Source organism: Paenibacillus sp. MABNR03 (assembly GCF_050455445.1).
GTDB lineage: Bacteria > Bacillota > Bacilli > Paenibacillales > Paenibacillaceae > Paenibacillus > Paenibacillus xylanilyticus.
This window is the reverse complement of the sequence record NZ_JBCIYR010000001.1, coordinates 2,018,497-2,076,167: the sequence shown is the minus strand read 5'-3', so window position 1 is coordinate 2,076,167 and position 57,671 is coordinate 2,018,497. Positions and strand designations below refer to the sequence as shown.

Annotated in this window: 55 protein-coding genes, 1 pseudogene and 1 other annotated feature (2 of these 57 only partly in view); of the genes and pseudogenes, 39 read left to right on the top strand and 17 right to left on the bottom strand. The window is 44.9% G+C overall.

What is annotated here, in order from left to right; translation table 11 throughout:
- Positions 1 to 512, top strand: partial view of a serine hydrolase domain-containing protein gene (locus tag AAIH57_RS08760; protein ID WP_175399171.1) — the final stretch only. It extends 517 nt beyond the left edge of the window; only the last 512 of its 1,029 coding nucleotides appear in the window; the start codon falls outside the window, past its left edge; its stop codon occupies positions 510 to 512.
- Between the two features lie 96 nt (positions 513 to 608).
- On the opposite strand, the gene AAIH57_RS08755 is transcribed toward AAIH57_RS08760, so the two are convergent.
- Positions 609 to 1,631 carry a serine hydrolase domain-containing protein gene (locus tag AAIH57_RS08755; protein WP_430021286.1) on the bottom strand — a complete coding sequence of 341 codons (1,023 nt, stop codon included), beginning with the start codon at positions 1,629 to 1,631 and terminating at the stop codon, positions 609 to 611.
- Positions 1,632 to 2,223: 592 nt separating this feature from the next.
- Between AAIH57_RS08755 and AAIH57_RS08750 the strand changes: the two genes are divergently transcribed.
- Genes AAIH57_RS08750 through AAIH57_RS08740 form a run of 3 tightly spaced genes read left to right on the top strand, consistent with a single transcriptional unit; the run spans position 2,224 to position 4,688 of the window.
- Positions 2,224 to 3,528, top strand: a complete 1,305-nt coding sequence (locus AAIH57_RS08750; protein WP_430021284.1) for an SPFH domain-containing protein — start codon at positions 2,224 to 2,226, stop codon at positions 3,526 to 3,528.
- Positions 3,528 to 4,271 carry a hypothetical protein gene (locus AAIH57_RS08745; RefSeq protein WP_430021283.1) on the top strand — a complete coding sequence of 248 codons (744 nt, stop codon included), beginning with the start codon at positions 3,528 to 3,530 and terminating at the stop codon, positions 4,269 to 4,271. The genes AAIH57_RS08750 and AAIH57_RS08745 overlap by 1 nt, the downstream gene beginning before the upstream one ends.
- An 18-nt stretch (positions 4,272 to 4,289) precedes the next feature.
- The gene (locus tag AAIH57_RS08740; RefSeq protein ID WP_430021282.1) at positions 4,290 to 4,688 is read left to right on the top strand and encodes a hypothetical protein; all 399 of its coding nucleotides are present in this window, start codon (positions 4,290 to 4,292) and stop codon (positions 4,686 to 4,688) included.
- A gap of 238 nt (positions 4,689 to 4,926) precedes the next feature.
- On the opposite strand, the gene AAIH57_RS08735 is transcribed toward AAIH57_RS08740, so the two are convergent.
- On the bottom strand, positions 4,927 to 5,640 hold the full coding sequence (locus AAIH57_RS08735; protein ID WP_430021280.1) for a hypothetical protein: 714 nt from the start codon (positions 5,638 to 5,640) through the stop codon (positions 4,927 to 4,929).
- A gap of 174 nt (positions 5,641 to 5,814) precedes the next feature.
- Between AAIH57_RS08735 and AAIH57_RS08730 the strand changes: the two genes are divergently transcribed.
- Positions 5,815 to 6,393 carry a cupin domain-containing protein gene (locus AAIH57_RS08730; protein ID WP_175399112.1) on the top strand — a complete coding sequence of 193 codons (579 nt, stop codon included), beginning with the start codon at positions 5,815 to 5,817 and terminating at the stop codon, positions 6,391 to 6,393.
- Positions 6,394 to 6,597: 204 nt separating this feature from the next.
- Complete coding sequence (locus tag AAIH57_RS08725) at positions 6,598 to 7,296, top strand: hypothetical protein (RefSeq protein ID WP_430021279.1); 699 nt, start codon at positions 6,598 to 6,600, stop codon at positions 7,294 to 7,296.
- A 119-nt stretch (positions 7,297 to 7,415) separates the two neighbouring features.
- On the opposite strand, the gene AAIH57_RS08720 is transcribed toward AAIH57_RS08725, so the two are convergent.
- Positions 7,416 to 8,300 (bottom strand): LysR family transcriptional regulator, encoded by an 885-nt coding sequence (locus AAIH57_RS08720; protein WP_175399110.1) that lies wholly within the window; start codon positions 8,298 to 8,300, stop codon positions 7,416 to 7,418.
- A 112-nt stretch (positions 8,301 to 8,412) separates the two neighbouring features.
- Here AAIH57_RS08720 and zwf point away from each other — a divergent pair, with 112 nt between their 5' ends.
- The 9 genes from zwf to AAIH57_RS08675 all read left to right on the top strand — a co-directional run bounded on the left by zwf (position 8,413) and on the right by AAIH57_RS08675 (position 19,540).
- A complete protein-coding gene (gene zwf / locus AAIH57_RS08715) occupies positions 8,413 to 9,936 on the top strand; it encodes a glucose-6-phosphate dehydrogenase (protein WP_430021277.1) in 1,524 nt (507 codons plus the stop codon).
- Between the two features lie 34 nt (positions 9,937 to 9,970).
- Entirely contained in the window at positions 9,971 to 10,636 is a 666-nt protein-coding gene (fsa, locus tag AAIH57_RS08710) for a fructose-6-phosphate aldolase (RefSeq protein ID WP_175399108.1), read from the top strand.
- A 70-nt stretch (positions 10,637 to 10,706) separates the two neighbouring features.
- Positions 10,707 to 12,125: an NADP-dependent phosphogluconate dehydrogenase gene (gene gndA, locus AAIH57_RS08705; protein WP_430021276.1), complete on the top strand. Its 1,419-nt coding sequence runs from the start codon at positions 10,707 to 10,709 to the stop codon at positions 12,123 to 12,125.
- Positions 12,126 to 12,435: 310 nt separating this feature from the next.
- Positions 12,436 to 13,536 (top strand): metallophosphoesterase, encoded by a 1,101-nt coding sequence (locus tag AAIH57_RS08700; protein WP_430021275.1) that lies wholly within the window; start codon positions 12,436 to 12,438, stop codon positions 13,534 to 13,536.
- Positions 13,537 to 13,821: 285 nt separating this feature from the next.
- Positions 13,822 to 14,151, top strand: coding sequence for a hypothetical protein (locus tag AAIH57_RS08695; protein WP_430021274.1), 330 nt, complete (start codon positions 13,822 to 13,824; stop codon positions 14,149 to 14,151).
- A gap of 293 nt (positions 14,152 to 14,444) precedes the next feature.
- A complete protein-coding gene (gene licT / locus AAIH57_RS08690; protein ID WP_430021273.1) occupies positions 14,445 to 15,287 on the top strand; it encodes a BglG family transcription antiterminator LicT in 843 nt (280 codons plus the stop codon).
- 125 nt (positions 15,288 to 15,412) lie between these two features.
- Positions 15,413 to 17,335 carry a beta-glucoside-specific PTS transporter subunit IIABC gene (locus AAIH57_RS08685; RefSeq protein WP_175399104.1) on the top strand — a complete coding sequence of 641 codons (1,923 nt, stop codon included), beginning with the start codon at positions 15,413 to 15,415 and terminating at the stop codon, positions 17,333 to 17,335.
- Positions 17,336 to 17,367: 32 nt separating this feature from the next.
- Positions 17,368 to 18,831, top strand: coding sequence for a glycoside hydrolase family 1 protein (locus AAIH57_RS08680; protein ID WP_175399103.1), 1,464 nt, complete (start codon positions 17,368 to 17,370; stop codon positions 18,829 to 18,831).
- Between the two features lie 142 nt (positions 18,832 to 18,973).
- The gene (locus AAIH57_RS08675) at positions 18,974 to 19,540 is read left to right on the top strand and encodes a 5' nucleotidase, NT5C type (RefSeq protein ID WP_430021271.1); all 567 of its coding nucleotides are present in this window, start codon (positions 18,974 to 18,976) and stop codon (positions 19,538 to 19,540) included.
- A gap of 25 nt (positions 19,541 to 19,565) precedes the next feature.
- Here the strand turns inward: AAIH57_RS08675 and AAIH57_RS08670 are convergent, their stop codons facing one another.
- Together AAIH57_RS08670 and AAIH57_RS08665 are read right to left on the bottom strand one after the other, a co-directional pair.
- The gene (locus AAIH57_RS08670) at positions 19,566 to 20,435 is read right to left on the bottom strand and encodes a helix-turn-helix domain-containing protein (RefSeq protein WP_430021269.1); all 870 of its coding nucleotides are present in this window, start codon (positions 20,433 to 20,435) and stop codon (positions 19,566 to 19,568) included.
- 248 nt (positions 20,436 to 20,683) lie between these two features.
- Positions 20,684 to 21,522: pseudogene (locus tag AAIH57_RS08665) on the bottom strand (histidine phosphatase family protein).
- A gap of 450 nt (positions 21,523 to 21,972) precedes the next feature.
- Between AAIH57_RS08665 and AAIH57_RS08660 the strand changes: the two are divergent.
- The 9 genes from AAIH57_RS08660 to AAIH57_RS08620 all read left to right on the top strand — a co-directional run bounded on the left by AAIH57_RS08660 (position 21,973) and on the right by AAIH57_RS08620 (position 33,194).
- On the top strand, positions 21,973 to 24,669 hold the full coding sequence (locus tag AAIH57_RS08660; protein ID WP_430021268.1) for a family 78 glycoside hydrolase catalytic domain: 2,697 nt from the start codon (positions 21,973 to 21,975) through the stop codon (positions 24,667 to 24,669).
- 99 nt (positions 24,670 to 24,768) lie between these two features.
- Positions 24,769 to 25,302: a GNAT family N-acetyltransferase gene (locus AAIH57_RS08655; protein ID WP_175399098.1), complete on the top strand. Its 534-nt coding sequence runs from the start codon at positions 24,769 to 24,771 to the stop codon at positions 25,300 to 25,302.
- A 139-nt stretch (positions 25,303 to 25,441) separates the two neighbouring features.
- Positions 25,442 to 26,530, top strand: a complete 1,089-nt coding sequence (locus AAIH57_RS08650; RefSeq protein ID WP_430021267.1) for an acyltransferase — start codon at positions 25,442 to 25,444, stop codon at positions 26,528 to 26,530.
- A 157-nt stretch (positions 26,531 to 26,687) separates the two neighbouring features.
- On the top strand, positions 26,688 to 27,248 hold the full coding sequence (locus AAIH57_RS08645) for an AAA family ATPase (protein WP_175399096.1): 561 nt from the start codon (positions 26,688 to 26,690) through the stop codon (positions 27,246 to 27,248).
- 40 nt (positions 27,249 to 27,288) lie between these two features.
- On the top strand, positions 27,289 to 27,924 hold the full coding sequence (locus AAIH57_RS08640) for a pyridoxamine 5'-phosphate oxidase family protein (protein WP_175399095.1): 636 nt from the start codon (positions 27,289 to 27,291) through the stop codon (positions 27,922 to 27,924).
- A 31-nt stretch (positions 27,925 to 27,955) separates the two neighbouring features.
- Entirely contained in the window at positions 27,956 to 28,261 is a 306-nt protein-coding gene (locus tag AAIH57_RS08635) for a hypothetical protein (protein WP_175399094.1), read from the top strand.
- Between the two features lie 334 nt (positions 28,262 to 28,595).
- Entirely contained in the window at positions 28,596 to 29,435 is an 840-nt protein-coding gene (gene licT / locus AAIH57_RS08630) for a BglG family transcription antiterminator LicT (protein WP_175399170.1), read from the top strand.
- 357 nt (positions 29,436 to 29,792) lie between these two features.
- Positions 29,793 to 31,715, top strand: a complete 1,923-nt coding sequence (locus tag AAIH57_RS08625) for a beta-glucoside-specific PTS transporter subunit IIABC (RefSeq protein ID WP_430021265.1) — start codon at positions 29,793 to 29,795, stop codon at positions 31,713 to 31,715.
- A gap of 33 nt (positions 31,716 to 31,748) precedes the next feature.
- Complete coding sequence (locus AAIH57_RS08620) at positions 31,749 to 33,194, top strand: 6-phospho-beta-glucosidase (RefSeq protein ID WP_175399092.1); 1,446 nt, start codon at positions 31,749 to 31,751, stop codon at positions 33,192 to 33,194.
- A gap of 125 nt (positions 33,195 to 33,319) precedes the next feature.
- On the opposite strand, the gene AAIH57_RS08615 is transcribed toward AAIH57_RS08620, so the two are convergent.
- Positions 33,320 to 34,480, bottom strand: coding sequence for a S8 family peptidase (locus AAIH57_RS08615; protein WP_430021264.1), 1,161 nt, complete (start codon positions 34,478 to 34,480; stop codon positions 33,320 to 33,322).
- A gap of 224 nt (positions 34,481 to 34,704) precedes the next feature.
- On the opposite strand from AAIH57_RS08615, the gene AAIH57_RS08610 reads away from it, so the two are divergent.
- The 3 genes from AAIH57_RS08610 (at position 34,705) to AAIH57_RS08600 (ending at position 35,978) form a co-directional block, all read left to right on the top strand.
- Positions 34,705 to 35,256 (top strand): GNAT family N-acetyltransferase, encoded by a 552-nt coding sequence (locus tag AAIH57_RS08610; protein WP_430021262.1) that lies wholly within the window; start codon positions 34,705 to 34,707, stop codon positions 35,254 to 35,256.
- Between the two features lie 91 nt (positions 35,257 to 35,347).
- Positions 35,348 to 35,470, top strand: a complete 123-nt coding sequence (locus AAIH57_RS08605) for an HAD hydrolase family protein (protein ID WP_376768995.1) — start codon at positions 35,348 to 35,350, stop codon at positions 35,468 to 35,470.
- A gap of 325 nt (positions 35,471 to 35,795) precedes the next feature.
- Positions 35,796 to 35,978: a YjfB family protein gene (locus AAIH57_RS08600; RefSeq protein WP_175399089.1), complete on the top strand. Its 183-nt coding sequence runs from the start codon at positions 35,796 to 35,798 to the stop codon at positions 35,976 to 35,978.
- A gap of 176 nt (positions 35,979 to 36,154) precedes the next feature.
- On the opposite strand, the gene AAIH57_RS08595 is transcribed toward AAIH57_RS08600, so the two are convergent.
- Positions 36,155 to 36,787, bottom strand: coding sequence for a hypothetical protein (locus AAIH57_RS08595; protein WP_430021260.1), 633 nt, complete (start codon positions 36,785 to 36,787; stop codon positions 36,155 to 36,157).
- Positions 36,788 to 36,798: 11 nt separating this feature from the next.
- Complete coding sequence (locus AAIH57_RS08590; protein WP_430021259.1) at positions 36,799 to 37,677, bottom strand: hypothetical protein; 879 nt, start codon at positions 37,675 to 37,677, stop codon at positions 36,799 to 36,801.
- A gap of 117 nt (positions 37,678 to 37,794) precedes the next feature.
- On the opposite strand from AAIH57_RS08590, the gene AAIH57_RS08585 reads away from it, so the two are divergent.
- Positions 37,795 to 38,487, top strand: coding sequence for a pseudouridine synthase (locus tag AAIH57_RS08585; protein WP_430021257.1), 693 nt, complete (start codon positions 37,795 to 37,797; stop codon positions 38,485 to 38,487).
- Positions 38,488 to 38,594: 107 nt separating this feature from the next.
- Here AAIH57_RS08585 and AAIH57_RS08580 read toward each other — a convergent pair whose 3' ends face one another.
- The 3 genes from AAIH57_RS08580 to AAIH57_RS08570 all read right to left on the bottom strand — a co-directional run bounded on the left by AAIH57_RS08580 (position 38,595) and on the right by AAIH57_RS08570 (position 41,690).
- Positions 38,595 to 39,515, bottom strand: a complete 921-nt coding sequence (locus AAIH57_RS08580; protein WP_430021256.1) for a DMT family transporter — start codon at positions 39,513 to 39,515, stop codon at positions 38,595 to 38,597.
- Entirely contained in the window at positions 39,512 to 40,366 is an 855-nt protein-coding gene (locus AAIH57_RS08575) for an AraC family ligand binding domain-containing protein (RefSeq protein WP_175399084.1), read from the bottom strand. The genes AAIH57_RS08580 and AAIH57_RS08575 overlap by 4 nt, the downstream gene beginning before the upstream one ends.
- Positions 40,367 to 40,565: 199 nt before the next feature.
- Positions 40,566 to 41,690: an NADH:flavin oxidoreductase gene (locus tag AAIH57_RS08570; protein ID WP_430021254.1), complete on the bottom strand. Its 1,125-nt coding sequence runs from the start codon at positions 41,688 to 41,690 to the stop codon at positions 40,566 to 40,568.
- A gap of 213 nt (positions 41,691 to 41,903) precedes the next feature.
- On the opposite strand from AAIH57_RS08570, the gene AAIH57_RS08565 reads away from it, so the two are divergent.
- On the top strand, positions 41,904 to 42,485 hold the full coding sequence (locus AAIH57_RS08565; RefSeq protein ID WP_430021253.1) for a TetR/AcrR family transcriptional regulator: 582 nt from the start codon (positions 41,904 to 41,906) through the stop codon (positions 42,483 to 42,485).
- A gap of 65 nt (positions 42,486 to 42,550) precedes the next feature.
- Here AAIH57_RS08565 and AAIH57_RS08560 read toward each other — a convergent pair whose 3' ends face one another.
- The gene (locus AAIH57_RS08560; RefSeq protein WP_430021252.1) at positions 42,551 to 43,804 is read right to left on the bottom strand and encodes a cytochrome P450; all 1,254 of its coding nucleotides are present in this window, start codon (positions 43,802 to 43,804) and stop codon (positions 42,551 to 42,553) included.
- A 106-nt stretch (positions 43,805 to 43,910) separates the two neighbouring features.
- Between AAIH57_RS08560 and AAIH57_RS08555 the strand changes: the two genes are divergently transcribed.
- From AAIH57_RS08555 to AAIH57_RS08540, 4 genes are all read left to right on the top strand, one after another.
- Positions 43,911 to 45,059, top strand: a complete 1,149-nt coding sequence (locus tag AAIH57_RS08555; protein ID WP_217506610.1) for a YhgE/Pip domain-containing protein — start codon at positions 43,911 to 43,913, stop codon at positions 45,057 to 45,059.
- A 75-nt stretch (positions 45,060 to 45,134) separates the two neighbouring features.
- Positions 45,135 to 45,680, top strand: coding sequence for a PadR family transcriptional regulator (locus AAIH57_RS08550; RefSeq protein WP_175399079.1), 546 nt, complete (start codon positions 45,135 to 45,137; stop codon positions 45,678 to 45,680).
- A gap of 35 nt (positions 45,681 to 45,715) precedes the next feature.
- Positions 45,716 to 46,024 (top strand): Dabb family protein, encoded by a 309-nt coding sequence (locus AAIH57_RS08545; protein WP_175399078.1) that lies wholly within the window; start codon positions 45,716 to 45,718, stop codon positions 46,022 to 46,024.
- Between the two features lie 292 nt (positions 46,025 to 46,316).
- Complete coding sequence (locus AAIH57_RS08540; RefSeq protein ID WP_430021251.1) at positions 46,317 to 47,636, top strand: nucleobase:cation symporter-2 family protein; 1,320 nt, start codon at positions 46,317 to 46,319, stop codon at positions 47,634 to 47,636.
- Between the two features lie 139 nt (positions 47,637 to 47,775).
- Here the strand turns inward: AAIH57_RS08540 and AAIH57_RS08535 are convergent, their stop codons facing one another.
- Positions 47,776 to 48,225, bottom strand: a complete 450-nt coding sequence (locus AAIH57_RS08535; protein WP_430021250.1) for a hypothetical protein — start codon at positions 48,223 to 48,225, stop codon at positions 47,776 to 47,778.
- 221 nt (positions 48,226 to 48,446) lie between these two features.
- On the opposite strand from AAIH57_RS08535, the gene AAIH57_RS08530 reads away from it, so the two are divergent.
- The 4 genes from AAIH57_RS08530 to tyrS all read left to right on the top strand — a co-directional run bounded on the left by AAIH57_RS08530 (position 48,447) and on the right by tyrS (position 52,656).
- Positions 48,447 to 49,916 carry a protein adenylyltransferase SelO gene (locus AAIH57_RS08530; RefSeq protein WP_430021249.1) on the top strand — a complete coding sequence of 490 codons (1,470 nt, stop codon included), beginning with the start codon at positions 48,447 to 48,449 and terminating at the stop codon, positions 49,914 to 49,916.
- A 137-nt stretch (positions 49,917 to 50,053) separates the two neighbouring features.
- On the top strand, positions 50,054 to 50,512 hold the full coding sequence (locus AAIH57_RS08525; RefSeq protein ID WP_175399075.1) for an Imm63 family immunity protein: 459 nt from the start codon (positions 50,054 to 50,056) through the stop codon (positions 50,510 to 50,512).
- Positions 50,513 to 50,517: 5 nt separating this feature from the next.
- Positions 50,518 to 50,964, top strand: coding sequence for a DMP19 family protein (locus AAIH57_RS08520; protein WP_430021248.1), 447 nt, complete (start codon positions 50,518 to 50,520; stop codon positions 50,962 to 50,964).
- 92 nt (positions 50,965 to 51,056) lie between these two features.
- Positions 51,057 to 51,279 (top strand) — a binding site (T-box leader).
- A 117-nt stretch (positions 51,280 to 51,396) separates the two neighbouring features.
- Positions 51,397 to 52,656: a tyrosine--tRNA ligase gene (tyrS, locus tag AAIH57_RS08515; RefSeq protein WP_175399073.1), complete on the top strand. Its 1,260-nt coding sequence runs from the start codon at positions 51,397 to 51,399 to the stop codon at positions 52,654 to 52,656.
- Between the two features lie 141 nt (positions 52,657 to 52,797).
- On the opposite strand, the gene AAIH57_RS08510 is transcribed toward tyrS, so the two are convergent.
- From AAIH57_RS08510 to AAIH57_RS08495, 4 genes are all read right to left on the bottom strand, one after another.
- Positions 52,798 to 53,076: a YxcD family protein gene (locus AAIH57_RS08510; RefSeq protein ID WP_095286418.1), complete on the bottom strand. Its 279-nt coding sequence runs from the start codon at positions 53,074 to 53,076 to the stop codon at positions 52,798 to 52,800.
- Positions 53,077 to 53,081: 5 nt separating this feature from the next.
- Complete coding sequence (locus tag AAIH57_RS08505) at positions 53,082 to 53,585, bottom strand: hypothetical protein (RefSeq protein ID WP_430021247.1); 504 nt, start codon at positions 53,583 to 53,585, stop codon at positions 53,082 to 53,084.
- A gap of 100 nt (positions 53,586 to 53,685) precedes the next feature.
- On the bottom strand, positions 53,686 to 54,252 hold the full coding sequence (locus AAIH57_RS08500) for a PadR family transcriptional regulator (RefSeq protein WP_175399070.1): 567 nt from the start codon (positions 54,250 to 54,252) through the stop codon (positions 53,686 to 53,688).
- Between the two features lie 186 nt (positions 54,253 to 54,438).
- Entirely contained in the window at positions 54,439 to 55,002 is a 564-nt protein-coding gene (locus tag AAIH57_RS08495) for a beta-class carbonic anhydrase (protein ID WP_175399069.1), read from the bottom strand.
- Between the two features lie 220 nt (positions 55,003 to 55,222).
- Here AAIH57_RS08495 and AAIH57_RS08490 point away from each other — a divergent pair, with 220 nt between their 5' ends.
- Positions 55,223 to 56,737: a carboxypeptidase M32 gene (locus AAIH57_RS08490; protein WP_175399068.1), complete on the top strand. Its 1,515-nt coding sequence runs from the start codon at positions 55,223 to 55,225 to the stop codon at positions 56,735 to 56,737.
- A 149-nt stretch (positions 56,738 to 56,886) separates the two neighbouring features.
- Positions 56,887 to 57,671: the 5' portion of an ABC transporter substrate-binding protein gene (locus AAIH57_RS08485; protein WP_175399067.1), read on the top strand. It continues 220 nt past the right edge of the window; 785 of the gene's 1,005 nt are visible here — the first part of the coding sequence; the start codon lies at positions 56,887 to 56,889; its stop codon lies beyond the right edge, outside the window.

The window sequence follows — 57,671 nt, the reverse complement described above, 5'->3', positions numbered from 1 at the left end:
AAGAACAAACCGGACAGTCGTTCACTGACTATGTGCAGAAACATATTTTTACCCGATGTGGCATGAAGAATTCCGGATATTTCTTAACCGATCAGCTTCCGCGTAACACAGCGATCGGATATATCGATCATGACGACGGATCGTGGCACACCAACATTTTCTCGATTCCGGTCAAGGGTGGAGCAGATGGTGGGGCATACACAACAGCAGCGGATATGATTCGCTTCTGGGATGGTTTATTGAATTATCAATTATTGAGTGAATCGGCAACGCACAAGTTGATTACGCCCCATGTACAGGAAGAAGATGAAACCTACTATGGGCAGGGTGTTTGGATTGATCGGAAAGAAGGAGATATTTTCAAAGTGCATGTCATGGGGTTCGATCCAGGCGTGTCGTTCATGTCGTCCGTGTATCCGGATCATGCTACACAACTGGTGGTACTCTCCAATAAGGAGTCGGGTCCGTATCCCATAACGCTTGCCGTTCAAGAGGCGCTGGGATCAAATTGAAGAGTTGAGTCGGTATAAACGAATAGCCCCCGATCCGCCGGCAGCACCCGGTCATGATTTGGGGGTTATTGTTTTAGAAGGACCAAGTGAAACTGTCTATAAGCATTTCAATAATTGAGGGGCAATTAATCTTGGGAACACATCAAGTGGAGGTTTTTCCTTTTTTCGCTTGTCATTGGTCAAGACTGTAACAAGTTCAAGCTCAGGGACGATGTACACGAACTGCCCCCCAAACCCTCGTGCGTAGTAATAGTTCAATACAGGCTTGTTCTGCTCAGTGGTAACTATAGAGGTAGACTGTGACCCGGATATGGAACTACCATCTTTCCCTGATTCGGATGGTTCATCTGCCACGCAAGTATCGACCCACCAGTGCCATCCATAGCTTCCACGATTCGGCGGGGTGACAGTGATGGCTGGCTCTGTAGAACGGGCAACCAGGTCACGCGAAATCACGGTTTCCCCATCCCACATGCCTTGCTGTAAGAACAATTCACCGAATTTAAGCAAATCGGCAGGTAATAGTTTCATTCCGAATCCACCCGTATGTACACCCTGTGGATCGCGCTCCCACTGATACTCCTTAATCTCCAAAGGGCCAAACAAATAACGTTCCGCAAACTCGGCTATGCTCATTCCAGTTTGTTGCATAAGGATGGCCGCAAGTATTTGCGATACCCCCGAATTATATTCCATATGTGTTCCTGGTGTATGACTTAGGCGCTGCTCCAACGCAAAGTTCACCCAGTGATCGGTGCGTGTCATGCGTGGAAAAGAATTTTGTCCGCCAAACTCATCCCAGTTAAAGCCAGCTGTCATCGTGAGCAGCTGTTCCAGGGTAATTAGCGGTTTGCGCAAGTCAGGATCCGATGCCAGCTCCGGAAAAAAGGTAGAGATCGGTGTGGATGCCTCCGGCAGCCAACCGTGATCCATCGCGATACAGATGAGTGCAGACAGCACACTCTTTGTGCACGAATTAATTTTGGCCATATGGCTCGCTGCTTCTTGATTACGATAGTGTTCATAAATGACCTCACCACGTACGCTGACAAGGCAGCTACGCAGATCCAATGGCGGGATAATTTGACCTAACTTGGTTGGTATGGATGAAGGATTCATAGTGTCCCTTTCTGAACTTGTTGTTTAACTCAATGAAAAATAGGTGTCCATAATATTAGCACAGGAACTGTACTGAGCTCAAATTTTTGTGTCTGAGTTTGAGGAGACCTCTGATATACTCTGCAACGATGTCTATCTATTCTTCATGATAAGCTTGAGCATAATGCAGTATCTATTTTAGTCAAAAAAATAGATTACAGATGTGGAACATCAGGAACATCAGGAATATCAGAATGTAGGAACATTTGATGCATTGATGGCCGAACCTGCAACATTTATTGAAGGGATTCCATACTAAGACTCAATACTTTCCGATAAAGAATCTACGAAACTATAATTTGAACCTCTTTAACATTTGAGTAGTGGAAGAGGTTTTTTTGTATAGCGTTAATTAATATTTAGGAAAAATAACACAGGAAAAATGAACTATTTTGATGCGAAAGGAGGTTAGAAATGGTAAAATAGCAATGCTTAAACATGAATTCAATAGAATAATAGATGTGGATCTTAAGACTTTTTGGCATGTAAAACTATAGTAGGCACAATATCATTGAGCTTTGTAGTAATCATATACTGAAGTGAGGAATTAAACATGGCGATTATTGATGTAATTAAGTATGATGGCTCACCTGATGTGTTTGCCTGGAAGCATCCCGAGAACGAACTGGGGACATGGACGCAGCTGATTGTGAATCAATCCCAGCAAGCTATACTCTTCAAGGATGGAAGGGCTCTTGATTTATTTGGGCCGGGTCGTCATACGTTGAGTACCGCAAATATCCCGATTCTAAACCGGATTGTTAACCTTCCGTTCGGTGGCAAGTCCCCTTTTGCAGCAGAAGTATGGTATGTAAATCAGGTAAGCGCACTGGACGTCAAATGGGGAACAGCCAATCCGATTCAGATACAGGATCCCAAATACAATATTATAGTCCCGGTAAGGGCTTTTGGACAGATGGGAATCAAAATCGCGGATTCGCGTAAATTTTTGGTCAAGCTGGTGGGAACATTGTCTGAATTTAACCAAGTCAATATGATCAATTACTTCCGCGGGCTGATTATCATGAATATTAACTCCATGTTGTCATCCTATTTAATACATAGAAAAGTCAGTGTTTTGGAGATCAATGCATATATCGCAGAAATATCCCGACATTTTGCAGATACAATAGCTTCCACCTTTGAAGAGTTTGGTATCGAACTTATTAATTTATATATCCACAATGTGAACCTGCCTGAAGAAGATCCTTCTGTCATCCGATTGAGGGAAGCGTTAGCACGCAAAGCTGAAATGGATATTATTGGGTATACCTATCAACAGGAACGTTCTTTCGATACGCTCGAAGGTGCAGCCAAAAATGAAGGAAGTATGCAGTCTGACATTATGGGTGCAGGGCTTGGCATGGGTATGGGAGTCGGTCTTGGCGGCTCTTTCAGCAGCGAGATGTCCCAGATGTCACGGGTGATGTCCACTACTGAAACGCCTATAATGCATATTTGCGAACATTGTCACCATCCGAATCAGGAATACGCTTCTTTTTGCAGTAAATGTGGCAAGTCCCTAAAGATGGAATCAGCATCAACAAACTGTAATAATTGTGGGCATGCATTGCAAAAGGGGACCAAATTTTGCCCGAATTGCGGTGACAAATATCATGCATGCCCTTCGTGTGGAGCAGATAATTCAGAGAATGCCTTAGAGTGTATTCAGTGCCATCAGCCCATGCCTAGTCCCTGTCCAAAATGTAACCATATGAATTCCGGTAATACCAAATTTTGCGGTAATTGCGGTACCAGTTTGGCATTAAAATGCAGTCAATGTCACCATGAAGTGAAACCGGGTCAGAAGTTCTGTCTGGATTGCGGACACAATCTGCAAGAGGGAGGACAGGTCTAGTGACTACTAAACAGAGTGATTTCCTTATTTTAAATGCAATCTATCTGATCTGTATGGTGGTAACCTCAATCGTTTCATTTACGATATTTAATCATGCGGTTGTATCTGTTGCATTTTGGATTAATCTGATCGCTTCCTACGTCGCGATTACGGCGATCTGGATGTATATACGTTATATCATGAGGAATTTGGAACAGGTTAAACGATTTGTACCTGGCTATACAGCGTTAGGTGTAATTGCAGTCATTTACCTCCTTTGTGTAGTAGTTTACTCTCTATTCACAAGCACAGCTCATTTTGCGCTTCGCTGGTTCACGTTAGTACATATCGTAACATTGGCGTTGGCATTAATTCTGTGTGGGATAATTATGATTTATATTCGAAATATGCATCGTCAGGAAGCAGACGGGCAAACGAAAATCGTAACCCTTCAGCTAATCGACAAAGCTCTCCAACAATTTCTCCATACATTGGAAGATGCCCCCGCTTCAACTGTAGACGAGGAGAGAAGATACGTGAGTTCTTTAATTGAGCTTGTAAGGTACAGTGATCCCATTACTCCAGATTCACTTACATATAATGATCACCAAATTTTACTGGATATTGAATTAATGAATAATGAACTCGTCAACCAATATGCATCCGGTGAAGGGGTAAACAGTGAGCGCCTGTCTGCGCAATTATCACAATTAAAACACCGGTTAACCGAGCGAAATCAACACTTATTTGCAAGCAAATCATAAGTTTCAGGAGGAAAAGCTGTGAAAAAATTTTTTGGGATCATATTAATTTTGATTTCATCTCTAACTATTCTTTTCTCGTTGTTTCTAGTATCAGAAGGAACTGATGTTGCCGTCATTAGTACCATTATTTTTTTTATTCCTGGTGTTATCGTGCTCGTTACGGGCATTAAAATGTGTAGTAAACCCAAATTTCACCCTAATGTTTATGGGGCTGACTATTATCACCATCAGCACCCCAACCATGACGAGTATTATGAAGAAGAATACGATGAAGAGTACGCTGAGCATGAAGAGGAATTTGAGGAACCACAAGAGGCTGTTTCAGTGAATTGCCCAGGCTGTGGGGCGAAGGCAAAAGTGTATCAGAATATGTCGACTGAATGTGAATATTGCGGCACAACAGTCCGAGCATCATAAGTTTGACTTGACTCGGCATGACTGTTGGAAAAGTTTAAGCCTGATTCCTAAAAGGAACCAGGCTTTTAGTCATTTAATTATCCAAATGGATATTCTCTTATCTCATCAAAAACCTATATAACTCTATGCTTGTACCCTATAGTCCGTTGGAACGGGGTTTCTGACTTGGTTTTAACAGGTTTGGGGTGTTGTTATTGATAATATTCGAGCTTAATGAGTCGTTAGAACATCAGATGGTTCAGGGTGTCCATTGATCATGGACAATTCCGACAAGGGAGTGGTCCTGACCGATCTTTTCAAATACCAGACGCAGTGTATGCCAGTCTCTTCCGTCTGGCTCTGTGCCATTAACATGGAATTCAACAAAATCATGATTGGCTTCAGGGTATACCTCGTGTAAATTGCCGAGATGAGCATCTTCTCCAATCATGGCGTTTACGGCGTTTTCCCCATCATGAATGAAGTCTTTGTTGTACACATATTTTTGATGATAATCCGCATAAGTCATTTCAATGCTCTCTTCGTTACCAGGCGTGCTTCGCCATACATATTTGGTGGTGTCTTTTAGAAGTCCGCTAATTTCATCCGGTTTAAACACCAGATCATTTTCGGGATCAATGTTGGCAAAAGGGGAGAAGCGAACCCCTTCCTGTGAGGCCCAAGAGGCTATGGTTTCCATATCTTCTGCTTGAAGAGCTTTAATAATGGTTGTCGATGCTTCGGTAACGGTCGGTGGCTGGCCCTCAACCGGTTCACTGGTTTCCTTGCTTGATTCGGTATCTTCTGTTTTTGTATCTGTATTGCTTTCCGTTGGTTTATCCTGTTGTTCCTGAATCGTCTCCGTCTCCGCAGTTTGAGGCTCGGCACTCTCTTCAGGGGCTGCACTGCAGGCCGAGAGAGCTGAAGTGACAATGATGCCAAGTGCGAGAAACTTAATTGGTTTCCACTTCAAAATATATCCCTTCCTTCATAAATGTTTCTTACCTTATAGACGTGATTGATCACAAGAAGTTACAGACCAAGGAAAAAAGATGAACAGCAGGTTCATTTTAGACAGCATGATCTAAATTCCTGGCGCATAAAGTACAACAATGAGATGTACGTCCATAAGGAGGAAAATAATAGCATGATAAATCCTATTTTGCAATCCCCGAATGTACAGCTCGCGGGTGACTCCAATGCGGTTTTGAACTATCAGCGAGATGCGCGTAATTATGTTACACAATTATTCGGGGAACAACTGCCTGCGATTCAAAATGGATTCTTCAATGTACACATGAGCAAAGGTATTATTGTTCAGCCTCACTGGCATACCAACGTGACTGAAATGATTGTTTTGATTAGTGGTGAGATTACAACTTCTGTATTTGATCCCTTTACCCGCAGGCGAATGAATTACCATCTGAAGCCCGGCCAGGTCTCCATTTTCCCAAAAGGATGGTTTCACTGGTTTGTGGCCGATACGGATGATGTGCACTTGTTAACGATATTTGATCAGCCAACACCTGATATTGTACTGGGTGCAGACTTCCTAGCTGCAACGCCTCCTGAAGTTGCCCATAGAGCTTACTGCATAGATGAAGAAGCTTACGCCAAAGCAATTGCATCCATAAAAAATGACGCCATCCTAGGACCGCCGATTGGCTGTGTCGACTCTGTTTCGGATCAAGCTACTCAGGCATCCAAAACTAAAGGTGAACTATAGTATCTGCTTCAACGAAACTGTTCAAGTCTGTGACCGGAAAATGAATCGGGTTACAGGCTTTTGTTTTGCAGAAATGTACACATTCAAATTTGTTGGTTAATATAGGTGTATCTTATGATGATCACGATTAAAGGATTGGCGGAGGAACATGGCAAATAAACGTGAAGATATTCAATACAGCAAGGTAACGGAGGGAAACCATTCATGACGATCACGAAAACGGGAATATTGGAAAAAGCGATGAGTTATGCACCGATATTGATGTTTGATCAGAATGAACCATTTTATCCGGATTTAGTCGGCATTTCCATATTGGAGAAGCCAGGACCTTCTCCGTCATTTAATCGCGAAATTCTTTTTCCGCTTGAGGCCGTACAATTTGTCATTGAATATGCGATATGGTGGGATTACGAGATTGGTCATCTGTATGAACTGGAGCATGTTTGGGTATATGTTGGCCATGATGGTGAAGTAGTGGATTGTGAAGTCAGTTTCCATGGCAAGGTGCTGCGGGGATTACTGAAAGATCGGGTGAACATGGTTGATCGTCATGTCTGTCTCTACTCACAACCCGGTAAACACGCATTTTCGCCGCTTCCTGTCGTGTTTGAGCTGCTGCCCGATTTGTACTCTGCTGCAGGTGTCAAAGCGGGTTGTGACGGACTGTTAGTGAACGACTTGTTCAAAGACTATTATCAAACAAATGAATTGATTGACGCCCGTGTCAGGGACTATCTTCAGACAAAAGCCTTTGTGCCTGCCATGCAGTTCAAGGAGTATATATTGGAGCCAGAGAGGTTTATGACATGGGACAAACTGTTTGAGATTATCCCGCAGCGAATTATGAGCCGATTAATCGAACTGGAACAAATGAATCAAAAAAATGGAGATTTCGACGCATGAGACCTTGCACGAATCTGAAATGAGATCAAGACCGTCACAAAATTAAGGTCGAAAAAGACAAGTGCTTCAATTCCCAGGTCTGGGAGAAGAAGCACTTGTTGCTGTATGGAGAGACATATTCAACTTTTGAAAATAAGATCCATAAATCGGTTTGCCGCCAAAGATATGGGCATATTTCGTTTGGTCATAATCCCCACATGGGAAGGAGGAAGAGGGACGTCGAGCTGAATTTCAAACAGAGAACCCTCCTCCAGCTCTTTCGAGATAAACTCACGAGTCACATAGGAAATACCCAAGCCCCGCCGTGCAAATTCAATGAGCAAATCCACGCTGCCGACCTCAATTTCAGGCTTTAATGTGTAACCATAGCTATTAAATAGCTCAGTAATGGCCATCCGAACCCGACTGTTCCGCGAGAAGAGAATCAGTTGGTGTTCAAGCAGCATGTCCAGTGTCATCACTTTGTCCTTCAACTGGGCATAACGTTCACCTGCGACAAAGCAATCCTTGAGCTGGATGCTTTCCCTTACTTCCAGCTGAGGATCGACAATAGGCATACGTACTACACCGAGATCAATTTTGCCCTCTTTCAGAAACGTAATGACTTCGGGTGTTGTTCCATGACTCAGATGCAGCTTGATGTTTGGATACAGGACATGGAATTCTTCCAAATACGCAAGCATGTAGTGCTTGAACAAGGAGTCACTGCCGCCAATTCTCAGTTCTCCGCTGTCGAGACTTTTCAAAGCAGCCATTTTTTCTTCAGCGAGTGAGATCAGAATCTGGGATTGTTCGATGTAGGAGTATAAACTAACGCCTTCCTGAGTCAATGCAACTCCCTTGGAATTCCGGTAAAACAACGTAAGACCAAAGCTCTCTTCCAACTGCTTGATGGCATGGCTGACGCTGGGTTGAGTGATATAGAGTGCTTTCGCGGCTTGGGTTAAACTTCCCGTTTTTGCTGCCCAGTAAAAGACTTTATATAATTCATAATTTGTTGTCATAGATATCGTCTATAGCTCCTGTGAAATATATTAATTACTTGTATGGCTATAAAACGTATTATAGTGTAACTACAGCAAAGAAACCAGAGTTACTTGGAAGGAGAACGGTGATATGGAACCAACGAGCATTATTTTGTTTGGTGCTACTGGCGATTTAGCCAAAAGAAAAATATATCCTGCCTTATACAATTTATACATTGAGCAGAAACTTCCGGAAACCTTCTCGCTGATTGGCCTTGGCCGTAGAGAATGGTCTGATGAATTCTTTCAGGCGCAAGTTGAAAAATCACTGAATGAATTTTCCAGACGCAAGGCGGATCCTGAACGCGTGAAGTCGTTTGTGCAGGCTTTTCGCTACAATGTATTGAATATAAGTCATAAGGAAGATTATATAAAGCTGTTAAGTCTTGTTGAACAGAGAGAAGCAGAGCTGGGCATTCCGTCCAATCGCCTGTTCTATCTGTCTGTTGGACCAGAGTTCTTCGAACCGATTGCTGAAAATATCCAGAACAGCGGACTGGGTTCCACTGAAGGCTGGAAACGCCTCGTGATCGAGAAACCGTTTGGCCATGATCTGCAGTCGGCCCGTGATCTCAATCGCAAATTGAGCGAAGCATTCACGGAAGAAGAAATTTATCGGATTGACCATTACTTGGGCAAACCGATGGTACAGCGTTTGGAAACCCTGCACCAGAGCAACCCGATCATGAAAGCATTATGGAACAACCGTTACATCTCCAACGTGCAAATCACGGCTAACGAGACGGTCGGCGTGGAGGAACGGGCATCCTATTATGATCATGTGGGCGCAGTGCGGGATATGTTCCAGAATCATATGCTACAATTGCTGATGATGATGGCTATCCAGCTTCCATACAACAGCACTACCGAAAAAGTTGGACTCAAGAAAAAGCATATTATGGAATCAATCGAGCCTTTGCAGAAACAGAGCGTAGGCACCAGCGTGATTCGGGGACAATATGCTGAGGGAACCATTCAAGGCAAAGCAGTGAGCGCGTATGCTGCTGAACCAGGTGTTGCCGAAAATACAATGAACGATACCTTCATCGCTGCAAAATTGCAGATTGATGACTTCTTCTGGCGCGGCGTTCCATTCTACATCCGCACGGGTAAACGAATGAAGGAGAAATCAACACGTATCGTCATTGAATTCAAGGAGCCATCAGGTCAGGCAAATGCAACGAAGAGCAACGGTTCCAAACCGAACCTGCTTGTCATTGAAATGAGTCCTGATCAAAGCATGACATTGCAGCTCAATGCAAGCGACCCTCAAAATAAGGGGGAGTTCAAGCCTGTGCATATTGATCTGGCGCCTGATCGGGAGGATCTTGCCGAAGCTTATGAGAACCTGATCCGTGATGCGCTGCATGGCGATCCAACATTCTTCGCGCATTGGGATGAAGTTGAATTGTCTTGGGCTTGGGTACAGCCGATCCTGGATGCATTTGAGGAAAATCTGCTGCCACTTCATCTGTACCCTGCAGGCAGCTACGGCCCTGTTGAATCAGATGAAATGCTTGCTGCAGAAGGCCACCATTGGTGGTTCGATGAACCGTCAGATCAGTCTGCTGAAGATGCAACTGCCGCACCATTAGCTGTAAATGCAAACTTGTAAATAAAATAAAACAAATTAACTGGAGGGTTTTAACATGAAATTTTTCATCGATACAGCAAACTTGGAAGACATCAAAAAAGCGTATAAAATCGGCGTCCTGTCCGGTGTAACAACCAACCCGTCATTGGTAGCCAAAGAAGGCATTAAATTTGAAGATCGCATTGAGGAAATTTTGCGTGAAGTACCTGAAGTTGAATCCGTATCTGCGGAAGTAACTCCAGATGCAATTACTGCTGAAGAGATGATTGCTCAAGCTGATGAACTGATCAAAATCAACAACAACGACAAAAACATTACAATCAAGCTGCCAATGACACTTGCAGGGCTTGAAGCATGTCGTTACCTGACCAAAAAAGGCGTAAAAACCAATGTAACGTTGATCTTCACCGTTAACCAGGCACTTCTGGCTGCACGCGCTGGCGCAACTTATGTATCTCCATTCCTCGGTCGTCTGGATGATATTTCTGAAGATGGTGTTCAATTGGTTGCCAAAGTTGCTGAATTGTTCCGTACACATAACCTGGATGCGCAAATTATTGCGGCATCGGTAAGACATCCGGACCACGTTACACGTGTAGCGATGGCTGGAGCACATATTGCTACCGTTCCATTCGCGGTTATTGAACAAATCTCCAAGCACCCACTGACTGATCAAGGCATGGACAAATTTGCAGCTGACTGGAAAAAAACAGTTCAATAAGATTAACTGTTAAATATTGAATCTTATCCGATTAACGTTCATATAAAACATGGGGTATGGGGAGGACAAAATGAGTAAACAACAGATTGGTGTTATTGGACTTGCAGTAATGGGCAAAAACCTGGCCCTTAATATTGAAAGCAAAGGATTTTCGGTATCGGTGTTCAACCGTTCCCCAGAGAAAACAAACGATCTTCTGAAAGAAGCTGAAGGCAAAAACCTGACAGGCGCGTTCTCCATTGAAGAGTTCGTGGCATCCCTGGAATCTCCGCGCAAAATTCTGATCATGGTTCAAGCCGGTAAAGCAACAGATGCGACTATTGAGCAATTGCTTCCTCACTTGGATGAGGGTGACATCATTATTGATGGAGGGAACGCATACTTCCCTGATACGCAACGCCGCAGCAAAGAGCTGGAAGAGAAGGGCTTCCGTTTCATTGGTGCAGGTGTATCCGGCGGTGAAGAAGGCGCGCTGAAAGGTCCGGCAATCATGCCTGGCGGTCAAGAAAGTGCATACGAATTGGTGGAACCCATCCTGACTGCCATTTCGGCTAAAGTTGGAGATGATGCCTGCAGTACGTACATTGGACCAGACGGTGCGGGTCACTACGTGAAAATGGTCCACAACGGCATTGAATACGGGGATATGCAGTTGATTGGTGAAGCTTACCACCTGCTCAAATCCGTACTGAATGTTTCCGTTGAGGAGCTGCACGAAATCTTCACGGAGTGGAATCAAGGCGAACTGGACAGCTATCTGATCGAGATTACGGCTGATATCTTCTCCAAATACGATCCGGAAACTGGCAAACCGATGGTAGACGTCATTCTGGATGCTGCCGGACAAAAAGGAACAGGCAAATGGACAAGCCAAAGTGCGCTGGATCTCGGCGTACCATTGTCCATGATTACGGAATCCGTATTCTCCCGTTTCCTGTCCGCAATGAAAGAAGAGCGTGTTGCTGCGAGCAAAATCCTGAATGGACCTGCCGTGGAAGCATTCTCCGGAGATAAAAAAGCGTTCATCGAGAGCGTACGCAAAGCGTTGTTCGCTAGTAAAATCGTATCCTACGCACAAGGCTTTGCCCAAATGCGTGCAGCTTCCGATGAATATGGCTGGGATCTGAAATACGGCAACATCGCCATGATCTTCCGCGGTGGTTGCATTATCCGTTCACAGTTCCTGCAAAACATCAAAGAAGCATACGACAAGGATGCAGAACTCAAAAACCTGCTTCTCGATCCGCACTTCCAAAACATCGTTGAATCCTACCAGGATGCTTGGCGTGAAGTCGTAGCAGCTGCTGTAAAACAGGGTATTCCGGTGCCTGGCTTCTCCAGTGCGCTGTCTTATTACGACAGCTACCGCACAGAACGCCTGCCAGCAAACCTGCTGCAAGCTCAACGTGACTACTTCGGCGCTCACACCTTCAAACGTGTGGACAAAGAGGGTTCATTCCACTTCCAATGGATGGACACCAACGAGTAATCCATGTGGATTCACTCTTCTGAATATTAATTGTGCAAGCATGCTTGCATTCGTTGATGAGTTCTACACTCAGAACGAATGCCGGCATGCTTTTTTAACTTTTTGGATGAGCAAATTGCGTTGTAACATTCCTTACCTATTGGTTGGAATTTAAGTATCACCAAATTGTAATAAAATGTACGTATCTAAGGTGTGGAAGGAGATGCCTGGACCCCATAAACTGCGTTATACTGGTTCAGACAGACTATTTTTCTATGGTCGGTTATGTGAATTCAGCAATCAACTTATTGACGTGGAGGTTAACCGGAGCATGTTCGTATTGGCAGGCATTTTGTTTTTGGTTGTATACGGTTTATTGGTGTTCTACATAGGGTGGAGCGGCTGGAGCTGGATGAAGCCCGTCGTGTCAGCCAGGTTTCGCTGGTTCTATATTATAGCGATTGTATTTCTAGCGGTTTCCTTCATCCTGGCAAGGCTTTTTGGTAGTATTTCCTTCCTCAGTGTCATTGGTTCTTATTGGCTGGCAATCTTTTCTTTGCTGTTGTTGATCCTGCCAGTTATCCATTTAACGTTGTGGCTGCTCCGATTAACGCGGATTCCTAGGCATCACTCGCAGAAGTGGGCGGGAGCGGTTACTCTTGTGTTGCTGCTCTCAACGATGGCTTACGGGATTTTTAACGCATACAGCCCGGTAGTGAGAGAGTACAGCATTCAAATTGATAAAAAGGTGGAAGGAATCGACAGTCTCAACATTGTCATGGCCGCAGACATGCATTTTGGACTTCTCTCTGGTCCTGGTCATGCCAAGCGTATGGTAGAGGAAATCAACGCCCTTAAGCCTGATCTAGTTCTCTACCCGGGCGACATCATTGATGACAATCTGGACATGTACCTGGGTAGTGGTATTGCAGATATCATTAGCGGTATTCAGGCACCCTACGGTGTCTACGCGTCTCTTGGAAACCATGACAAGTTCGACGGGCCGGTCGAAGATCTGATTGCTGCGCTGGAGAAAAGTAATATGCAGGTTCTGTACGATGACAAGATCATGTTGGACGATAAGATTACCCTGATTGGGCGCAAAGACAAAACGGAAAATGATCGTGCCGAAATAGCTGCTCTGATGCAGGATACCGATCTCAGTAAGCCGGTGCTGATGATGGATCATCAGCCGTATGATCTGGATATTGCGGAGCAAAATAACGTTGATCTGGTTGTGTCCGGTCACACTCACCGTGGACAGATTGCACCAGCTCAATTCATTACACAGGCGATTTACGAAAACGATTGGGGGTACCTTCAAAAAGGTTCCATGCACTCCATTGTGACATCGGGATTCGGCTTCTGGGGACCACCGATCCGCACGAGCAGCCGTTCCGAAATTGTTCAGATTCATGTTACATTCCAGTAATAGACTCAGAAGGCCCTTCAAAAAATGAAGGGCCTTCTATATACAGAAATGATTTTTTTTAACGAACTTAATACATCTAACCTGTGTTTATGTAAATAGAGCTTGTTTACTTTGGAAACACGGTCATTAATAATCTATACTTCCCAAGAAAGAGTTGATCTATTGTACACAGGAAGACATTCCAGAAAACGAACACGATTTGTACCCGTAATTTTATTCGTACTAGTTTTATTAGTTTGCTATTTTTGTTGGAATATAAACCAGTCTAAGGAATCTCAGGTTCCTTTGGAGGCACTTGAACTTACCCAGGCACCACCTGAGGTCGAGAAGTTAATTGAAGGACAAGCCAGGAAGTTTGAAGTGTTAGCTGCTGAGCATGAGGGGTGGATTTATATATATTATGAAATTGACGAAGGTGACTACACAACAATCGATACGAAGATATTGAATACCTACAAACAATATGTAGTACAGATTACCGTAAATCATGCGGCTAATGATCAATGGATAAACAGTTACAAACTCGTACGATTTGAACGTTCAGAAAACAAGTCATTAGTGACTGAAGTGACCGATAGAACCCCAATCGTGAGGCAAGTACACATTAGTAATTGAAAATTGGTTTTACACCACAGCTCATTGGCAATACTCTATAGAGTGCAAAGAGAAAGACTTGGAAAGTAATCTTGCTAAGATTAAAGCCCTATTTAAAGGGAATGATCCATGTAACCCATGGATGTAAATGAGACAGTGGTAGCATTTTTGGTTGACACCGTTTTCAGGTTGTGATAAATTTATATCCGAGGCTTGTTACCGGTAATGCGGGCAAAACCACTATGGAAATGATTTTATTATTTCTATTTTGGTTTTGCCCTTTTTTAATCCTCAAAAAAAACGGGTGGTCCAGAATGATTATTAAACAGATATTTAATAACAATATTGTCAGTACCGTGGATGACAAACATCAGGAACTGCTGATCCTCGGCCGGGGTATCGGGTTTAAGTTCAAAGTCGGTGATGAGATTGATGAGGAACGGATCGAGAAAGTATTCCGTCTTCAGGATGCATCGATCTATGAGAAGTTCAAGTCCATCGTAACTGAAGTGCCGATTGAAATCCTGCAGGCGACAGATGATATCGTAACGCTGGCACGTACGCAATTGAACAAAACCATCAGTGACGGGATTTATGTCTCATTGTCGGATCACATTCATTTTGCCGTCCAGCGTATGGAAAAGGGCATGATCACGAGGAATCCGCTTTCCTGGGAAGTGCAGCACTTTTACAAGGCCGAGTACGATGTGGCCCGAGAAGCGCTCACGCTGCTGAAGGAAAGATTGGATATTGATTTTCCCAAAGATGAAATTTGCAATATTGCCCTGCATTTTATCAATGCGGAAGTCAATGACTCCATGAATGATGTGACCCATCTCATGCAGCTGCTTCAGGAAATCATGAACATTATCAAATATCACTTCAATGTCGAATTGGATGAAGATAGCGTTAATTATTTTCGCTTCATCACACATTTGAAATACTTCTGCCAGAGAGTCATTACGCATTCAACGCATGATGATGCAGAGGAGTATCTATATGAGGTTGTTCGGAAAAACTATCCGGAAACCTTCAAGTGTATCGGCAAGATCGAAACCTTTATCCATAAGAATTATCAATACGATATGACACACTCGGAGCAGTTATATCTAACGCTCCATCTGGAGCGGTTAATGAAGACGAAGCGAGAAAAATAGATTTTAACTAAATAACCCATGGGCTTGTTACTGTTCAATCAGGCAATACCCGAATGAAATGACGCGAACATCATGTGTCGTATTCGTTCGGGTATTTTTGTTGGAAAAAATGAGGAGGAATGAACATGAAACATCAGGAAACGGCACAGGAAATCATCAAAGCCGTTGGGGGAACAAACAATATCAACTCCGTATATCACTGTGTTACACGGCTGAGATTTGATCTGAAAAATAATGACAAAGTCGATAATAACTCACTTAAGAAACTGGATAAAGTCATGGGAACGAATATCTCCGGGGATCAATTCCAGGTAATTATTGGTAATGATGTGTCAAAAGTATTTGATGCCATGGTGAAGGAACATCCCGCCATACAGCAAAGTTCAGAAAATAAAGAACCTAAAGCGGAAAAAAACAAAAATGTAATCCTCAAAATATTTGAAACGATTGCAGGAGTCTTCGCACCAATGCTGCCAGCAATCACAGCTGCAGGTATGCTTAAAGGATTGCTTGCTCTATTTGTATCGCTAGGCTGGATGTCGGCTGGTACGGATACGTATCGCATTCTCTCAGCTATCGGTGATGGCGTATTCCATTACCTTCCACTGTTGATTGCTGTCAGTGCTGCCCGCAAATTTGGCAGTAACCCGTTTGTCGCGATTGCGCTAGGCACCGCGCTGATGTATCCGGATATGAGCACGCTGCTCTCCAGCGGCGAATCCGTAGCATTTATCGGCATACCGGTAACGGCAGTAAGTTATGCTTCTTCGGTTATCCCGATTTTGCTGGCGGTATGGTTGATGTCCTATGTTGAGAAGTGGGTTGACCGGGTGATCCCGGCAGCATTGAAACTGCTGCTTGTGCCACTGATTACCTTGCTTGTCATGGTTCCGGTTACGCTGATCGCGATCGGTCCACTGGGCACATTTGTAGGTAACGGATTGTCAGGCGGTATTAACTGGCTGCTGAATGAAGGCGGATTGATTGCGGGTATCGTTCTTGGGGGCGCAATGGCGCTGATTATTATGACAGGAATGCACTATGCGCTCGTTCCGATTATCCTGAGCAACATTGCTACACTGGGCTTTGATAAATTCTTGCCACTGACGTATATCTCCAACATGGGTCAAGCCGGGGCAACTCTGGGTGTATTCTTCCGTGCAAAAGACAAAAAGCTCAAAACTGTTGCATTGTCTACCAGCTTTACAGCGTTAATGGGTGTAACCGAGCCGGCAATGTACGGCGTTAACATGAAATATAAAAAACCTTTTGCTGCAGCGATGATTGGTAGTGCTGTAGGTGGTGGATTCGCCCTGGCATTTGGAGCCAAGGCTTATGTTCTTGCCGGTAACGGCGGACTTCCTGGACTGCCTTCCCTAATTGGACAAACGTTCTGGTATTCCCTGATTGGTATGATCCTTGCTTTCGTGGTAGGTGCAATTATGTCTACGGTATTCGGGATTAAGGAAGAAGAAGGAGACGCTGAGGCACTCGCTCAATTCTCACCTGGTGCTTCTTCTGCACCATCGGCAGCACCCTCCAATGAGAATGCTGCAACGGTGAACGTGGATGACATGGGTACTCCAACGCCAACAAGTGATGCGGTAGCCGTGGCTCCTATGACAGGAAAAGCAATCCCGCTGAAAGAAGTCAATGACCCTACGTTTGGCGACGAATTGATGGGGAAAGGTGTTGCATTTGTTCCAACCGTAGGTGAGCTCGTATCGCCAGTAACAGGAACGGTTATGAACGTGTTCAAAACGAAACATGCCATCGTTGTCCGCAGTGATAATGGAATGGAACTTCTGATCCATGTGGGAATCAACACCGTTAAATTGCGCGGTCAATACTTCGAATCCCATGTCGCTACAGGAACCCGGGTGCAGGCTGGAGACAAATTGCTTTCGTTTGAACTGGACCAAATTGCTAAAGAGTACGACATTACAACGGCCATGGTCGTTACGAATACGGCAGACTATGAAGAGATTCAGCCTGTGAAATTGGGCGAAATCACGATGGGTGAAGAGGTATTGAAAGCCCGGATTTAATTTCTAAATCATTGAGAAGAGGAGAGATACGCATGATCAATCGACAAGGGTTTCCGGAAGGTTTTCTGTGGGGCGGCGCCATTGCCGCCAATCAGGCTGAAGGTGGATTCGATGCAGGTGGCAAAGGATGGTCCACGGCGGACATGGTTCCCTATTTTGAGAAAAAAGACTACACCAATCTTAGAGAACTCATGCATGTGACTAGTGCGACCGTTGAGAAAGCGATGGCCCACCATAGTGCGAAGGGTTATCCGAAACGTTATGGCATTGACTTTTACCACCGTTTCAAAGAAGACATTGCGCTCTTCGCAGAGCTTGGTTTCAAGACATTCCGTCTGTCAATCAACTGGCCGCGTATTTTCCCGAATGGCTATGATGCGGAGCCTAATGAAGAGGGACTGCGCTTCTATGACGAAGTGTTTGACGAGCTGAACAGACACGGAATCGAGCCGCTCGTGACGTTGTCCCACTACGAAATGCCAATGTCGTTGGTCCTCAAGTACAACGGCTGGGCTGGCCGGGAAGTCATTGGACATTTTGTGAGATACGCCGAAACAGTGATGACCCGTTACAAGGACAAGGTGAAATACTGGTTGACGTTTAATGAAATCAACACGACCATTATTGAACCGTTCACAGGTGGAGGCATCATCGAAGACCGTGTGGATAACGTAATGCAGGCTTCGTATCAGGCTCTTCACCACCAATTCGTTGCCAGCAGTCTGGTTACGGAAAAAGCACGTCAGATTAACCCGCAGTTCAAGATTGGCTGCATGCTTGCGCGCATGATTCATTACCCGGCCACATCGAAGCCGGAAGATGTTTTGCAGGCACAGATTGATAATCAGCTGAACCTGCTGCATACGGATGTACAGGTTCGCGGAAGCTATCCAACCTTCATGGCTCGTTATTGGGCTGACCATGGAATTTCCATTGTTATGGAACCAGGCGATGAAGAGATTTTGAAAAAGCACACGGTTGATTTCATCTCGTTCAGTTATTACACTTCCTTGGTATCTGCCGTAAATCCTGAGGAATATGGAGTAACCGGAGGCAATCTGTACAGCACGATCAAAAACCCGAATCTGGAACGTACAGAATGGGGCTGGCAGCTTGATCCGATTGGCCTTCGCGTGGCGCTCAAAGAGTTGTACGATCGTTACCAATTACCTTTATTCGTGGTGGAGAACGGGCTTGGTGCCAAAGACACGGTTGAGGCAGACGGCTCCATTAACGATGACTACCGGATTGACTATCTGAGAAAGCATATTACGCAAATGAAGGAAGCGGTTATGGATGGTGTAGACCTTATGGGCTATACCAACTGGGGGGCGATCGACATCATCAGTGCATCCACTTCCGAGATGTCCAAGCGTTATGGCGTAATATATGTCGATCAGGACGACAACGGACAAGGCACCTTGAACCGGTATAAGAAAAAGAGCTTTGGCTGGTATCAAAAAGTCATTGCTTCCAACGGAGAAGATTTGGCTTAATTCCAAGGGCAGCCCCAAGCGCAGCAATTGTAGCGGCGCAGGGGCGCCTTTTTTATTGGTGTGAACAGTGGGTATGATTGTAAAAAGAATAGCTTCATGACACCCGGGGTGATATACTGTGTTCGTACTGGGGAGGGATAACATGAAAAAACCAATCATTGCCGTAGATATGGATGATACAATCTGTCATCTGGTCAAGCGAGCCATTTATCACAACAACATCAACTTCCCGACCCATCCGCTGCGTTATGAGGATATGATTCATTGGGATACATCCCACTTGCGACATCCGGATAGCACTCATGACGTTTTTTATGGTCGACCGGGACTGTTTGAGGAGCTGGAGCTGTACGACGAGTACGTTGTGGAAGAGATGGAAAAGCTGAATGAAGCGTATGATGTTATTATTGTGACGGCAGCAGACCCGAAAACCGTAGTGGAGAAGTGGAACTGGCTTCAGCGCCATATGCCTTTTATCTCGGCAGAGCAGTTTATCACTTGTAAACGAAAGAATCTGATTAACTTTGACTTGTTAATTGATGATGGCGCACATAACCTGATTCCAGCCTGGAATGAGGGGAAAAAAGTCATTTGCATACCCCATCCGTGGAATGGAAGTGAACGGGAGCAGTATCCGTTTCCCTTAATGTCCAGTTGGAAAGGTGCCAAAACATACATAGATGATCTGTTTCAGACCACCGATATCTAGACCAGGCATATAAATGTCCAGAGCATCAGACTCTGGATTTTTTGCGGTATACCAGCGGAGTTTCACCCGTAATCCGTTTGAAGACGGCGTAAAATGTATCTACATCCCGGTAACCGACCAGCTCAGCGATGAGGCTGACTTTATGCTGTGAATTCCTTAGGAACTCACGGCTTTTTTGTATACGCAGGTGCTGCAGGTACGAGCTAAACGTCTGTCCAGTATAACTAAGGAACATGCGGCCAATCTGCTTTTCACTCCAGCCGGAACGGTTTGACAGATCACTCATCCGAATTCGCTTGCTTAGGTGCTGATCCAGATAATGAAGGATATGTTCAAAATCAGCAGGCAGCCTTTGTTCACCATGCATTTTCTGATGCAGCTGCCGGTAGGTTGTCACGACGAGCTGACTAACGAGCGTGTATAACATGGTGGAAGAACCGATGCCCGTAACCGAAGTTTCACGGTATAGCTTCACCATCAGCTCTTCGACCTGTTGATGCTGATCTGAAATGGATACATAAGGGACTTTATTTTTGGCCAGATCGATCAGGTGACTTCGAATGTCCTCTTCCTGAATGGTGGCTGCCAGTTTGTGAATCAGTTCCATGTTGAACAGACAGTTATATATAATGAGCGGATGCTCTGAGACGTTGGAAGATGCGGGACGGAACACATGGGGAATCCCAACTGGAATGACAAAAAGCATGCCTTTCTGAACCGGAACGATATCCTGATCAATGTGATGAAAACCGGTGCCTTCCGCGACATAGCTGTACTCTATGAAATCGTGAGCATGGAAGGGAACGTTGAAATCCTCGGTACATCTATTGACAAAGAGCTGCAGATCAGAGTTGAAAAAGAATTCACTTTTGAACAAATGTATAGATGGATTCACGTCGTAACCTCCTTATTCAATAGATTATCATACTCGTATAGCAAACATACTTGAACTATCTAGAGAATGGTGGGGGATGGCAGGTTAGTTAAACAAGAAAGGTGCTTTATAAGCACCTTTCATAGTTATTCTACGTGTATTGCATGTTTTAGTTACTCGACCAATCATGCTAATAATAGTGGGTAATGACCCTTTATCTTTGTGGTATGTCTAATACGATATGGCAGAAATAATGACTGATGTAACAGCTAATTCTTTTGCTTTTGTCCTTTTTCAACATATGACAAATCATTAACAGAGTCTACTGTATATTTACCATCTTTATACGTCACTTTTGAAATACTTGCGTTGCTTAATCCACTTGCTGGAACTTCTATGTTTTCATCAAGGTCTCCGAGTAGAGTAACAATACTCATTCCATGAGAAACAACTAAATGTTCCCACCACCGTCTTCTTTGGCTTCTTCAACAATATCATTTAAAGATTCTTGTAGTCTTGTCTCAATGGTTTTACTGTCCTCTGCCGGCCAGTTTACTCCTTCTTCGACATTTGCTTTATCTAATTCAGATAGGATGTCTGCAAATTCCTTTATACTCTTATAAAATCCGTTTTCCTGCATAAATTTCATATATTCTTCAACAGATAGCCCTTTCTTTTCAGCTACTGCTGCCATCATTTCTTCGTTCAACATGCCTTCGTACGTTCCAAAGTTATATTCCCTCAATCTTTTGTCTTTTGTAACTTCTAGATCGTCTTGTCCATTATTTGCTAAGATTAATTCTGCTGTTTCAATAGCTCTTCCGCTATCACTACTATAGGCTTTATTAAATTCTACATCTGATAATCCTTTTCCTAATGCTTCAGCTACCTCTACCCCTGCCGGTGTTAACGGTGCGTCGATCCACCCCTGTGAACGGTCTACCGTGTTTAACATCGTCTTTCCATGGCGAGCAAAGTAAATGACCACTTCATTATTCTTTTCAGTTTGACTCTCTGAACTCTGCACTTCACTACCTGATGTATTACTACATCCTGTCATCAGCATTGTTATAGCAGCTACGATGACTAAACCCTTTTTCCATTTCATTTTTCTGCCTCCTGTGTAAGTAAATATTTCCATACCCAGATAAACTCAAGTATGTAGGTAAATAGACTTGGATAGCATAACCATTCTACAAAAAGAAAAAACCTAATTTCCCCCAATAAAGATTCTCTTTATTGGGGGGGGAATTAGGTTTAGCTTGTTATACAACAATAACTATCCATCTCTATTTAACTAAAAGTCATTTTAACATAAAAACGCTTACAGTAAATACTTTATTTTAAAAAGCTAAAAATTACGCATTATGTTAGCTATTCATGCTTGTTATCGGATTTTGGTTTTAGAGAGCTTATGTTCATGAAAATAAGAAATGATGTGCATGGCTGAATTACCGGGTTAAACAGTCCTCGTTACCGGGTATTTCCGGTGACAGGATCAGTATAATTATAGCGTAAGCCCGTGTTGGAAACCACGATGGAAAGGAATGAATACCCTATGTTGACCGTTAGTCATCTTCGTTGTGAGTATAAAATAAACCCGATTGGACTGGACGTGAAATCGCCCAGATTAAGCTGGCAATTACAATCGGACCAGCGCAATTGTGTACAATCAGCCTATCAGATTCAGTTGTCCCTAACTGAAGGGCATGAACAAATTGAATGGGATTCCGGCAAAGTAAGTTCGGATCAGTCCATACATGTGGAATTAGACCATTGGCTGCCCCAGGCTCGAACTCGTTATTTCTATCGCATCCGTGTCTGGGACACGGCAGGGGAGCAATCCGACTGGTCCGAAACGGCTTTCTTCGAAATGGGACTGATGGATGGCACGAATGCTTGGCAGGCTAATTGGATTACGTCGAGACCGATTGACGAGCACGATTCATCCTGTCCTCGTCTTCGTACCACGTTTGAACTGGAACAGCCTATAGCCAGTGCGAGAATATATGTGACCGCCCTCGGGTTATATGCACTGCATCTGAATAACAAGAGAGTAGGGCAGGACTATTTTACACCCGGCTGGACCAGTTATGGTAAGCGATTACAATACCAGGTTTATGATGTCACGAATCTGCTTCAAGCGGGAAACAATATTCTAGGTGCCTATCTGGGAGATGGCTGGTATAAAGGGCATCTGGGATGGAACAAAGAGCAGAAAATATTTGGAGCTGAGGCAGCCTTGCTGCTGGAGCTTCATATTCACTATGCCGATGGATCGGAACAACGTATTCTGTCCAACGAGAGCTGGACGACAGCGAGCAGTGCCATCCGTATGTCGGACATTTATATGGGGGAGACATACGACGCACGGATGGAGGCGGATTGGATGGATACTTCTTCGACCATCTGGACTCCCGTCGAACGGCTTGAATATACAAAAGAGATCATCGTCGCTCAGGAGAATGTACCTGTTACCAAAGTACAGGAGCTCAAGCCCATTGCCTTGCTCACAACACCTCAGGGAGAACGGGTGCTGGACATGGGTCAAAATATGGTGGGCTGGGTGAAATTCAGCATACAGGGTGAGTCAGGACATACGGTTGAATTAAGGCATGCCGAGATTTTGGATCATGAGGGCAACTTCTATGTTGATAATCTTCGAGGAGCAGCGCAGTGTATTCAATATACCTTAAAGGGCGGGGGAACGGAGACGTACGAGCCTCATTTTACGTTTCAGGGATTTCGCTACGTCAAGCTTATCGGTTTCCCGGATGTGGTTGACCTGGATTGTTTCACAGGCGTGGTACTGCACTCCAACATGGAGCGAACAGGTGATTTCAAGTGCTCCAGTCCGCTGGTGAATCAGCTCCATCACAACATATTGTGGGGGCAAAAGGGGAATTTCCTTGACGTTCCTACGGACTGTCCGCAGCGTGATGAACGTCTAGGCTGGACGGGTGACGCACAGATGTTTGTCCGGACAGCCTCGTATCTGATGAACACAGGACCATTCTTCACCAAATGGCTGCGGGACCTCCGAGCGGACCAGGGTGAAGATGGTGGTATTCCTTTTTTTGTTCCGGATTTAAGGAGTTCAACTTCCGAAGGATGGGGAGATACCAGCCACTCTTCGGCTGCTTGGGGAGATGCGGCGGTAATCTGTCCGTGGACCATTTACGAGATGTATGGGGATGTCAGGCTGCTCGGTGAACAATATGAGAGTATGAAACGTTGGGTCCAGTATATTCACGAACAAGGCAGTAATCCGTATTTGTGGAACACCGGCTTTCACTTTGGAGACTGGTTGGGATTGGACTCCAAGCCGGACAGCTACATCGGTGCCACAGACAAGGATTTTGTGGCATCCGCATTCTATGCCTATTCTGTCTCACTTGTGCAGAAGGCGGCTGCCGTACTCGGTCAGGATGAAGATGCATCATATTATGACAAGTTACATGACAATATTGTAGCTGCATTCCGGGAAGAGTTTGTTACACCTGCGGGGAAAATCGCGGTTCCGACACAGACAGCTCATGTTCTCGCTCTTCATTTTGATCTGCTGGACTCCACTGCCAGGAAACGTGCCATCGATCAGTTGGGAAAATTGGTTGCGGAGGCGGGAAATCATTTGACAACCGGCTTTGTGGGCACTCCTTATTTGAACCCGGTTCTCAGCGATACAGGCCACCACGATCTGGCTTATACTTTGCTCTTTCAAGAAGATTACCCGTCATGGCTATATCAGGTTATACAAGGGGCAACGACCGTTTGGGAACATTGGGATGGAATAAGAGAAGATGGAAGTCTTTGGAGTGCAGATATGAACTCATTCAATCATTATGCGTACGGTGCCATCGGAGAATGGTTGTATCGTTATGTGGCAGGCATTCGTTCTGATGAGCAACATCCGGGCTTTCATGTTGTGCACATTGAGCCAGAGCCCGGTCCTGGGCTGGAGTGGGTGGAAGCAAGTCTCGACACGATGTATGGTCGTGTGGCATCAAGCTGGTATCGCCGGGAAAACAAGGAGATGGAAGTACATGTAACCATTCCTGCGAATGCAACAGGGACTGTTGTTCTGCCAGGTGCAAGTCTGCAGACGGTTTTGGAGAGCGGGCTTCCTCTGCACGACGTGCCTCATATTCAGGGTGTTCAAACGATAGAATCTCTTGTAAAGATTGAATTGGGATCTGGAAGTTATCAGTTCACATACAAATGTGTGGAGGAATCTGATGGCGTGATCGTGAAATAGTATAACAGCAGAACATTAGACCCGGGAAAGGATCTGCTTAAACGCAGATCCTCTTTTCTTTTTGCCTATAGAAATCAGAATGAGGAGAGTGTACTTCGTATGGTAAAAGAACAAGTCAGACTGGTTAAACCCTCAGTTGTGTATAAAGCAGCTTACATGGCATTTTATCAGGACTGGCTCAAAAGTGGAGAATTGATGGTACCTTGGGTTATTGCCAAAGATCCCAGTAATTTTGAAGAAATGATAGCCTCTTTACGTCGAAGCGAACAAGGAATGGACATCCCTGAAGGATGGGTGAAGGACAGTACATTTTGGCTGGTAACGGAGAGCGACAATGTGGTGGGAGCTGTAAATATCAGGCATGAACTTACCGACAAACTGTTCAACAGTGGTGGACATATCGGCTACGGAATTCGCCCGGGAGAGCGGCAGAACGGGTACGGTTCCCGGATTCTGGAGTTGAGTCTAAAAAAGGCGAGGGAGCTCGGTATTGTCAATGTGCTGGTTGTGTGCGACTCCCACAATACAGCTTCCAAAAAAGTCATTCTTCGAAATGGAGGTGTTCAGGATCAAGATTATATAGAGCCGGACGGAAACGTCGTAGAGCGATTCTGGATTAGCGATGTCGAATAATGCTGAATAATGATGTGAAATGGCGAAAATAATATGGATATCGATTGTATAACCCTCGCAGGCTGATTACAATGAAGCGTAGAATCTGGATTGCGGCCGGAAACTATCATCCCATATCAGTCATAAGTGAGGTTTTATTATGAATCAACCGGTTAATCGGCCCAAACGAATTGAGTATCTGGATCTCTATCGGGCTTTTGCCATCATGGCAGTGGTTGCCATCCATGCGACATCCACAGCAGTTGCGCATTACCCCAAGCAATCGATCGATCATGATTTTTATTATTTCTGGAACAGTTTTCTGCAATTTGCGGTGCCTGCATTTCTGTTTCTGTCCTCTCTTGTATTGTTCTACAACTACAGTGCCGGAACAAAGGAAAAGGGCTGGATGTTTAGGTTCTATAAAAAACGTCTGTTGTATGTTTTTGTGCCTTATTTGATCTGGTCCATGATTTATTTTCTGGTTAAACAGCTGCTGGCAGGCCATGATCCGATGTCTCACATGATGGTCTTCCTTACACAATTGCTGACAGGAACAGCTCATACGCATTTATACTTTTTTCTTATTATTCTGCAGTTTTATGCGATATTTCCACTGCTTCTTTTGCTGACCCGATATCGTTTATTTAAATATTGCTTGCCCTTATTCTTTATTGCGGCACAGGCTGTCTATTATGCATTGCATCTGCAGTTTCACTTCGAGCGAATGGGAAGTTTGCTGCCAAGTTACCTGATCGTTATCGGGTTTGGCGCCTGGGTTGGCTTGAACTTCGATGTTTCGTTGAAGAGACTGCGTGCTTATCGGTATTTGCTAATCTTGGCCTTTTTAAGTGGGGGCATCATTTTCATTTATGGAAATGACTACATAAAAATGTCCTTTGCCGCTTCTCCGGTCATGACCTATACGATACTGTTTTTGTTCCGCAATTTGTTTACACTTTCTGCCTGTTTGCTTTTGTTGATGACATGTGAACGAGTGTATGCAAGAAAACGGGATCGAACCCGCATGATAACTCGCCTGCTGAATTCACTGGGAACAGCTGCCTTCGGCGTATTCTTGATGCACCCATTCGTGCTGATGTTCTGGAGACGGGAATTCACCTCGGCACTGGTTCAACATTATAGTCTTGGCATTATTCTGTCATATGTCGCAGCGCTTTTACTCTCATGGGCAATAGCGATTGGATTGCGGCGAATCAGGTGGGGATGGGCGTTGATCGGAAGGTAACCTTGATTCACGTATATTAACATCTGAATAAGAGATTTCAGGCTCCTGATTAAAAGGGATGGCTTGAAATCTCTTTTTAATTTGCTTTTAAAGAGGTAATATGGATGAATGTCCAGAAAATTCAAATGGTATGGTTATCCAAATGAGGAGTGATCAGATGAAATTTATTATCATTTTTGGTCCGCAAGCTGTGGGGAAAATGACAGTCGGGCAGGAACTGGAGAAGATCACGGATCTGAAATTGTTTCACAATCACATGACGATTGAACTTGTGTCTCCCTATTTCAGCTATGATAGCCCCCAAGGGAAAAGACTTGTGGGTCTTTTCCGACAGGAAATTTTTGAAGAAGTGGCGAAGAGTGATCTTCCCGGCTTGATTTTCACATATGTGTGGGCTTTCGACCTGGAGCAGGACACAGCGTATATTCGTAGCATTAGTGAATTGTTTTCCTCTCAAGGCGGGCAAGTGTGTTATGTCGAATTGGAAGCAGACACCTCGGAACGGTTGGATCGTAACCGTAGTCCGCACCGCCTTCTGCATAAGGCAACGAAACGAAACGTAGAATGGTCTGAACAAGATTTGCTCGAGAGCATGAGGAACTATCGTTTAAATTCAGCGCCTGGAGAAATCACGCATGAGCACTATATTCGAATTAATAATACGCATAAAAGCCCTGAAGAGGTAGCCGAGGCGATCAAAAAAAGGTTTGATCTATAACCTCCAAAATCGATCAATCAGATAGAAAAGAAGGTTCACCATGAATAACAACCCATTTAAAGACATTATTGCATCGGAAGACGTCCTCAGAGAGATCTGTGGTAATCCGGGAGATCTGGTGAAGAATAAAACGATACCGTATCTGGATGAGCATTGTCAGCAATTTATAGCCCGATCTGCCTTGTTATTTATGTCAACCAGCAATCGCTCAGGCTCATGTGATGTGTCTCCCCGTGGTGACGGTGAAGGGTTTGTACACGTCGTGGACCAGCAGCATCTGGTGATTCCGGAACGACCAGGTAACCGACGTTTTGACTCGCTGTTGAACATTTTGTCCAACCCGCACATCGGCTTGATTTTCGTTATTCCGGGACTTGATGAGACCCTGCGCATTAATGGCAGAGCAGCGATCATTCGGGATATGGATCTGATGACGCTAATGCAGACACAAGGCAAAACGCCCAAACTTGGCATTGCAGTGACGGTAGAAGAATGTTATATGCATTGCGGCAAAGCGTTTAAACGTTCGCATACATGGGAACCTGAGAGCTGGCCTGCCAAGGAGCAGCTGCCCAAACCGGCTCGAATTATTGCTGCGCACGCTGGCAAATTGGGTGTTACGGAGGACGATGTTGCACGTTCACTCAAAGAAACATACGAGAAAAGATTGTATTGATTCGTTTCTTAGCTGGAGGAGGTGGAATGATTTGTTGATATTGGTCTTGATAATTGCAGGAGCCATTGTCAGTCTTTTGGTCCCGTATGGCACTGTCATCGTCATTGGCATTATACTCGGTCTTGTGGTAGATAATTATCGTAATACGTTGTATCTTCGTGAGGACATTCGTGCGATTAAAAATCATTTGGGGCTGATGAACAATAAGGAATCCAAAGAGTACGAATTCGACAAAGAGTTCAAGCAAGTGGATCGACTCAGTTCGGATGAGATGAGTGTAATTAACAAGAGAATCGAGGCTGAGCTGGAGAAGGAAAGCAAAAAGAACAAGAATTGAACTGAGACAGACGAAGGAGGCACTTGTACAGGGACTGGAACGGCACGCACCTTACAGAAGAGAGCTATGAAATAATTTATGTATGCCAAAAAATAACGGATCCGTTTCGTCCATCTTCTACGAATTGACCAGCTTTGGAATCGTATTTCGGTACATAGAAGATTGGAGCGAATAAAATAATTCGATCGGAACCAAATTAAATTTATTGTTGCAGAATGTAGAAAATTGTAATACCATGAACGCACATATCGTTGATATTGAAGTTGAAAAGGGCAGGACCTATTACCTCGTTGCAGGTGTGGCTTGTCTTTTTCTGTATATTGGGGTGGATAAAGTGAAAATCGAGAAGGTACTGAACAATAATGCTGTAGTTGCTATTCAGGATGATCGGGAAGTCATCGTCATTGGCCGGGGGATTGCTTTTCAAAAGCGGGCAGGTGATCTGGTTGCAGAGCAGCTTATTGACAAGATCTTTACTTTACAGAATGAAGATATCCAGGAAAACTTTAAAACATTAATCTCCAGCATACCACTGGAATACATGAAAGTTTCCGAAGAGATTATCGCTTATGCCAAACTGAAATTGGGCAAAAAACTGAATGACAGCATCTACCTCCATCTTACAGATCACATTCATTTCGCGATTGAGCGTTACCGCAAAAATCTGCCTATACGAAATGGGTTACTCTGGGAAACGAAGCAGTTATACAAGGATGAATACGAAGTGGGACTTGAAGCGCTCAACATGATCTGTGATCAGTTTGGGGTCCTTTTACCGGAAGATGAGGCCGGTTTTATGGCATTGCATTTTGTAAATGCAGCCTTGAACGAAGAAATGCCGAATATCCGAAGCATGACTCAGGTGATGCAAGAGGTGCTGACCATTATCAAATACCATTTCAAAATGGATTTTGACGAAAATTCGCTGAATTATTATCGATTTGTGACACATTTGAAATTTTTTGCCCAGCGTCTGGTGAAGGGGAAGCACTACAAAAATAACAATGATGATGAATTGTTTGAACTGATTCAGAAGAAATATCCCGAAGCCCATAGATGCTCGGAGAAGATCAAAAAATTCATTGAAAACAACTACACATATCAACTGACTAACGAGGAAATGATGTATCTGTCGATTCACATCGAACGTGTGGTGCACGCCACTTCAGAGTAGTTTAAAAGACCAAAATCTTTTCTTAAAAAAACGCTTGCAAAACTGCAGAAGTTATAATATTATAAATTCATAAAGTAAGCGCATACAAAAATCGGATTGTTACTGTTCAATCAGGCAATGCCGGTCACTCCAGGTCAGTATAGACTGGTTGCAACTTACTTTAAGATGAAGTTGTTGAAGTAACAACCGAATATCGCTGTGTACAGCCTTACAGGGTTGCAACCATTAAGGGCAAAACCTGAATTGCTGAATAACATGACTTGTTTCCGGATCATCCGGCACGTTGTGTATGTTCAGTAGTTCAGGTTTTCTTTGTTTCACAAGCATGGGGAGTCTACTTAGAGAGGGAGAATTACTATGAATTACGATCAACTGGCCAAAGACATCCTATCCCGTGTAGGTGGTTCTGGAAACGTGAACAGCGTCTTCCATTGCGTAACCAGATTGCGTTTTAAACTCAAAAATGAAAGCGTTGCTAAAACGGAAGAGATAAAAAATCTGCCAGGTGTAATTACGGTTATGCAGAGTGGTGGACAGTATCAGGTTGTAATCGGCAATGAAGTGCCGGATGTATATAAAGCCATTGTAAAAGTAGGCAACTTGCCAACGGAAGGTCAGGTTGAAGAAACGAAGGAAGAATCGGGTAAAAAAGTAGGGCTGTTCAGCCGATTTATCGACATGATTTCGGGTGTCTTCACACCTCTGCTTGGTTTACTCGCTGCAACAGGGATGATCAAAGGTTTTACAGCCATGTTTTTATCCTTTGGGTGGTTGACCGACACATCAGGAACCTACCAACTGTTGAATGCAACGGGTGACTGTCTGTTTTACTTCTTCCCGGTATTCCTTGGTTATACGGCCATCAAGAAGTTTGGCGGTACACCGTTCCTGGGTATGGCCATCGGTGCTACACTGGTTTATCCTACGCTGTCCGGTCTGACTGCCGGAGATCCGTTGTACACCCTGTTCACGGGTACGTTGTTTGAATCACCGATTCACATCACGTTTCTGGGCATTCCCGTTATTTTGATGAATTACTCATCATCGGTTATTCCAATCATTATCGCTACCTTCTTTGCAGTAAAAGTCGAGCGTTTCTTCAAAAATATCATTCCTAAAGTAGTTAGCACGTTCCTTGTTCCGTTCTTCACTCTGCTTGTTATCGTTCCGGCAACGTTCCTAGTTATTGGTCCGGTATCCACTTGGGCAGGACAATTGATCGGTGCAGGTGCAACTGGCATCTATGATCTGAGCCCACTCCTTACAGGACTCGTGATCGGCGGTTTGTGGCAGGTGTTTGTACTGTTCGGTCTTCACTGGGGTCTGGTGCCAGTCATGCTTCTGAACCTGAGCACGTCCGGAGCTGACCCGGTGGTTGCCATGTCGTTCGCCGCTTCTTTTGCTCAAATTGGTGCGGTACTCGCAGTTATGTTGAAAACTAAAAATGCCAAATTGAAATCATTGAGCATTCCAGCTTTCATTTCGGGCATCTTCGGTGTAACCGAGCCGGCGATCTATGGTGTGACGCTTCCACTGAAAAAACCATTTATCATGAGCTGTATTGCAGGCGGAATTGGCGGAGCCATTTTGGGACTCTTCGGTTCGAAAATGTACATGTTTGGTGGACTTGGCGTATTCGGCTATCCAACCTTCATTAACTCGGCAACAGGCGTTGACTCCGGATTCTACATGGCACTTGTAGCAACAGCCGTTGCATTCGTTCTTGGTTTTGTTCTTACGTATGTCGTTGGTTTCAAAGATACTGCTGCTGCAGCACCGACACCTGCTTCGGAGCCATCACCTGTACTTGATCCAAATCCGAACAGCAAATACGAAATTTTTAGCCCAATGGCAGGTGAAGTTGTTGAATTGAAAGAAATCAACGACATTACTTTTGCCGGAGAGCATATGGGTAAAGGGATTGCGATTCGTCCGATCAATGGCAGAGTGGTATCCCCAATCAATGGTGTCGTACAAACGGTATACCGCACAAAACATGCGATCGGACTTGTAACGGATGATGGTGTAGAAATGCTGATTCATATCGGACAAGATACCGTGCAGTTGAAAGGCCAATATTTCAATGCTCATGTAAAAGATGGTGACCGGGTTAACGTAGGCGATCTGATTATGGAGTTTGACCTGCAAGCGATCAAGGATGCCGGTTATGAGACCGTAACACCGATTATTATTACAAATACTTCGAATTATCTCGATGTTGTGGACACAAAAAATGTATCTGTGAATGAAAAAGACAAATTGCTGACGGTGCTTGGCTAATCAACCTTTAGGACGAATAGGAGGAAAACCTTGATGTTTGAAAAGTTAACTTCCTTCCCGGAGAATTTTCTCTGGGGAGGAGCAACAGCAGCGAATCAGCTGGAGGGCGCCTATCTGGAAGGAGGCAAAGGATTGACTACGGTCGATCTGATCCCGGTTGGACCCAATCGATTCCCCATTGCGATGGGTAATCTGGATTCGTTTCAACCCAAAGAGGACGAATTCTACCCTTCCCATGAAGCAATTGATTTCTATCATCGGTACAAGGAAGACATTGCTTTATTTGCAGAGATGGGATTCAAATGTTTCAGGCTTTCTATCGCCTGGGCCCGGATTTTTCCGAATGGAGATGACGTGGAGCCCAATGAGGCTGGACTTCAATTCTATGATGATGTCTTCGATGAATTGCTGAAATATAATATCGAACCTGTCGTTACCATCTGCCATTTCGATGTGCCTGTACACTTGGTGAAGATTTATGGCGGCTGGAAAAACCGCAAGATGATTGAATTTTTTGAAACCTATGCGAAGACGTTGTTCAACCGGTATAAGGACAAAGTAAAGTACTGGATGACGTTTAACGAAATTAATATGCTGCTGCATCTCCCGTATATCGGTGCAGGCATAGTCCTTCAGGAAGGGGAGGACAAGCAGCAGATCCTCTATCAGGCAGCGCATCATGAATTGGTAGCGAGTGCACTTGCCGTCAAAGCTTGTCATGAGATCATTCCATCTGCAAAGATTGGATGTATGCTGGCCGCAGGAACGGTATATCCATACACGTCCAATCCGGATGATGTATGGAAGGCGATGGAACAGGATCGCGAATCATTTTTCTTCATTGATGTTCAGTCCAAAGGTGCATATCCGGGCTATACGAAGCGTTTCTTCAGAGAACATGGCATTCATATTGAGATGCAGCCGGAAGATGCCGACATTCTTATGCAAAATACGGTGGACTATATTGGATTCAGCTATTATGCCAGCCGTTGTACAAGCACGGATCCTGAGATTTTAAAGGACCAGACTGAAGGCAATGTATTTGGTTCAGTTAAAAACCCATATCTGGATGCATCAGAGTGGGGATGGACAATCGACCCGAAAGGGCTGCGAATTACCTGTAATCAGCTTCACGACCGCTACGGCAAACCATTATTTATAGTAGAAAATGGACTTGGCGCTACGGATGTATTGCTGGATAATGACACAGTTGAAGATGATTATCGCATTGACTATCTCGATCGTCATTTTGCCGAGATGGCAGAAGCCATTCAGGATGGTGTCGAGATCCTCGGATATACGAGTTGGGGACCGATCGACCTGGTCAGTGCAGGTACGGGAGAGATGAAGAAACGTTACGGTTACATTTATGTAGACCGAAATAATGATGGAACGGGCACACTTCGCAGAGTGAAAAAGAAAAGTTTCCATTGGTACAAAGAGGTTATTGCTAATCAAGGCGCACAATATTTCAAATGATCGATCTGTAAATGAACGAAATCAAAAAAAGTAAGGGGCAAACTCGTGTTATACACGGGCTTGCCCCCTTTTTTGTCAAACAAATCTAACTTAGCATATCTCACTTTACTTTTAAGTGAACCCAGTTACGGCACTTGCAGACTCCGATGCGCGTTCAGTCGCCCATATTGCCAGTAGACACCAGAGCCCGATACCGGATCGGAGGCGAAGCATAATGCGTCTCGAATTTGCGCATTGGTTTTGCCCTGGGCAGCAAGCAAGGCTGCCGCACCTGCGACCTGTGGCGCAGCCATCGAGGTTCCGCTCATGTAGGCATACGAGCTGCCAATATATGTGGACAGGATACTGTCGCCGGGAGCGGCCATATCGACCCATGAACCGTAGTTGGAGAAGTTGGATTTTAGATCAGAAGGGTTGGTGGAGGCGACGGCGATGACGTTGGGGTAGGATGCAGGCACAATGGGATAAGAGGTGTTGTCATTGCCGGCAGCGGCAATAATGACCGCGCCACGATCCCAGGCATACTGAACCGCAGCCTGCAAAAAGGCATCGCCGACAGGTCCGCCCAAGCTCAGATTGACCACCTGTATTCCATTGTTGGCAGCATAAACTAGCCCGTTTCCCACATTCCCCATGGTCCCCATCCCGTTGTCATCCAGCACACGAATGGGAACAATGGACGCGAGTGGAGCAACACCAGCGATGCCGGCCCCGTTATTCGTGACAGAAGCTGCAATCCCGGCGACATGTGTGCCGTGTCCGTTGCCGTCCTCGGGGATGGCGTCATAACTGACATAATCATAACCTGGCAGAAGCTTGCTGGCGAGCTCGGGGTGGTTCAGTTGGACTCCCGTATCGATGATGGCAATTTTGATGGAGCTGTTACTCTGGCTGATATCCCAGGCAGCAGGCGCGTTGATTTTTTGCAGGTTGTTTTGATAAGGAAAGAAAGGATCATTGGGGGTATAAGATGCCTGGGCTAGGTAATTGGGTTCTACATGTTCGATGAGTTCATGATCCTTATAGTTTTTTAACATACGGTGCATGATTTTGCTGGATTCTACCCGATACCAGCCCAGATCTTCATAGGTTTCGGCAACTTTACATTTTCCTTTTTTATGCAGGGATTGCATTTGGTCTGGAGTGGTGCCTTCTTTGAATTTGATTAAGAGCTGCTTGGGAGCATGGGGATGAAATTTTCTGGTTTCAAGGATGTCTTCCACGTAACGATATAGGTATCCGATAGCGAGCAGGATTGCGGCAGAGATACCTAGCCATAACCACATCGGTTCTTCCCCCTTATGAAATTGAAATGGTAGCACGCCTTATCGTATGCAGAGTCTCCCAGATCGCGTGGGCTTTATAGCATTTTGGTTAGGAGTATAGATAGATTGATAGAAGAAATTAAATTGGGTAAGATGGATGGAAGAGAGCGAACTCAGAAAAAATCCAGGTTCGGGGTAAGTGCCATAAACCAGGCTCAAATATAGAGGATAGGAATGAGAATGTTGTGACACAGCTTCAGACAGTACCCAAGGTAATGAAGGTTCAGCTGAATCAGATTGAGAATGCCATTGATTTTGCCATGCATGTCCGCAGAGAAGTATTTCCGATGATGAATCATGAGAGATTACCGGTAGATCTGGAGCAATTCAAAGAAAATTATCTGGATTCAGCCGATGCTGTCTTTCTTGTTGCAGTCATGGAAGACGAAAGGATTGTCGGATCCATTGGTATCCTGCCGTATGATGGGCGAATCGAAGCAATAACAGGAAGATACCCTGCACAGTCTGCGGCGGAAATTGTGAAATGTTATGTGGATTCGGAATATCGCAGGTACGGTATCGGTTCACTTCTTGTAAGAGAACTGGAGAAAATGGTGGCAAAACTGCACTATACAACGTTGTATTTGCATACACATCGCTTCTTGCCTGGAGCCGTGGATTTCTGGAAAGGTCAGGGATATGTGGTTGTTGTAGAGCAGGACGATGATTGGCAGACGGTGCATATGGAGAAAGTGGCGAGAGTGGAAGTGGACCAGTACCAAGCTCATCGCGGGTGAAACAGCTGGATCTGACAGATGGCATATCACGTGAAGATACATTTGCTATCGTCGACGGCATGAATGATGCGGAAATACTGGAGTTTGCAATGTGGGCATTGCCATGGGCAATGCGAAGCCGGGTCTGAAAGCCATTGCGGATGACGTTACCGGAACCATTGAAGAGGATGGACTATATCATAGTTTTGTGAAGTATGGATTAATCCAGTCTTAATGATTCTTGTCAATTAAAAGCGTATTATTAACAGGCAGCTCGCGTATAGAGGTGTCTGCTTTCAGCATCTGGGTTCAATTTAATTAAGAATTAGAGATAGAGGTTAAGATCCAGAAGATTAGTCCACCAAAACCTCCCACGGCTAGGCCGCATAAAAGTGCAAAAAGCGCCACAAATTTTTTTCCGTTCATCAAATCCCTCCCGCATGAATTGTAAGCTGCAGAGAAACATCATGGTGTAGGTTCGCTGGATTACATATTTACGGTGCATTGTCCGATATATAATAGGTACGCTCATTTACTAGAGACATAAAGGAGTGCAGAACATGGATATTGCAGCACTATCAATGGCCATGAGTCAAAGCTCGCTTGCACAGTCAGCGAGTTTGCAAGTGATGTCAATGTCGAAAAACATGGCAGAACAGCAAGGGCAGCAGCTTACGGAAATGTTAAAGTCAGTTCCAGCTCCGCATCCAAATCTGGGGGGCAGTCTGGATCTTTCCGTTTAGACACATTCAAGGATGTATTTCAAACCCAATTTGCAGCAAGCGAAACCCAAACGACTTCAATTCAACGGAATTGAGGTTGTTTGGGCTGTTTTTATATGGTTTTCCAAGTGAGTAGAGTTGTCGTTGTCAGCTTTCGCGTTCCTTCTCACTTCCGGTCTCAATGACTTATGCAGGACTTAGGAAGTCTGTACGAAAAAAAGTCCATCCAATGGTGCTTCAGCGGAGGCGGGGCCTTTTCGTAAAAACAAATAGCCGCTGGCATCGGAAAGCCCCAATATGTCCTTATAGGGCGCTGGAAAATCTGCGGAATAGATCTGGCACACCAGTTGATAATGGGTTAACAAATGGCCGATTCCGTTTACCCCGTTAGGTATAGTCGAGGAGAAGAACGAAAAGGCAGGGAAATCCTGCTCGGCTAACTGGGTTTCCACAAAGTTCACTTCGCTTATAGGAATAGTTAGGGTTGGACTTAAGGAAGTTTGCGCATGTGGGGTTACGGACACATAAGTACATCCAGCCAGAATGTTTTCGTTCCATTCCAGCTCATCTCCTGTATAGGTCACCTGATCCAGGAAATATTCCGAAGCCGAATACGTTGAAAAAACGGAGATAAACATGTCTGGTGGTAAATACGGGACGTGTACATGTTGCAAGAGCTTGCTGGAATTGATGGAGAACAGATGCAACAGGGGATGGCCTTCCGGATTGAGCGGCCATTCCTGAATGTATGCCTGTTCACCGCCGATCCACATAGCAGAATTCAGGTTCGGGTGATCCGGATTAAAAATAATTTGGGTAACTGTATGCATGGAAAAACTCCTTAGTCTTGAATATGATTACCAAACAGCTGGCGGGCCTTGTCCCAATTGACGCCAAGTTTACCTTGCCAGCCCGCCCATGGCATCTCCATGTCGGAGCGTCCTTTCGTATTGCTAAGCAGTAACTCGGCATTCTGAAGCTCTTCGATATTTGTCCTGTGATCTGCCCTAAGGGAGAGAACCTGGTTCGGCAGAACGCCTACTCTGGATAGTGATTGTAATATGCTGCGGCGGATGCCAGCATGTCCTTTCACCAGTTTCTCAGCCGTGAGCCGCTTCTCGTACTTTCCAGGAGTTTCTTCGTTCTCTGCCTGATCTAAACTGCGAAGCAGTTGATTGAACGTATGAACGTCCTCATCACTCGGTGTAACCGTTCCTTGTTCAAATAGGGAGGCTAGCTCCGTCAAATCGGTATATGCCCCTACACTTGTCCCGCTGTAATCATAACCCTGATGGAGAGCATGGCGGATGGAGGACAAATTTTTCCATGACTCATCACTATGACTGAACCCGCAGAATTTACAAGAAAGGAAACGTTCCGCTTGTTCATAAGAGTGCTTCTGCATGTGAATCATCATATGATAGCTTCCCAGTGTTGTTATGCCACGAGGGAAACTTCCACCAACACCGGCCACAAATGCATGGGTTACCGCTGACCAGGACAGATGTTTATTCTGCTGCAGATTAATTAGCTTATGAATGATTTCATCATGTCTAATCAACTCCAGATCATTGGGTATCCAGCCATTTGTGATTAATATATCCTGTTCTGCAGCAGTAAGTGTATTCATTTGATATAACATCACTTCACGTTCTCTGTCGTACTCACCATTCGAATGCAGATATAGCTTCTTTAGCACTTTCATGCATTTTTTATCCATGAGCAGCTCCTTCCAGAATTCAGTTTGCTTCTTTCTATGTACATTCGGTTAACCATCATTGCTTCATTTTATTATAAATGAGATGATAACCTTATTACAGATGAGAAGCGGTGAAACATGCGAATTAACAAATACATAAGTGAAACGGGATTTTGCTCTCGCAGGGAAACGGACCGCCTCATTGCGGCTGGGCGTATAACGATCAATGGCAAGATATGTGAAAAAGGGGCAGATGTCGAGCCTGGAGATATTGTCCTCATTGATGGCAAGGCAATTCCACAGGGTGACCGTGAATCCGTGTACCTGGCTCTGAATAAACCGATTGGGATTGTCTGTACGGCTGCCCAACAAGTCAAGGGGAATATCATTCAGTATGTGAATTATCCATCACGCATTTTTGCCGTTGGCAGGCTGGATAAAGCCTCGGAAGGGTTGATTTTGCTTACGAACGATGGAGGGATCGTCAACAAAATGATGCGTTCGGAGCATAATCATGAGAAAGAATATGTAGTGACCGTGGATAAACCCGTTACAGACGAATTCATACGATTAATGTCCCAAGGTGTTGAGATTCTGGACGTGGTGACCAAACCATGTGAGGTATATCGGGATAGCGAGAATGTTTTTCGAATTATTTTGACACAGGGTCTTAACCTGCAAATCCGCAGAATGTGCAAAGCCCTGGGGTACAGAGTGCTGAAACTGGAGCGCATACGAATTATGAATATTACGCTGGACCAGCTGGAACGAGGACAATGGAGACATCTGGAGAAGCGTGAACTGGATCTTCTCTTGTCTAGGCTAGAATAGAATCATCATCTGCGCTTGAATAGATGTATCCGAAAAGAATAAGCCATGTAAAAAAAGGCACCAATCCGGAATGGATTCGTGCCTTATTTGCGTCAACTAAAAATGTGTTAATGGATCTCGGACAATCTCGATCCGGATACGCGTTTTCGAGTTTTTCGTTCTGAAATATATGAACCCAGCAGTGTTAACAAGGCACCAAGCATCGTGATCCAGGTGATGGGTTCATGCAGTAAGAGTGCAGAAGCAACCAGTGTGATAACCGGAACAAGGTAGATGTACACACTGGTTTTCACCGCTCCGAGGAGACTTACTGCCCGGTTCCAGGTCACAAAACACAAGGCAGAGGCACCTACTCCAAGAAATAGAAGATTGAAGAGGTTGGACATATCGGCAAATCGCCAAAGTTTGAAATGAAATTCGAATAGGAATAAGGCAGGCAGCATGAAGATTAGCCCGTAGAAGAACACTTTGCGTGTTGCACCGATGGTGTGGTAGCGGAGCTCGCCTATTTTGCGCATGAGTACTGAATAGATGGCCCATACGGCAGGTGCCACAAAAGCAAGCAGATCTCCCAGTGGATTCAGCTGCAGCATGAAACTCCCATTGAACGCGATCAGCACGATGCCTGTTAAGGCAGCAGCAAAACCAACGACAAAACGTCGGGTTAACGGTTCATCTTTCAGGAAAAAATGCGCAAGCACAGCAGTGAAAAACGGCGCAATGGAAACAATGACACCTGCATTGGAAGCCTGTGTGTAAACAAGCGCAATATTTTCGATCAAAAAATACAAGGTGACGCCGCACAGTCCGGCGGCCATAAACAGCATCTCTTCCCGAAACGATGACACCCGCACCAAACGAGGATAGATCAGAAAGAGCACAACATATCCGATCAGAAAGCGGAAAAACAGAATTTCCACAGGCGTAAAATGAATCAAGAGCACTTTGGTGCTTATGAAGGTGGTTCCCCAGATCAAAATCGTAAGCAAGGCGAGCAGGTGACCGACCGAAACTTTATTTTGCCTCATCGTAACACACTGTCCCGTAACCGTTTGGAGTCGACTTCATGGTTGAAGATGCGTCGGTATTGTTTGGGTGTCAAACCGATCAGTTTTTTAAAAAAATTCGTAAAATGGCTCTGATCACTGAATCCTGTCTGGGCGGCCACTTCAATCGGCAGCTGTCCTTGCTCCAATAAACGCTTGGCATGATTAATACGAATCGTCTCCAGGTAACGGTAGGGTGAGATACCCTTTTGGCGGGTGAATCGTCGTATCAGGTGATATTTGCTCATTCCGGTTAATTCAGCTAACTCATTCAGCGTAATACTATCCATATAATGAGACTCTATGTATTCGCATAAGCGTTTAATTTCGATCGTGACGTCCTGAGAAGATAGGGGCGGTTCAGCATCTGCATTATCCCGAAGCAGCTGTTCCAGCAACAAGAGCAATAATTCTTCTTTGCCAAAATCGGATTGCTCCTCCAGGATCATTAAATGCAGCTCATGCAGGGAACTGACAAGTTCATTTTGATAGAGAACAGGTGCCCTGAACCGGGGCAGGTAGTCTTGTCCGGTTATCTCCCGTGCGTATTCTCTCATGACCTCGGGTTGAATGTTAATACAGCGATAATCAAGTGTTCTTCCGTCAACCTGCTCGCAGGCATGAGGATCATGGGGGTTGAAAACAATCATGTCCCCGGAATTCAACATATACTCTTCGTTGTTGCACACGAGATGGCGCTTGCCCTGCTCAATAAATCCAATGACGTAATAGTCATGAAAGTGGTTGGGGAATTTCTGCATAATTCCTTCGAATTGATAAGCTTCAAGCTGCAGACCGGTATCAAATACAACAGTTCGCACTTCGCGAGTCACATGCTGCACCTTCTTTCTCGTAAGTTTTTGTCATTATAATATGAAAAGAAGGAATATTCTTGGACGATATTGCTCGCTGTGTCCTTGATTAAGCCTTACAAATAACCAAAGTACCCGCTGCCCTAATGGCAATTCGGGTACTTTGGTTAAATTATAGTTCATCTATGAGAGGGATTCATGTTCTTGATCTAAGATATTTTTAATGTAACGTGGCAAGCGCTTCTCGAGTAAAAGCTTGAATTTCAGATTCGCGGCCATCACGTATTTTTATGGCCCATGCCGGATCTGAGATAAGGGCACGTCCAACGGCTACCAGATCAAATTCCTGATGGTCTAGTCGATGGAGAAGATCATCCAGATCTTTGTGTCCGGCGCCTTTACCTTGCGTGTAGAGACTGGTAAATTCATCATCCAGGCCAACGGAGCCAACAACTATCGTTGTTTTGCCCGTCAGTTTCTTCACCCAGCCCGCGAATCCAAGATCAGAACCTTCAAACTCGGGCTCCCAGAAGCGACGTGTAGAACAGTGGAAAATGTCCACGCCAGCTTGTACGAGTACATCCAGGAATTGATCCAGCTTTTCCGGTGTATCGTATGGCTTAACGTAATAATCGCTCATTTTCCATTGAGACACACGAATGGCAATTGGATAGTCAGGGCCCACCGCTATGCGGATAGCTTGAATAAGTTCTGCGGCAAATTGGGACCGCTTGATCAGATCACCACCATAGCGGTCGGTGCGCTTATTCGTTTTCTCCCAGAAGAATTGGTCGACCAGATAACCGTGTGCTCCCTGAATTTCAATGCCGTCAAACCCAAGACGTTTCGCATGCACTGCCGCATCAACAAAGGCTTGAATAATACGCTCAATTTCTTCCTCATTCATCGGCTCGCCTACCTTATTTCCTTCCAAATCGATTCCAGATGGTCCGATGGATGGGGCTTCAGGATAAGGCTGTGATCCTGCCGGACGGGCCATACCCATGTGCCAGAGCTGAGGGAAAATCCTGCCACCTGCTTCATGGACTTGTCTGACGACCTCTGCCCAGCCGTTTAATGCTGCTTCTCCATAAAAAGAAGGCACTTTTGGTTCACTCGTTGCCGCTGGATGGTCGATTACCGTCCCTTCGGTAATGATAAGACCCACGCCATTTTCGGCACGGCGGCGATAATAAGCGGCGACATCGGGACCTGGCACACCACCTGGTGAGAAAGCCCTGCCCATGGCCGGCATGACAATGCGAGACTGCAGGGATAAATTAGGAAGCGTATAAGGTTGAAACAGATATTCTGTGGATAGAGCTTTCGGTTGCTGGTTACTCAAGTGCAAACACCTCCAATATTTTGTACCTTCATGCGGGGGTACGAGTGCAATAATAGCAACGCATCCCATCCTCGCTCAACCGACAATTTGTTCAATGTGTTGTTTAAACGAAGGAGGGAGAAGATTGTCGTATTGGTAAATTCACTTGTTGGCAAAAGTGGAGCTGTTTATAATGGGGACATCACTAGTTTGATGCAAAGGAGTTCTCTGAATATGTCCGGTGTGTTTTCCCCCAACCCCAACGATCCACGGGTGATTCGAACCCGTCAACTAATTGTGAATGCATTCCTAATGCATCTGAATAAAAAAGACTTTTACTCCATTACAATTCGGGATATTACGGAAAAGGCGACCATAAACCGTGCAACCTTCTATGCCCATTTTGCGGACAAGTATGAACTCTTGGAATCCGTCCTCTCATTCGCATTTGAACAATATGTTCTCAATAAAGTAAATGCTCAGGCCCCTCTTACGGAGGTGACCGTGAAACAGCTCATAACTTCCTTATGTAACTATCACGATTCCAGCAACCAATGTATCAAGAAATATGAATCAGTTGCACCGATCTTTGAAGAAAATATTAAGACTCAACTGGAGCAGCTCATCCTTCAGATCATCACAAGGGAAACGGATCAAGCAGAACGAAAAACATTAGCAGACGCTGCCACCATGCTAAGTTGGTCTATCTATGGACTAACGTATCGATGGAATCTTAAAGGCAGACAGGAATCTCCTGCAGAATTAGCTGAGAGAGTTGCACCCTTGATTATGGGCGGAGCTGGTTTACTGAATTGATGAATAAAAGGAAAGAGAAAAAGAGCAGATGATCTGCTCTTTTTTGGTATCCCAATAAATTGTATTTATTTATATAGCTTCATAGGAAGGCTTGTTAAAGACTGCCCAGCTGCAGAAGGCGTTAGATTTTCTTCCAATATAAATCTTTCAACGGGCTCAATTCTTGAGAAGGTTTTTAAGAAAGTGGTCAGTACAATTTTGGCTTCCAGTCTGGCCAGAGGTGCACCCAGGCAGAAATGCGTGCCATATCCAAACGCGAGCTGTTTGTTATTATTCGGACGATGAATATTCAATGTGAATGGATCTTCGAACATATCCTCATCCATATTGGCTGCACTCATCCACGCCACGATCGCGTCTCCTTTTTTGAGTTCAACGCCTAGCAGGTTATTGTCCGCTTTGACCATTCGATCCATCTTGCTGATATGGAAGCGATATCGCAGCATCTCTTCAACTGCATTTGTTACAAGCTCGGGGTTATTTCTCAACTCGGCGTATAGTTCCGGCTTATCATAAAGCAGCGCATAGAAGGAGTTGGCCAACAGGTTGCTTGTAGTTTCTACGCCTGCACCCAGAATGAACATGGTTGTGCGTACAATCTCCTCATCCGTAAAATGATCACCATCGACCTCGACCTGAATCAGATCTGAAATAATATCTTCAGCCAGATTGGTTCGTTTGGACACGACAAAAGGATAGAGGTATTCGAAATATTGTTTTCCGGCCGTTTTTTTCATTTCATTGATCTGCTCGAAGGTAGCTTCCGTTGTTGGCATGAACATGATATCTACCCATTCCTTAAATAGAAGGCGGTCTTCAGAAGGAATGCCAAGCAGGTCGGACATAATGATAATAGGAAACATGCTGGTGTAGGCTTTAACAATATCCACCTCGGACTGAAGGGCAAATTCCTCAATTAGTTCGTCCGCCACAGCCTGGATCCGGGGTTCCCACAGGCGAAGACTTCTTGGTGTAAAGGCAGAAGCAAGCAGAGCTCTACGCTTACGGTGTTCCGGCGGGTCCACATTGTGGATGTCCAGCTTGTCCGGAATATGATGCTGCTGGTTCTCCTTCTCATTATCACTTGAATACCCCACATTGACGATCGATCGTTTTCGTACACTTGAAAAATGTTCGTGATCATTTAATACTGTTTTGACCAGATCATACTTGAATACATGCCAGGAATCGGTTTCCTCATTGTAAACGACAGGTTCCTGTTTCAGCATGTGGCGATACCAATGGTAAGGGCTAAACTCTTCTTCTTTCGATTCGAATTTTGTGATTTCAGACAGCGAAATAATGGCGCTCTTCTTCATTCATCTTACCTCCTTGGTTGGGGTCATTGACAAATATACCAAACAAGAGTACTTTAATTCAAGTAGTTTAAATTATAACAACAAGGTGGAGTAGAGAGTGAAGAACATGCTGAAGCATAAGGGAGTCAAAGCGGGTATATTCATGATTGTTTTTTATCAGATTGTGATGCTTACCGTTTTTATGTCCGGATATAGTGCCATTCCCAAAAACGTAACCAATCTTACGGTTGCGATTGTTAATGAGGACAAACAATCTGGTACCGAATTCGTTCAAAAGCTGCAAGAGCAGCTGCCGTTCAACGTTGTGACCGATAAAACGCTCGAACAGGCGAAGACGGGGCTGGAAGACCGGGATATTCATATGGTGATACGTATACCGGGTAATTTTACGGAGAAACTGTCTGAACAGAGCGGGAAAGCAGAACTGGAATATTTGATTAATGAATCCAATCCAACGACGATTACCAGTTCAATGAAAAGTGTGGCCACAGAAATTACCTCCCAGATTGGAACACAGGTTCAGGCTCAAAGTTTCGAAGCTGTATTGAACGGCATGCAGGTTCCCGCGGAGCAATCCAAACAGATCGTGGAATCCACCACTGGCAAGGTATCCTCCAATATCGTTCTGAGCAATCCGCAGCCTGCCGGCATGCAGAACCAGATGGCACCGATGTTCATCACGATGGCGCTTTATGTTGGAGCCATGATTTATGCGATGCAGAGTGTTGGCGGTATGCAGCAGCTGCGTGGACAAATGGGGAAATGGAAGGCATTCTTTGCACTGCGCGGGACTAACCTCCTCATATCTCTGATTGCGCCGCTGGTTGGCATAGGTATTTACTTTATGGTCCAAGGATACGGAGTGGAAGTGTTTCTGAAAATGTGGCTTGTGCATAGTCTGCAATTGTTCGTGTCGATTGAGTTTACAAGTATCTTCATCATGCTTCTGGGTCAAGGTGGAATGCTGATCAACATGGTGTTTGTACTCAGTCAATCGATTGCCAACGGAACGTCCATGTCACCGGAAATGATGCCTGGATATTTCAAATTCGTCAGCCAAATTACGCCGATGTTCTATTCTACGCATCTGGATTATAATATTCTCTTTGGTGGTGGGAGAACAGCACATTATGCGATTGGATTGGCACTGGTTGGCGTGGGGGCTTTCGTACTCAATGCAGCCATTCATCATTTCAAAAATGCCAAGCAAACCGAACTTGTGCAAGAGTCTTCCCAACAGCCCGCGATGGTATAAAATAAGAAATAAAAGGGTTGGGCTATTTTCTCTAAGAAGCTTTGCCCTTTGAAAGAGCAGAATGGGGGCAGTCACATGTCGATTCAAATATTTATTCTCGGTTCATTAAGTGAGGGGAACTGTTATCCCTATGATATTAAAAAGAAAATTGGCAAACATTTGGATCAGACCGATGCCAAAATTACGGAAGGCACGATCTATTACAATTTTGAAGTTCTGCACAAGAAGGGTTTGATCGAGAAGATCGAAACGATCCAGAGTGAGAATCGCCCAGATAAGACCATGTATGGCATAACCGAAAAGGGGCGTCTCGCGCTGGAAGATAGCATATATAAGGTGTTTCAGAAGTTTACGAACGTACAGTCCCTCTATGCTGCGCTAGTTAATCTGGATAAGGTGGACAATCAAAAGATTGCTTACCTGATTGAAGATATTATTGTGAAACAGAGAAATAAAATCGAGTATATTGAGCAGCAAAAGCCAGAGCAGATTGATGCGAATGAGGATTTAATGGATGCACTCTGGTTGATGAGAGACCATGCCTATCAAACGATTCAGAGCAATATTGATTGGTTGCAGAAGCTGCTTCACCATGTTCAGAGCAGAGTGTTAAAGAATTAAGCTTTTACTCATTTGTAACGAGGGAGGTAAATCGCATGTTCGAACATCTGGTTGTATTCAAATTTAACGATAGCATTACCCCGGCAAAACAGCAGGAATTTGTCTCTCAATTGCTTGCCTTACAAGACGAAATACCAGGGATCATTGATCTGACTGCCGGAATCAACGTAACGGAAGAAACCGACCATATTCAGGGATTCACACTCGGATTGAGAGTGACCTTTGAGGACCAGGAAGCCTTGCGTGCATACGGTCCGCACCCGGCTCATCAGGCATTTGTAGCTTCCTTGAGCGGTTGGGTCGAAAATGTGATTGTAACAGACTTCCCGATTCCCTCGAGATAAGGTGTGGATGAAGGAGAACATATTCCGTTGAATAGGAACAAAAGCTGGCACAGTATGTGCTAGCTTTTTTGATGCCTGACATTCCATGCGAAACATGGTTGTGTAAGAGAATATCACATTTGAAGGTGAAAATTTTGTTTGATGTGCCCAAAACGATGCTTGCTCTTTATCTCCTGTAACAATTATCGTTCATGAATCATGGAACTTCCCGAAATAGTTTATATAATGTGAATCAACATAACATGATTAATTAACTCATGGGGTTGATTCTAATTTCGGGGGGCAAGTGCGGATGAACGAAACGAAAAAGATGAGAATTTTTTCACTGGGGATTCAACATGTATTGGCGATGTATGCCGGGGCAATTCTGGTACCTTTGCTTGTGGGAAGAGCATTAAACCTGACTGCAGAGCAGTTGGCGTACCTGGTATCCATTGACCTGCTAACATGTGGTATTGCAACATGGCTTCAGGCCCGAAAAGGAAAGTACCTGGGCATTGGACTACCAGCGGTGCTTGGAAGTTCGTTTGTAGCCGTTACGCCCATGATTGCCATCGGGTCCCAATATGGGATTCCGGCCATTTACGGGTCCATCATTGCAGCCGGGTTATTTATCGTCATCTGTGCGGTGTTTTTCAGTAAAATCGTTAAACTGTTCCCTCCAGTTGTCATCGGTACTGTTGTAACCATTATTGGTCTTGCGCTTATTCCGACAGGTATTAAAAATATGGCTGGCGGGGCGAATAGTGAAAATTTCGGCAGCTTGGACAATTTGGCTCTTTCATTTGGGGTGCTGCTCTTTATTTTGGTGCTCAATCGGTATGCTCGTGGTTTCGTTAAGTCACTTGCTGTTCTTATTGGCATTATCGTGGGGACCCTCATCGCAGCCCTTATGGGAAAAGTGAATTTCACACCTGTTCAGGAGGCGTCCTGGTTCCACCTGCCACAACCCTTTTATTTTGGATGGCCGACGTTCGAACTGGGTCCGATTATTACGATGATTATTGTCGGTACAGTCGTAATTATCGAGTCCACGGGTGTGTTCATGGCTTTGAGCAAAATATGTGATCAGCCAATAAATGAGAAGGATCTCGCTCGTGGCTATCGTGCAGAGGGCCTCGCGTTTGTGCTTGGAGGCATATTTAATGCCTTTCCATACAACACGTTTGCTCAGAATGTCGGGCTCGTTCAGCTGTCCAAAGTGAAAACAACCAATGTGGTGGTTGCAGCCGGAGGCATTCTGGTCTTTCTCGGACTTATTCCGAAGGTAGCTGCTTTTGCAACCATTATTCCTAGTGCTGTATTAGGCGGAGCGACTGTGGTGCTGTTCGGTATGGTTGTTTCTTCCGGGATTAAAATGCTGCAAACCGTCGACTTCGGCAAGCAATCCAATCTGCTGATCGTCGCTTGTTCCGTTTCGTTGGGGCTTGGTGTTACTGCCGTACCGGATCTGTTTGCACAGCTGCCTCAAAGTATTCGCATTATTGTGAGCGATGGTATTATAACAGGTAGTCTATGTGCCATCCTGCTCAATGTCTTTTTCAACCTCGGCTTCAAAAAAGAAAGCCTGCCCGTTCAGCCAGTAACGGGAACACAGGAGGCACATACCTGATTCAAGCTTAATTGGATTGTCCCTGATTAAAATGAACAGGTCCAGATTGTTTAATTGGTAGGATGAGGATGGACACACTCAACTCACAATTGAACTTTCATGGGCCTTTTGTATGCCGAATGCGATGCAGAGTTTGGCTTTATTTTTTTACTTGCCCGGACAACGCTTCGCCTGTTAAAAGTTCAAATAGTTTAGCAGATTGGGTTTTATCCAGCTGAACATAGGTAGATTGGCTTTCAACAATGATTTCAACCTGATTCTGATTAGGACTGATCCAGAGGTCATATATGACTCTATTGGAAGCCGCCGCGTTTTCATCATTCTCAAAATAAAACTTATAATCAGGCGGACGGATCATTTCCGCCTCAATATTATTTTGCTTAATGGTTGAAGTGATGTCCTTTATCATCTGTACTTGTTTCGGAACGGAAATTTTCCTTATCATTGTGTATCCATGGGCTTCAGCGACACGTTGTTGTACAATTACATAATCCCCATTATATTGATCTTCATCTTCATGTACGGGACAACCAGTGAACAAAATGAGGAATATGGCTATAAATAAGATTCGATGGTTTGTGTATATCAAAATGCCTCCCCTCCCTTTCATTTCCAGACGTTTCTGAAATAGAGAATGTTTCTGTTGAAACATGCAATTGCTGTACAATTATGCTAAAGTTTCATCATGAACATATTACATGTTCTTACCTTGAAATTTCCATGCGACTACATAAATGAGCATTGGTTCACAAAGGCTACATGAATATAAACAGAGGATTTCCTTTGTTGAGGAGAAGGAGTGTGATCCCAATGGAAAAGGCAAAGTTGGATGCAGGTTGGAATTTGGACAATAGTTATGCACGGTTGCCTCAGAAATTCTATACGAGCCAAGGAGCAGTACCCGTTCACTCACCTGAGCTGGTCATCTTTAATGAAGCGCTTGCTGCCAGCCTTGGACTGAATGCAGAAGTGCTGAACAGCCGGGAAGGAGCAGCCATTTTTGCCGGCAATGAAACTCCGGAAGGAGCCGAGCCGCTTGCTCAAGCTTATGCAGGTCATCAGTTTGGTAATTTCAATATGCTTGGTGATGGACGAGCTCTGCTGCTGGGTGAACAGATTACGCCACAAGGCGAACGGATGGATATTCAGCTCAAAGGATCAGGGAGAACCCCCTACTCCCGTGGAGGTGATGGTCGTGCAGCGATTGGACCGATGCTGCGCGAATATATCATTAGTGAAGCTATGGAGGCGCTCGGTATTCCAACAACGAGAAGTTTGGCTGTAGTGACCACGGGAGAAAACATTATTCGCGAAACGGAACGACCAGGCGCAATATTGACCCGTGTGGCTTCGAGTCACATCCGTGTCGCAACCTTTCAGTATGCTGCCAGATGGGGATCCATCGAAGATCTCCGAACACTGGCCGACTACACGCTGGAACGCCATTTTCCTCACATTGCTGCAGATGAAAACCGATACTTGAACTTCCTTCAGGAAGTCATCAAGCGACAGGCTGCTCTTATAGCGAAATGGCAGAGTGTTGGTTTTATTCACGGCGTAATGAATACAGACAATATGGCCATCAGTGGAGAAACGATTGATTACGGGCCTTGTGCTTTCATGGATGCCTACAATCCGGCAACTGTTTTTAGTTCAATCGATACGCAGGGTCGCTATGCCTATGGGAATCAGCCATATATTGCCGGATGGAACCTGGCTCGCTTCGCTGAGACGCTGTTACCCCTCCTGCATAATAATGAAGAAGAGGCTGTACAGATCGCGCAGGATGCCATCTCCCTGTTTTCGGAGCAGTACCACCATTACTGGTTGTCCGGCATGCGTGCCAAGCTAGGATTTTCGACTGAAGAGCCAGAAGATGAAACGCTGATCAAGGATCTTCTGGAACTGATGGAAAAGCATACAGCTGACTACACGAATACGTTCATTGCTTTGACTTTTGACCAATGGGAGAATTCGAGTCTGAACGAAGCACCGGATTTTACGGAATGGCTCGAACGCTGGAAGGCCAGATTAAGCAGACAGTCTGACTCGAAAGAGGCAGTGCAGCAGCGGATGAAGAGCAGTAATCCTGCCGTCATTCCCCGGAATCACAGAGTGGAAGAGGCGCTCGAACGGGCAGAGAATGATGAAGATTATAGTGTAATGCATCAGCTGCTTAACGTACTCAAAGAACCACATGCACATACATCGGAACAGAAAGAATACGCTGCACTGCCTACGACGTGTGATCCGTCTTATCGTACATTCTGCGGCACCTGATCGTTAATGTACATCGGAATCAAATAAAAGTGTTAGAAAAACAAGTTGTATGATTTTGAAGGAGCTGCCACTGGCAGCTTTTTCACCATTTTTCCAAATGGATTACAAATAGATGAAGAGTAGGTGAGTGCTTAACCATGTCAGATGTGCTGCCCAAGCAGGAATTGGTGCAAAAGCTTCTTCAACTGTTATCACGCACAGATTTTGGGGGAGAACACAGCGAAAAATATGCTAATCGCCTTTTTGACCCATTCAAATGGGAAGGCGTTCCTTATGTTGAAATTGAGCGTGGAAAATACGTAGTTACCCTATATGAACGCGGGTTTCCGATGTTGGAAAAAAGGCTGGACCAGACTGATGAGGTTATCTACTGGCTGCTGGAAGATATTATTTTTACCTGTGTACATGTAGAGACGTTAAAAAAGTACAATGTTGATAATATCCATACCCATTTGCAATACACGAGCGAATTAAGGCAGGAAATGAACAAAAGGGTTACGGAAGCTTTTCAACAGATGGGAAATCCATATTTGCATTGGCACCAAACAGGTAAACGTCAGGAACTTGAAAGCATGCAAACAGGAAGAAGGGAGTAAGGGGCATGACGGAGCAAGATATCCATGATGTGTGGTATGAATATGCGACAACCTTTGTCGACAAAAAGAATGAATCTGAGCTTGGATGGGACGGGTTGACCCCTCATGAACAGGAGATTACTGCTTTATGGCTGTTAGAAGTGGATGTCTTTAACGGCGGGTTCATCCAATTTTTCTGCAACTGGGGTGAAGAAACGTATTTATATGTTTTACGGGCATTACATACGATTGGTGCAAATCAGGTGCGAAACATCCTTAAAGAACAGTATGGCTGCATTGAGCATTTAGCCGATGATGAAAGACTGTCTGCATTATGGGATATCCCACGCTTTCTTACGCCGGAAGAGGAACAGCGGTTGGACAAGCTGGATCAGCAATTTTGGAATAACGATGATCAGATTGCGCGTAAGGCATACGCTTATTATCATGGAAAGCTAGGTATTGAGGCATAATAAAATGGGTTGTTAGTGATCATTCGCTGAGATTGAATACTGGCTCTTGCAATGACTTTGACGTTCGGCTATACTGGCTATAATCTAATACATGAATTACGTTGATGGAGCGCAGTAGCGGCTTTGTCCCTGTTACAGAAAGTCAGGGGTTGATGGAACCTGATACATACAAGGGCTGCGAATTACACTCTGGAGTACTTGGGTAATGCCAAGCGGAATGGGCAAACGATATATTGCCAAAAGCGGTATGGACTATGCGCAAGCAGCTGTTCATGCAAGTTGGGTGGTACCACGGTTATGATAATCGTCCCTGTGTCTAATGAAGACAAGGAGGCGATTTTTTTGTGTCCAAAAAAGCTGCTCCGATGTGTTTTCGCCATTAACGTAGACCATGACTGAGGAACGATAAGTAGAGAAAGGGGTTGTTTGTAAGTGAATATTATTGATGAACTTGAATGGCGCGACGCCATTAACCAACAGACGGATGCGGAGGGGCTGCGTGAGCTGACCGAAACGAAATCGATATCCTTGTACTGTGGTGTTGACCCAACGGGAGACAGTATGCATATCGGCCACCTGATTCCATTTATGATGCTGAAACGTTTTCAGCTTGCTGGACATCGTCCGGTGATCCTGATTGGTGGAGCTACAGGCACCATTGGTGATCCAAGTGGACGTCAATCCGAGCGTTCGTTGCAAACGCTGGAACAGGTACAAGAAAACGTAAACGCGTTGACGGCGCAGATGAAAAAACTGTTTGTTACCGAAGGTGACAACCAGGTTCGCATGGTAAACAACTACGACTGGACCCATCAAATTAATGTCATCGAGTTTTTGCGTGACTACGGCAAGAACTTTAACCTTAACACCATGCTCGCGAAGGATGTTGTTGCGAGCAGACTGGAAGGCGGAATTTCGTTCACCGAGTTCTCTTACCAGATCCTGCAATCCCTTGATTACCTGCACCTGTTCCAAAACGAGGACGTGCAGCTGCAAATCGGTGGTTCCGATCAATGGGGGAACATCACGAGTGGTCTGGATCTGATCCGCAAAAAAGAAGGAGCTGAAGCCAAAGCTTTTGGTCTGACGATTCCTCTAATGCTGAAAGCAGACGGCACTAAATTTGGCAAGTCTGCAGGCGGTTCCATCTGGCTGGATCCAAATAAGACAACACCATTTGAATTCTACCAGTTCTGGGCCAATACAGATGACCGCGACGTCATTAAATACCTGAAATACTTTACGTTCCTGAGCAAAGAGGAAATCGACGCTTTGGCTGAAAAGGTGGAAACGGAGCCGCACAAACGTGAAGCACAGAAGACGCTTGCCGAAGAAATGACGAAATTTGTTCACGGGGATGAGATGCTGGAGCAGGCTAAACGTATTACTGCAGCACTCTTCAGTGGAGATATTCGTTCCTTGACAGCAGACGAAATCGAGCAGGGCTTCAAGGAAATGCCGACATTTGAAACCGGCGGCGAAGCCAAAAATATCGTGGACTGGCTTGTGGATCTTGGATTGGAGCCATCCAAACGTCAGGCTCGTGAAGATATCACTAAAGGTGCCATCTCCATGAACGGTGAGAAAATTACGGAGCTTGAATTCACTGTTTCGGCTGAGCATGCGATTGGTGGCAAGTTCATCATTATCCGCAAAGGCAAGAAAAATTACAGTTTGGTGAAGCTGAAGTAGTAGCGTACAGCTGCATGAATATCTTGGGAAGGGATAACGGATGTTCAACTTTCCCAAGGAACACAAAAAGGCCGTCTCCATTGATGTCAATGACATTATGGAGACGGCCCTTTTTATAATCCATCCGCAAATGGCTTATGTTTATTGATTTACGATGGCTGTAATTTCTTCGTCCAGATCAAGTCTGACGTTCTCGCGGTAAGCCCGGATGTTGTATTCACTGTGCAGGTAGCGCAGGATGGCTTCAATCATATTGGATTCAACCAAGTATTGACTACGGCCTTGAATCCAGACTTCGGCGGAATATCCAGTGTCCTCTTCCCAGCTCAGTTCCACATTCACATCGGTCGGACGTACCCCTTTTCGTTCAGCCATGTGAAGACAGATCGCGTTAACAATCTCATCCATGCTTAGAACCATAACGATTAGTACCGTCCGTTTCTGTTGCGGTCATCATCATCACGATCATTGCGACGGTCATAACGACCATCTGCTGCCGGTTTACGGCGATTCGTGATGGCTCTGAAGAGTGCCATAGCGAGCATAACGATCAGCATGATTGCAGCAACGTTTACGAGTAATCCAAGAATGTTACCGAGAGCTCCCATGCCGCCGAACAATCCGCCGAACAGCATACCTGCCAGACCACCCAGCATCATGCCTTTCATGAATCCACCGCCACCGCCGAAGAATCCGCCACGGTTTGTTGCAGCTGCGCCAGTACCCGATTTGTTGGAGTTCGATTGACTCACATTATTATTTGAGTCCGATTTCTTAGGTGTATTGGTATAACTTTTCGTACCCGATTTGAAACCGCCACCACGTCTTGCATCAGCAGAATCCGGATTCGCTACTCCAACTGTTGCGAACAACAGGGTAAATGCCATAAAAACCATCATCAGATGTTTAATGCCAAATTTTTTCTTCATTGTAAAGATCGTAACCCCCCGATTAAATTGTGTGATCGCCCCTAAAAATGGGCCTTACTCATGTAATACGGTCTACATGCAGGAACGTTTCAAATTTTTTTTAATTTTCCGAAATAATCGGACAAGGGTCCTGAATGGCTGCCTGACCATCGAGCAGCTGAGTAACCCAGTTACACCATTCAAGGCCAGTCTGAGCGTTCATTAATCCTTTTTGAACCAAAATGTAGCTCCCGAATTCCCGATTGCCTACACGAAGGTTATCCTGAGGGATGCGGGACTTCAGATCCTCAAAATACCGGATTCGCTCCATAAACCAGTTTTTGCGTTCATTCAGAATCCGTCTCATGCTCCCGTCTTCCGCTATGCCGACACACAAGATACGCAAATTGAATTCGTCTCGTGTAACGGGCGCTGTAACCGGAGTGATCATCCAGTCGAGCAGCTTTTCAATACCTTTTTCCGTGACTGCATACATTTTTTTGTCCGGTTTGTCAGACTGTTGCACCCAGCGGGAAGATAATAGCTCATCATTTTCCATCTTGGACAGGAGCGGGTAGATCTGACTGTGTTTCGCTTGCCAATGAGGCTGAATTTTCAGCATCAGATCATAACCAGACGACTCCTCGCGGGTAAGCAGCCCGAGCAATCCGTAGGAAAGTATGTTCATGCACATGTCTCCTTAATATTAGGGCTGGGCCAGTGAAAACAAAGGATAATGTCTTCATTGACCGCTTTCATAAAAGTGTACACTGAAACTGTATGGTTTGACAACCTGACAGACTAACTGCCTCAATTTAGACAAAAAAAGAGTGCGGACCCTGAGGTCCGCACCCAAAACCATTTAGAGAGATGCCTATTGCTCGTAACCCTCTGCAACAAGATCAAGTTCACCTGTGTAGGAGTCAATGACCATGCCGTGAACGGGTACGCCCGGTGGAAGCAAAGGATGTTTCTTGATGACTTCCACAGTATGTTTTACCCCTTCTTCAACACTGTCAAACCCGCGCAGCCACTTGTTTAGACGAATACCCGAGTTCTCTAGTGTGGACATAACTTCTTCGGATACACCGCGCTCAACCATGTGTCCGATCATGGTCTCAGCATGGAGGGAAGCCATGCCGCATTCCGTGTGTCCCACAACCAAAACTTCGTCAGCCCCGAGCTCATAAATGGCGACAAGTACACTACGCATAACACTACCAAAAGGCTGAGAAATAATTGCGCCTGCGTTTTTAATGATTTTCACATCGCCATTTTTCAGATTCATGGCCTTCGGCAGCATTTCAACCAAACGGGTATCCATACAGGTGATGATGGCCATCTTCTTGGTTGGAAACTTGCCAGCCGTATACTTTTCGTATTCTTTGTTCTCGACAAATGATTTGTTGTACTCCAAAATCTCTTGAATGTTGTTCATGTCCATTGCCTCCTGTTATCCAATACGATGAGCACGGCTGCTTGCATCGGTATGCAGCTTGTCCTACGCCCTATCCTTGATTATACCACGTTCAGCAAATGACAGGATGCTTAATACATCAGAATCAAGCCATTTACCTCTGTTAAAAGTTGATTATACGCATTGCAAAAAGTATCATCAATAGGGAAACTAAACATTTTTGGAGAGGTGAACGATAACAATGGAACAACAATCACTGGAACATCTAGACTCATTCCGTAATTTGGCCCGCAAAATCAAAAGTTATCACGAAGCCATTGGTTTGCTTCATTGGGATCTGCGCACAGGTGCGCCGAAAAAAGGCGTTCCGACTCGCTCGGAAACCATCGGCATGTTATCTACCGAAGCGTTTAAGCTTCAAACTTCGGTTGAGATGAAAACTTATCTGGACACGCTGACCAATCCAGAGGTACTGAAACAGCTGGAGGATACAGACCGCCGCCTGGTGGAGGATTGCAAGAAGGAATACGATCGCAGTCAGTCCGTGCCGCCTGAGAAGGTACAAGCATACACGGTACTCACGGCCAAATCGGAAACGGCTTGGGAAGATGCGAAGCATAACAGCGATTTTGATGGTTTTTCCCCGTATCTGACAGAGATCGTGAAACTCAAACAGGAGTTCATTGACTACTGGGGCGTGAAAAACACGCGTTATGATACTCTGCTTGACATGTATGAGCCGGATCTGACGGTAGAGAAAGTAGATGCTGTATTTGCACGTTTAAAAGCACGCTTGGTGCCACTGCAGGAGAAAATCAACGCTTCCGAGAACAAGCCGAATACCGAATTCCTGAACCAGCTGTTTGATACGGAGCAGCAGGAGAAGTTCAGCTTGTTTATTTTGGAACAGATGGGTTATGACTTTGATGCCGGAAGACTGGATGAGAGCGTTCATCCGTTCGCGACAGGACTTAACCCCGGGGATGTGCGAATTACCACCAATTATTTGCAGGATGATGTGACGAGCGCCGTATTCAGTTCCCTGCATGAAGGCGGGCATGCCTTATATGAGCAAAATATTGACGAAAGTCTGGCAGGTACCCTTTTGGCTGAAGGAACGTCCATGGGCATTCACGAATCCCAGTCCCGTCTCTGGGAAAATATGATCGGCCGCAGCCGTCCGTTCTGGACACGCTACTACAAAGATTTGCAGCAGCATTTCCCGCAATTAAGCGAAGTGGCACTGGAAGACTTCTATCGGGCAATCAACCGTGTTGAAAGTTCATTGATCCGTATTGAAGCAGATGAACTGACGTACAATCTGCATATTATTATTCGTTATGAGATTGAGAAAATGCTATTTAACGAAGGACTGGAAGTCAAGGATTTGCCGGAGACCTGGAATGCCAAGTACAAAGAATATCTTGGCATTGTACCTCCAAACGATGGTTTAGGCGTGCTTCAGGATGTACACTGGTCCGGTGGTGATTTTGGTTATTTTGCTTCGTATTCCCTCGGCAATATGTATGCTGCACAGATTCTACATACATTGCGGAAGGAAATGCCGGAGTTTGATACGCATATCGCTGAAGGTAACCTGATTCCGATTAAAGAATGGTTAACCGACAAGATTTACCGTTACGGTAAAAGTCGTACGCCTTCCGAACTGATTCTCGCCGTGACGGGAGAAGAGCTGAATCCAGATTATCTCGCTGACTATCTGGAAGCGAAGTATACCGAAATCTACAAACTATAAGACAGCACAAATGGATGAGCAGGAACTTAAAGAGAGCTGGGCATATTGCCTGGCTCTTTTTTTGGTGTGCAAGTTCTTAACCTTTTGCTGGGCAGCGGCATATTCATAGTAGAGAGAAACTGCTGAAACCAGCGAAGGAGGTAAACAGCATGAAGTACACGCCCTGGTTTATCCGGGCCATCGTTATTTTGCTGATTATTATTGTGGCACTCACGAGCTGCAATGAAGAGAAAAATGAAGCGAAAATTACGATTGGTGAGGTGACCCGTTCTGTATTTTACGCACCGGAGTATGTAGCCGTGGCCCAAGGATTTTTTGAAGAGGAGGGGCTGGAGGTCGAAATCCAGACAACCGCTGGTGGTGACAAAACGATGGCTGCCTTGCTTGCAGGCTCAGTAGACATCGCTCTGGTAGGAGCGGAGACATCCATCTATGTCTATCAGCAGGGAGCCGAAGATCCGGTCATTAACTTTGCTCAGTTAACCCAGACCGACGGAACATTTTTGTTTGCACGGGATGCGGAAGCCAGCTTTGATTGGAACCAGCTCAAACAAAGCACCTTCCTCGGACAGAGGAAAGGCGGGATGCCGCAAATGGCGGGGGAATTCACGCTGAACAAACATGGCATTGATCCGCAGAATGATCTGGAGTTGATTCAAAATGTCGACTTTGCCAATATTGCTTCTGCGTTTGCGTCAGGCACAGGGGACTATGTACAGCTGTTTGAACCACAGGCATCCATCTTTGAACAAGAGGGTCGTGGAAAGGTCGTTGCATCATTCGGGACCGAAAGCGGACATTTGCCTTACACGGTGTTCATGACTAAACAAAGTTATATCAATGACAACAAGGAAATGGTGCAGAAGTTTACAAACGGGCTGCACAAAGCGCAGGCCTGGGTAGATTCCCATTCGGCTGAAGAGATTGCCGAGGT

What these genes read in the sequence shown, in the direction of transcription:
- AAIH57_RS08755 (WP_430021286.1), bottom strand. Translation starts at nt 1,631, where the DNA reads ATGAATCCTTCATCCATACCAACCAAGTTAGGTCAAATTATCCCGCCA.
- AAIH57_RS08750 (WP_430021284.1), top strand. Translation starts at nt 2,224, where the DNA reads ATGGCGATTATTGATGTAATTAAGTATGATGGCTCACCTGATGTGTTT.
- AAIH57_RS08730 (WP_175399112.1), top strand. Translation starts at nt 5,815, where the DNA reads ATGATAAATCCTATTTTGCAATCCCCGAATGTACAGCTCGCGGGTGAC.
- AAIH57_RS08725 (WP_430021279.1), top strand. Translation starts at nt 6,598, where the DNA reads ATGACGATCACGAAAACGGGAATATTGGAAAAAGCGATGAGTTATGCA.
- AAIH57_RS08720 (WP_175399110.1), bottom strand. Translation starts at nt 8,300, where the DNA reads ATGACAACAAATTATGAATTATATAAAGTCTTTTACTGGGCAGCAAAA.
- zwf (WP_430021277.1), top strand. Translation starts at nt 8,413, where the DNA reads ATGGAACCAACGAGCATTATTTTGTTTGGTGCTACTGGCGATTTAGCC.
- fsa (WP_175399108.1), top strand. Translation starts at nt 9,971, where the DNA reads ATGAAATTTTTCATCGATACAGCAAACTTGGAAGACATCAAAAAAGCG.
- gndA (WP_430021276.1), top strand. Translation starts at nt 10,707, where the DNA reads ATGAGTAAACAACAGATTGGTGTTATTGGACTTGCAGTAATGGGCAAA.
- AAIH57_RS08700 (WP_430021275.1), top strand. Translation starts at nt 12,436, where the DNA reads ATGTTCGTATTGGCAGGCATTTTGTTTTTGGTTGTATACGGTTTATTG.
- licT (WP_430021273.1), top strand. Translation starts at nt 14,445, where the DNA reads ATGATTATTAAACAGATATTTAATAACAATATTGTCAGTACCGTGGAT.
- AAIH57_RS08685 (WP_175399104.1), top strand. Translation starts at nt 15,413, where the DNA reads ATGAAACATCAGGAAACGGCACAGGAAATCATCAAAGCCGTTGGGGGA.
- AAIH57_RS08680 (WP_175399103.1), top strand. Translation starts at nt 17,368, where the DNA reads ATGATCAATCGACAAGGGTTTCCGGAAGGTTTTCTGTGGGGCGGCGCC.
- AAIH57_RS08675 (WP_430021271.1), top strand. Translation starts at nt 18,974, where the DNA reads ATGAAAAAACCAATCATTGCCGTAGATATGGATGATACAATCTGTCAT.
- AAIH57_RS08660 (WP_430021268.1), top strand. Translation starts at nt 21,973, where the DNA reads ATGTTGACCGTTAGTCATCTTCGTTGTGAGTATAAAATAAACCCGATT.
- AAIH57_RS08655 (WP_175399098.1), top strand. Translation starts at nt 24,769, where the DNA reads ATGGTAAAAGAACAAGTCAGACTGGTTAAACCCTCAGTTGTGTATAAA.
- AAIH57_RS08650 (WP_430021267.1), top strand. Translation starts at nt 25,442, where the DNA reads ATGAATCAACCGGTTAATCGGCCCAAACGAATTGAGTATCTGGATCTC.
- AAIH57_RS08645 (WP_175399096.1), top strand. Translation starts at nt 26,688, where the DNA reads ATGAAATTTATTATCATTTTTGGTCCGCAAGCTGTGGGGAAAATGACA.
- AAIH57_RS08640 (WP_175399095.1), top strand. Translation starts at nt 27,289, where the DNA reads ATGAATAACAACCCATTTAAAGACATTATTGCATCGGAAGACGTCCTC.
- AAIH57_RS08625 (WP_430021265.1), top strand. Translation starts at nt 29,793, where the DNA reads ATGAATTACGATCAACTGGCCAAAGACATCCTATCCCGTGTAGGTGGT.
- AAIH57_RS08620 (WP_175399092.1), top strand. Translation starts at nt 31,749, where the DNA reads ATGTTTGAAAAGTTAACTTCCTTCCCGGAGAATTTTCTCTGGGGAGGA.
- AAIH57_RS08615 (WP_430021264.1), bottom strand. Translation starts at nt 34,480, where the DNA reads ATGTGGTTATGGCTAGGTATCTCTGCCGCAATCCTGCTCGCTATCGGA.
- AAIH57_RS08600 (WP_175399089.1), top strand. Translation starts at nt 35,796, where the DNA reads ATGGATATTGCAGCACTATCAATGGCCATGAGTCAAAGCTCGCTTGCA.
- AAIH57_RS08595 (WP_430021260.1), bottom strand. Translation starts at nt 36,787, where the DNA reads ATGCATACAGTTACCCAAATTATTTTTAATCCGGATCACCCGAACCTG.
- AAIH57_RS08590 (WP_430021259.1), bottom strand. Translation starts at nt 37,677, where the DNA reads ATGGATAAAAAATGCATGAAAGTGCTAAAGAAGCTATATCTGCATTCG.
- AAIH57_RS08585 (WP_430021257.1), top strand. Translation starts at nt 37,795, where the DNA reads ATGCGAATTAACAAATACATAAGTGAAACGGGATTTTGCTCTCGCAGG.
- AAIH57_RS08580 (WP_430021256.1), bottom strand. Translation starts at nt 39,515, where the DNA reads ATGAGGCAAAATAAAGTTTCGGTCGGTCACCTGCTCGCCTTGCTTACG.
- AAIH57_RS08565 (WP_430021253.1), top strand. Translation starts at nt 41,904, where the DNA reads ATGTCCGGTGTGTTTTCCCCCAACCCCAACGATCCACGGGTGATTCGA.
- AAIH57_RS08560 (WP_430021252.1), bottom strand. Translation starts at nt 43,804, where the DNA reads ATGAAGAAGAGCGCCATTATTTCGCTGTCTGAAATCACAAAATTCGAA.
- AAIH57_RS08555 (WP_217506610.1), top strand. Translation starts at nt 43,911, where the DNA reads ATGCTGAAGCATAAGGGAGTCAAAGCGGGTATATTCATGATTGTTTTT.
- AAIH57_RS08550 (WP_175399079.1), top strand. Translation starts at nt 45,135, where the DNA reads ATGTCGATTCAAATATTTATTCTCGGTTCATTAAGTGAGGGGAACTGT.
- AAIH57_RS08545 (WP_175399078.1), top strand. Translation starts at nt 45,716, where the DNA reads ATGTTCGAACATCTGGTTGTATTCAAATTTAACGATAGCATTACCCCG.
- AAIH57_RS08540 (WP_430021251.1), top strand. Translation starts at nt 46,317, where the DNA reads ATGAACGAAACGAAAAAGATGAGAATTTTTTCACTGGGGATTCAACAT.
- AAIH57_RS08530 (WP_430021249.1), top strand. Translation starts at nt 48,447, where the DNA reads ATGGAAAAGGCAAAGTTGGATGCAGGTTGGAATTTGGACAATAGTTAT.
- AAIH57_RS08525 (WP_175399075.1), top strand. Translation starts at nt 50,054, where the DNA reads ATGTCAGATGTGCTGCCCAAGCAGGAATTGGTGCAAAAGCTTCTTCAA.
- AAIH57_RS08520 (WP_430021248.1), top strand. Translation starts at nt 50,518, where the DNA reads ATGACGGAGCAAGATATCCATGATGTGTGGTATGAATATGCGACAACC.
- AAIH57_RS08510 (WP_095286418.1), bottom strand. Translation starts at nt 53,076, where the DNA reads ATGGTTCTAAGCATGGATGAGATTGTTAACGCGATCTGTCTTCACATG.
- AAIH57_RS08505 (WP_430021247.1), bottom strand. Translation starts at nt 53,585, where the DNA reads ATGAAGAAAAAATTTGGCATTAAACATCTGATGATGGTTTTTATGGCA.
- AAIH57_RS08500 (WP_175399070.1), bottom strand. Translation starts at nt 54,252, where the DNA reads ATGAACATACTTTCCTACGGATTGCTCGGGCTGCTTACCCGCGAGGAG.
- AAIH57_RS08495 (WP_175399069.1), bottom strand. Translation starts at nt 55,002, where the DNA reads ATGAACAACATTCAAGAGATTTTGGAGTACAACAAATCATTTGTCGAG.
- AAIH57_RS08490 (WP_175399068.1), top strand. Translation starts at nt 55,223, where the DNA reads ATGGAACAACAATCACTGGAACATCTAGACTCATTCCGTAATTTGGCC.